Annotated in this window: 59 protein-coding genes and 2 other annotated features (1 of these 61 running past the window's edge); of the genes, 9 read left to right on the forward strand and 50 right to left on the reverse strand. The window is 34.3% G+C overall.

Features of this window, described 5'->3' with window-relative positions:
* Both OB_RS11025 and OB_RS11030 read right to left on the reverse strand, forming a co-directional pair.
* Positions 1–132, reverse strand: partial view of a M42 family metallopeptidase gene (locus OB_RS11025; RefSeq protein WP_011066537.1) — the beginning only. Its footprint begins 954 nt before the window's first position; the window shows 132 of its 1,086 coding nt (coding positions 1–132); its start codon is at positions 130–132; its stop codon lies beyond the left edge, outside the window.
* 24 nt (positions 133–156) lie between these two features.
* Positions 157–645, reverse strand: a complete 489-nt coding sequence (locus OB_RS11030; protein WP_011066538.1) for a dUTP diphosphatase — start codon at positions 643–645, stop codon at positions 157–159.
* 115 nt (positions 646–760) lie between these two features.
* Between OB_RS11030 and OB_RS11035 the strand changes: the two genes are divergently transcribed.
* Positions 761–1,150 (forward strand): hypothetical protein, encoded by a 390-nt coding sequence (locus OB_RS11035; protein WP_011066539.1) that lies wholly within the window; start codon positions 761–763, stop codon positions 1,148–1,150.
* A gap of 29 nt (positions 1,151–1,179) precedes the next feature.
* On the opposite strand, the gene OB_RS11040 is transcribed toward OB_RS11035, so the two are convergent.
* From OB_RS11040 to citZ, 23 genes are all read right to left on the reverse strand, one after another.
* Positions 1,180–1,467: a TIGR04104 family putative zinc finger protein gene (locus tag OB_RS11040; RefSeq protein WP_011066540.1), complete on the reverse strand. Its 288-nt coding sequence runs from the start codon at positions 1,465–1,467 to the stop codon at positions 1,180–1,182.
* Positions 1,468–1,470: 3 nt separating this feature from the next.
* Positions 1,471–2,250, reverse strand: a complete 780-nt coding sequence (locus tag OB_RS11045; RefSeq protein WP_011066541.1) for an aminoglycoside adenylyltransferase domain-containing protein — start codon at positions 2,248–2,250, stop codon at positions 1,471–1,473.
* A 68-nt stretch (positions 2,251–2,318) separates the two neighbouring features.
* Positions 2,319–2,927, reverse strand: coding sequence for a TVP38/TMEM64 family protein (locus tag OB_RS11050; RefSeq protein ID WP_011066542.1), 609 nt, complete (start codon positions 2,925–2,927; stop codon positions 2,319–2,321).
* Positions 2,928–2,997: 70 nt separating this feature from the next.
* Positions 2,998–3,276 (reverse strand): DUF1294 domain-containing protein, encoded by a 279-nt coding sequence (locus tag OB_RS11055; protein WP_011066543.1) that lies wholly within the window; start codon positions 3,274–3,276, stop codon positions 2,998–3,000.
* Positions 3,277–3,366: 90 nt separating this feature from the next.
* Complete coding sequence (gene rplT / locus OB_RS11060) at positions 3,367–3,723, reverse strand: 50S ribosomal protein L20 (protein WP_011066544.1); 357 nt, start codon at positions 3,721–3,723, stop codon at positions 3,367–3,369.
* Positions 3,724–3,763: 40 nt separating this feature from the next.
* Entirely contained in the window at positions 3,764–3,958 is a 195-nt protein-coding gene (rpmI, locus tag OB_RS11065; protein ID WP_011066545.1) for a 50S ribosomal protein L35, read from the reverse strand.
* A 33-nt stretch (positions 3,959–3,991) separates the two neighbouring features.
* The gene (gene infC / locus OB_RS11070) at positions 3,992–4,498 is read right to left on the reverse strand and encodes a translation initiation factor IF-3 (protein ID WP_011066546.1); all 507 of its coding nucleotides are present in this window, start codon (positions 4,496–4,498) and stop codon (positions 3,992–3,994) included.
* Positions 4,499–4,564: 66 nt separating this feature from the next.
* Positions 4,565–4,694, reverse strand: a sequence feature (ribosomal protein L20 leader region).
* Positions 4,695–4,867: 173 nt separating this feature from the next.
* Positions 4,868–6,376, reverse strand: a complete 1,509-nt coding sequence (locus tag OB_RS11075) for a glycoside hydrolase family 10 protein (protein ID WP_011066547.1) — start codon at positions 6,374–6,376, stop codon at positions 4,868–4,870.
* A gap of 364 nt (positions 6,377–6,740) precedes the next feature.
* Positions 6,741–8,681, reverse strand: coding sequence for a threonine--tRNA ligase (gene thrS / locus OB_RS11080; protein ID WP_011066548.1), 1,941 nt, complete (start codon positions 8,679–8,681; stop codon positions 6,741–6,743).
* 54 nt (positions 8,682–8,735) lie between these two features.
* Positions 8,736–8,959 (reverse strand) — a binding site (T-box leader).
* 54 nt (positions 8,960–9,013) lie between these two features.
* Positions 9,014–9,859, reverse strand: a complete 846-nt coding sequence (gene ytxC, locus OB_RS11085; protein WP_231847032.1) for a putative sporulation protein YtxC — start codon at positions 9,857–9,859, stop codon at positions 9,014–9,016.
* Positions 9,860–10,027: 168 nt separating this feature from the next.
* The gene (gene dnaI, locus OB_RS11090; RefSeq protein WP_011066550.1) at positions 10,028–10,954 is read right to left on the reverse strand and encodes a primosomal protein DnaI; all 927 of its coding nucleotides are present in this window, start codon (positions 10,952–10,954) and stop codon (positions 10,028–10,030) included.
* Positions 10,955–10,979: 25 nt separating this feature from the next.
* Entirely contained in the window at positions 10,980–12,314 is a 1,335-nt protein-coding gene (locus OB_RS11095; protein ID WP_011066551.1) for a replication initiation and membrane attachment family protein, read from the reverse strand.
* 26 nt (positions 12,315–12,340) lie between these two features.
* On the reverse strand, positions 12,341–12,814 hold the full coding sequence (gene nrdR, locus OB_RS11100; protein WP_011066552.1) for a transcriptional regulator NrdR: 474 nt from the start codon (positions 12,812–12,814) through the stop codon (positions 12,341–12,343).
* Between the two features lie 19 nt (positions 12,815–12,833).
* Positions 12,834–13,220, reverse strand: a complete 387-nt coding sequence (locus OB_RS11105; protein ID WP_011066553.1) for a hypothetical protein — start codon at positions 13,218–13,220, stop codon at positions 12,834–12,836.
* A gap of 262 nt (positions 13,221–13,482) precedes the next feature.
* Complete coding sequence (locus OB_RS11110) at positions 13,483–14,508, reverse strand: glyceraldehyde-3-phosphate dehydrogenase (protein ID WP_011066554.1); 1,026 nt, start codon at positions 14,506–14,508, stop codon at positions 13,483–13,485.
* 216 nt (positions 14,509–14,724) lie between these two features.
* Positions 14,725–15,324: a dephospho-CoA kinase gene (coaE, locus tag OB_RS11115; protein ID WP_011066555.1), complete on the reverse strand. Its 600-nt coding sequence runs from the start codon at positions 15,322–15,324 to the stop codon at positions 14,725–14,727.
* Positions 15,324–16,166, reverse strand: a complete 843-nt coding sequence (gene mutM / locus OB_RS11120; RefSeq protein ID WP_011066556.1) for a DNA-formamidopyrimidine glycosylase — start codon at positions 16,164–16,166, stop codon at positions 15,324–15,326. The genes coaE and mutM overlap by 1 nt, the downstream gene beginning before the upstream one ends.
* Positions 16,167–16,181: 15 nt before the next feature.
* Positions 16,182–18,824, reverse strand: a complete 2,643-nt coding sequence (gene polA / locus OB_RS11125; RefSeq protein ID WP_011066557.1) for a DNA polymerase I — start codon at positions 18,822–18,824, stop codon at positions 16,182–16,184.
* Positions 18,825–18,972: 148 nt separating this feature from the next.
* On the reverse strand, positions 18,973–20,334 hold the full coding sequence (gene pnpS, locus OB_RS11130; protein WP_011066558.1) for a two-component system histidine kinase PnpS: 1,362 nt from the start codon (positions 20,332–20,334) through the stop codon (positions 18,973–18,975).
* Positions 20,331–21,026 carry a response regulator transcription factor gene (locus OB_RS11135; RefSeq protein ID WP_011066559.1) on the reverse strand — a complete coding sequence of 232 codons (696 nt, stop codon included), beginning with the start codon at positions 21,024–21,026 and terminating at the stop codon, positions 20,331–20,333. Before OB_RS11135 ends, pnpS begins: the two co-directional genes overlap by 4 nt.
* A 301-nt stretch (positions 21,027–21,327) precedes the next feature.
* Complete coding sequence (mdh, locus tag OB_RS11140; RefSeq protein ID WP_011066560.1) at positions 21,328–22,266, reverse strand: malate dehydrogenase; 939 nt, start codon at positions 22,264–22,266, stop codon at positions 21,328–21,330.
* A 112-nt stretch (positions 22,267–22,378) separates the two neighbouring features.
* Entirely contained in the window at positions 22,379–23,647 is a 1,269-nt protein-coding gene (gene icd / locus OB_RS11145) for an NADP-dependent isocitrate dehydrogenase (RefSeq protein ID WP_011066561.1), read from the reverse strand.
* A 53-nt stretch (positions 23,648–23,700) separates the two neighbouring features.
* Positions 23,701–24,822, reverse strand: coding sequence for a citrate synthase (gene citZ / locus OB_RS11150; RefSeq protein ID WP_011066562.1), 1,122 nt, complete (start codon positions 24,820–24,822; stop codon positions 23,701–23,703).
* 501 nt (positions 24,823–25,323) lie between these two features.
* Between citZ and ytvI the strand changes: the two genes are divergently transcribed.
* On the forward strand, positions 25,324–26,415 hold the full coding sequence (gene ytvI, locus OB_RS11155) for a sporulation integral membrane protein YtvI (RefSeq protein WP_231846941.1): 1,092 nt from the start codon (positions 25,324–25,326) through the stop codon (positions 26,413–26,415).
* Here ytvI and OB_RS11160 read toward each other — a convergent pair whose 3' ends face one another.
* The 8 genes from OB_RS11160 to dnaE form a co-directional block, all read right to left on the reverse strand.
* Complete coding sequence (locus OB_RS11160) at positions 26,416–26,811, reverse strand: FxsA family protein (RefSeq protein ID WP_011066564.1); 396 nt, start codon at positions 26,809–26,811, stop codon at positions 26,416–26,418.
* A 156-nt stretch (positions 26,812–26,967) separates the two neighbouring features.
* Positions 26,968–28,728, reverse strand: a complete 1,761-nt coding sequence (gene pyk / locus OB_RS11165; protein WP_011066565.1) for a pyruvate kinase — start codon at positions 28,726–28,728, stop codon at positions 26,968–26,970.
* A 109-nt stretch (positions 28,729–28,837) separates the two neighbouring features.
* Positions 28,838–29,797 carry a 6-phosphofructokinase gene (gene pfkA / locus OB_RS11170; protein WP_011066566.1) on the reverse strand — a complete coding sequence of 320 codons (960 nt, stop codon included), beginning with the start codon at positions 29,795–29,797 and terminating at the stop codon, positions 28,838–28,840.
* A 172-nt stretch (positions 29,798–29,969) separates the two neighbouring features.
* Positions 29,970–30,923 carry an acetyl-CoA carboxylase carboxyl transferase subunit alpha gene (gene accA, locus OB_RS11175; protein ID WP_011066567.1) on the reverse strand — a complete coding sequence of 318 codons (954 nt, stop codon included), beginning with the start codon at positions 30,921–30,923 and terminating at the stop codon, positions 29,970–29,972.
* The gene (gene accD / locus OB_RS11180; protein WP_011066568.1) at positions 30,920–31,780 is read right to left on the reverse strand and encodes an acetyl-CoA carboxylase, carboxyltransferase subunit beta; all 861 of its coding nucleotides are present in this window, start codon (positions 31,778–31,780) and stop codon (positions 30,920–30,922) included. The genes accA and accD overlap by 4 nt, the downstream gene beginning before the upstream one ends.
* A 114-nt stretch (positions 31,781–31,894) precedes the next feature.
* Positions 31,895–32,500 carry a FadR/GntR family transcriptional regulator gene (locus OB_RS11185; RefSeq protein ID WP_011066569.1) on the reverse strand — a complete coding sequence of 202 codons (606 nt, stop codon included), beginning with the start codon at positions 32,498–32,500 and terminating at the stop codon, positions 31,895–31,897.
* 15 nt (positions 32,501–32,515) lie between these two features.
* A complete protein-coding gene (locus tag OB_RS11190; RefSeq protein WP_011066570.1) occupies positions 32,516–33,751 on the reverse strand; it encodes an NAD(P)-dependent malic enzyme in 1,236 nt (411 codons plus the stop codon).
* Positions 33,752–33,881: 130 nt separating this feature from the next.
* On the reverse strand, positions 33,882–37,202 hold the full coding sequence (gene dnaE, locus OB_RS11195; RefSeq protein ID WP_011066571.1) for a DNA polymerase III subunit alpha: 3,321 nt from the start codon (positions 37,200–37,202) through the stop codon (positions 33,882–33,884).
* Positions 37,203–37,343: 141 nt separating this feature from the next.
* On the opposite strand from dnaE, the gene OB_RS11200 reads away from it, so the two are divergent.
* From OB_RS11200 to OB_RS11210, 3 genes are all read left to right on the forward strand, one after another.
* Complete coding sequence (locus tag OB_RS11200; RefSeq protein WP_011066572.1) at positions 37,344–37,676, forward strand: YtrH family sporulation protein; 333 nt, start codon at positions 37,344–37,346, stop codon at positions 37,674–37,676.
* A complete protein-coding gene (gene ytrI / locus OB_RS11205) occupies positions 37,676–38,179 on the forward strand; it encodes a sporulation membrane protein YtrI (RefSeq protein WP_011066573.1) in 504 nt (167 codons plus the stop codon). The genes OB_RS11200 and ytrI overlap by 1 nt, the downstream gene beginning before the upstream one ends.
* A gap of 97 nt (positions 38,180–38,276) precedes the next feature.
* A complete protein-coding gene (locus tag OB_RS11210; protein WP_011066574.1) occupies positions 38,277–38,480 on the forward strand; it encodes a hypothetical protein in 204 nt (67 codons plus the stop codon).
* Between the two features lie 131 nt (positions 38,481–38,611).
* On the opposite strand, the gene OB_RS11215 is transcribed toward OB_RS11210, so the two are convergent.
* On the reverse strand, positions 38,612–39,559 hold the full coding sequence (locus OB_RS11215; RefSeq protein ID WP_011066575.1) for a DHH family phosphoesterase: 948 nt from the start codon (positions 39,557–39,559) through the stop codon (positions 38,612–38,614).
* A gap of 115 nt (positions 39,560–39,674) precedes the next feature.
* Here OB_RS11215 and OB_RS11220 point away from each other — a divergent pair, with 115 nt between their 5' ends.
* Positions 39,675–39,971 (forward strand): YtpI family protein, encoded by a 297-nt coding sequence (locus tag OB_RS11220; RefSeq protein WP_011066576.1) that lies wholly within the window; start codon positions 39,675–39,677, stop codon positions 39,969–39,971.
* Positions 39,972–40,160: 189 nt separating this feature from the next.
* On the opposite strand, the gene OB_RS11225 is transcribed toward OB_RS11220, so the two are convergent.
* The 4 genes from OB_RS11225 to OB_RS11240 form a co-directional block, all read right to left on the reverse strand.
* Positions 40,161–41,468 (reverse strand): DRTGG domain-containing protein, encoded by a 1,308-nt coding sequence (locus OB_RS11225; protein ID WP_011066577.1) that lies wholly within the window; start codon positions 41,466–41,468, stop codon positions 40,161–40,163.
* A gap of 72 nt (positions 41,469–41,540) precedes the next feature.
* Positions 41,541–41,768 (reverse strand): hypothetical protein, encoded by a 228-nt coding sequence (locus tag OB_RS11230; protein WP_011066578.1) that lies wholly within the window; start codon positions 41,766–41,768, stop codon positions 41,541–41,543.
* Between the two features lie 69 nt (positions 41,769–41,837).
* On the reverse strand, positions 41,838–42,647 hold the full coding sequence (locus tag OB_RS11235; protein ID WP_011066579.1) for a hypothetical protein: 810 nt from the start codon (positions 42,645–42,647) through the stop codon (positions 41,838–41,840).
* Positions 42,648–42,870: 223 nt separating this feature from the next.
* Complete coding sequence (locus tag OB_RS11240; protein ID WP_011066580.1) at positions 42,871–43,551, reverse strand: metal-dependent hydrolase; 681 nt, start codon at positions 43,549–43,551, stop codon at positions 42,871–42,873.
* Positions 43,552–43,778: 227 nt separating this feature from the next.
* Here OB_RS11240 and OB_RS11245 point away from each other — a divergent pair, with 227 nt between their 5' ends.
* Positions 43,779–44,876, forward strand: coding sequence for a M24 family metallopeptidase (locus OB_RS11245; protein WP_011066581.1), 1,098 nt, complete (start codon positions 43,779–43,781; stop codon positions 44,874–44,876).
* Positions 44,877–44,941: 65 nt separating this feature from the next.
* Here OB_RS11245 and ald read toward each other — a convergent pair whose 3' ends face one another.
* Positions 44,942–46,057 (reverse strand): alanine dehydrogenase, encoded by a 1,116-nt coding sequence (ald, locus tag OB_RS11250; protein WP_011066582.1) that lies wholly within the window; start codon positions 46,055–46,057, stop codon positions 44,942–44,944.
* A gap of 240 nt (positions 46,058–46,297) precedes the next feature.
* Complete coding sequence (locus OB_RS18485) at positions 46,298–46,456, reverse strand: hypothetical protein (RefSeq protein WP_011066583.1); 159 nt, start codon at positions 46,454–46,456, stop codon at positions 46,298–46,300.
* A 127-nt stretch (positions 46,457–46,583) separates the two neighbouring features.
* On the opposite strand from OB_RS18485, the gene OB_RS11255 reads away from it, so the two are divergent.
* Positions 46,584–47,015 (forward strand): universal stress protein, encoded by a 432-nt coding sequence (locus OB_RS11255; protein WP_041544211.1) that lies wholly within the window; start codon positions 46,584–46,586, stop codon positions 47,013–47,015.
* A 146-nt stretch (positions 47,016–47,161) separates the two neighbouring features.
* Here OB_RS11255 and OB_RS11260 read toward each other — a convergent pair whose 3' ends face one another.
* The 5 genes from OB_RS11260 to OB_RS11280 all read right to left on the reverse strand — a co-directional run bounded on the left by OB_RS11260 (position 47,162) and on the right by OB_RS11280 (position 51,320).
* Positions 47,162–48,355, reverse strand: coding sequence for an acetate kinase (locus tag OB_RS11260; RefSeq protein WP_011066585.1), 1,194 nt, complete (start codon positions 48,353–48,355; stop codon positions 47,162–47,164).
* 11 nt (positions 48,356–48,366) lie between these two features.
* Positions 48,367–49,365 (reverse strand): class I SAM-dependent methyltransferase, encoded by a 999-nt coding sequence (locus OB_RS11265; RefSeq protein WP_011066586.1) that lies wholly within the window; start codon positions 49,363–49,365, stop codon positions 48,367–48,369.
* 308 nt (positions 49,366–49,673) lie between these two features.
* The gene (tpx, locus tag OB_RS11270) at positions 49,674–50,168 is read right to left on the reverse strand and encodes a thiol peroxidase (RefSeq protein ID WP_011066587.1); all 495 of its coding nucleotides are present in this window, start codon (positions 50,166–50,168) and stop codon (positions 49,674–49,676) included.
* Between the two features lie 98 nt (positions 50,169–50,266).
* On the reverse strand, positions 50,267–50,752 hold the full coding sequence (gene ytfJ / locus OB_RS11275) for a GerW family sporulation protein (protein WP_011066588.1): 486 nt from the start codon (positions 50,750–50,752) through the stop codon (positions 50,267–50,269).
* A complete protein-coding gene (locus OB_RS11280) occupies positions 50,733–51,320 on the reverse strand; it encodes a DUF2953 domain-containing protein (RefSeq protein WP_011066589.1) in 588 nt (195 codons plus the stop codon). The genes ytfJ and OB_RS11280 overlap by 20 nt, the downstream gene beginning before the upstream one ends.
* A 136-nt stretch (positions 51,321–51,456) precedes the next feature.
* On the opposite strand from OB_RS11280, the gene OB_RS11285 reads away from it, so the two are divergent.
* Positions 51,457–52,257, forward strand: coding sequence for an NAD kinase (locus OB_RS11285; protein ID WP_011066590.1), 801 nt, complete (start codon positions 51,457–51,459; stop codon positions 52,255–52,257).
* A 92-nt stretch (positions 52,258–52,349) separates the two neighbouring features.
* Here OB_RS11285 and OB_RS11290 read toward each other — a convergent pair whose 3' ends face one another.
* From OB_RS11290 to refZ, 5 genes are all read right to left on the reverse strand, one after another.
* Positions 52,350–52,547, reverse strand: a complete 198-nt coding sequence (locus OB_RS11290; RefSeq protein ID WP_011066591.1) for an alpha/beta-type small acid-soluble spore protein — start codon at positions 52,545–52,547, stop codon at positions 52,350–52,352.
* A 104-nt stretch (positions 52,548–52,651) separates the two neighbouring features.
* Positions 52,652–53,854 (reverse strand): tRNA uracil 4-sulfurtransferase ThiI, encoded by a 1,203-nt coding sequence (thiI, locus tag OB_RS11295; RefSeq protein WP_011066592.1) that lies wholly within the window; start codon positions 53,852–53,854, stop codon positions 52,652–52,654.
* A 6-nt stretch (positions 53,855–53,860) separates the two neighbouring features.
* Positions 53,861–55,000, reverse strand: coding sequence for a cysteine desulfurase family protein (locus tag OB_RS11300; protein WP_011066593.1), 1,140 nt, complete (start codon positions 54,998–55,000; stop codon positions 53,861–53,863).
* 78 nt (positions 55,001–55,078) lie between these two features.
* Entirely contained in the window at positions 55,079–56,773 is a 1,695-nt protein-coding gene (gene ezrA, locus OB_RS11305; RefSeq protein WP_011066594.1) for a septation ring formation regulator EzrA, read from the reverse strand.
* A 161-nt stretch (positions 56,774–56,934) separates the two neighbouring features.
* Positions 56,935–57,579, reverse strand: coding sequence for a forespore capture DNA-binding protein RefZ (refZ, locus tag OB_RS11310; protein WP_011066595.1), 645 nt, complete (start codon positions 57,577–57,579; stop codon positions 56,935–56,937).
* Positions 57,580–57,671 lie beyond the last annotated feature (92 nt).

The following is a 57,671-nucleotide window of genomic DNA, read 5'->3' on the forward strand; positions in this document are numbered from 1 at the left end:
CTTTGTTACATCATCAGAATAAGGTGTGATATATTTTTCAAATACTTCGCGCACCTCTTTTTCATTGCCAGGAATACCTTTAGCATCAGTAAGTTCCTTTAGCATTGTCAATGTATCATCTAGATTAGCCATATGTAGTCTCCTCCTATTTACAGATTAATATCCTTGATTTTGCCTTTTATAATTTATCTCGTTTTTTTCAAGATATGCGCGTTGAATATCTTCTTCTGAAAAACCTAATATATTTCCAAGGTCTATACAAGATGAGAAAAGTTCTTCATATTTAGCTTTAATTGGTTCATTTTTGTACATAATTGTCTGTTCATAAACAATCTGAAACTGATCTATTTCAGAGCGATTAATATGTTGATCATTTGTACTTTCAAAGCTATCGTAACCTTTATTAATACCAACCGACATTAGAAAATGAATGACATCTACGTATTCTTCTAAAATTACAGATTGTTTATTTCTCGGCTTTTTACTCCAAAATTTAAAACATCTAGTCTCATTAGCTAGTTCTCCTAATTCAACTAATAACGCCAAGATTTTCTTTTCGAATAAATCGGCTTTTTCTAAACCGTGATTTTCTTCTATGTAGGAATCTAGTTGCTTTTGCATATTAAATAGTGCTTGCCAGTCCAAACTGTACCCTCCTTCTTTTTACTTTCATATATTGTATCATGAAATTATAATAATAGTGAAACCTTCCCTTTGTTTAAAACGTATACTATAAAAACAATAACTAGGAGTAGATTACATGCTAGTGATTAGCTTTCGCATTTTATTAATAATAGCTATAGCATTGCTTATTTATACACTTGTAAAATACCTTCGTAAACCCGAACGCAAATTAATGCTTGCTCAACAAAACAAACATTTTTTTATATTAGATGAGGAACAAAATGATAGGAAGAATTTTCAACTCACATATATGGGTTGTTTGTTCGAAGGAGAAAAGTACTTAGGTACTACCGATAATAAATTTGAAGTAGTTGATATACATGTAACAGTTAAAAATCCACATCAGCTACAAGGCCTCTCTAAAGAAGATTTACACTTTATAGAAGATGAGATTATCTTTAACTATCCTTATGCTACGATTACTTGGAAACACCCTATTAATCAGATTTTCCAATCATCAAAATAGCCCAGACTTTCCCTGCTAAGATTGCTGGGCTATACAAATGGTTGTTCTTTGTCTGTAAATTGATAAACAAACGGAAAAAAAGTAAATATTGATAAAAGTAATATCCCTGTTATACAAGCAATAAGAATATTATTTATATCGAGGATAAACATAGCAATTATCAATATCGAACAAATCGGACTGAATACAAAAATTCTATTCCTACTCTCTTTTGTTAGAAACTGTGATTCTCCACATGATGGACATGATTTAATACGAAAACATAAATTTTTCCAGGCAAACTGATGATTACAATTCCAACAGCGTGGCAACTCCATCTTTTATTCCCCTTTCAATCGTTCGAAAATTGCGAACAAAAAAGTAAAATTCTTCCTTATTTTATCCAAATCTTCTCGTGAAATATCAGTATCTCTTTCCTCGTTTTCATATGCATCTTTAACTTTTGTTAAAAGCTTTTTTGAGTGTGTGTGATTCCCATTCACGCCCCAATTTGCTGCTTGTTGTTTTGATATAATTTTATCAAAAAATAAATAGTATTCAATTCGAAGCAAACTAAGAATACAATAAATTGGATTGTCACTAATTGATTTTATACACTCAATATATTCTCCTTGTAACGAAAGGAGGTAATCTTTCTTAGGTATGGGTCTAAATAAGCTACTAATTTCCTCACCAGATAAACACCATCCTGAATTGATTACAACAGTCAGATGAGCAGCCAAATCTGGGTCGGTATGAAGTTCCATTAGAAATGTGTTTACATTGCTAATAGGAGCATTTTCATAAAAATCTCTCCAATATTCACTATAATGGAAATCGTAAGTACTTGGATGCTTCCAATTTTCTAATTCACTCTTTACTAAAACAGAAACTTCAATCGGATAAGTAGCCATTGATAGTGATAAAAAGTATATTAGTAATCTATGTTTTTCATGTAAGTTCAAGGGCTGGTTTATAACAATGATCAAATCAATATCACTTTTATTCTTTTGAAATCCACCTAATACGATAGATCCGTGTAAATAAATTCCTTCTAGTTTTTTATGCAGTACTTTTGTAACTCGATTTTTTATCATATCTAATATTAATTCTAATTCCACCCAACCACTTCCAACTTATATAAGTATACATCCACTATAACAAAAAACACACGTAGATTCACGTGTGTTTAAGAAGGAGAACGATATAATGAAGTGTGTTGTTGAGAGTCTTGTGCGGAGAAAAATTCTTGCCATTTGATAATGATTTCTTTTCTTCTTAGTAGATATAACATGGGTAGTAAAGCAACTAACAATATTCCAATAAATATTGGATTCAAATTAGAAATCCAGCCTCCTATTGAGGTGTACACCATAGCTAATGGTATGCTTGAGAACATAGATGATCGTGCATAATCTTTAAATCCATTACTTATTTCGATAAGACATAGAGATAACAGATGGAAATGTATAAAAGGAACTAATCGTAATAAGGTAATCTGGGATTTTGTCAATTCCACGTGTTTACCTAACAATTTTTGCTTTATTCCAATCAAACGTTGAACAGATTTTGGCGTCCATCCCATTAAGCCATAGAATAGTAAGCTTGAAAGTGTTATACCTATAATTGAATAAATTGATCCTGCTACAGGTCCAAACAATACTCCACCTGAAATACATATAAATACAACGGGTAAGAATAACAACGGTCTAAATAAATGAAATATAATAAATAAAAGCGGTGAGAGAACTCCACCCATTTCAACTATAGAAAATAAATAATTTCCTATATATTCCATCCTCCACCTCCTTTGTCGTTTCTATTCATTATACAAAGTTCCATATATCTATATGACAGTAGACGAGCCTTTATGACATGAAAAGTAGAATCCAGCTAAAACTAATCACATTAATAACAATAAGGACAGGTATGCCAATGGTAAAAGATCGATGTTTCGTTTTATGTCGAAATGTTTGCATACCTAAATATATACCAACACTTGCACCAAGGATTCCGAGTAGCCAAAACGTTCTTTCAGGAATTCGATAATGCCCTCGTACAGCCTTCCTTTTATCGATGTACATGATTACAAAGCCTATAATATTCGCTGCCACTAAATAATATAACAAACTACCCGATTCTTCCATTTCGCATTTCACACTCCTATTTTTGTAGAATTACCACCTATTTGTTTAAAAAAAGACCGATCCTACTCGGATTCGGCCTTTTCTAGTTATTTATTTTAACGCTTCTTTTGCTTGAGAAACTAACTGAGCAAATGCTTTTTCATCGCTAATTGCAAGGTCAGAAAGCATTTTACGGTTAATATCGATTCCAGCAACTTTTAATCCGTGCATTAATTTACTGTAAGATAAGTCATGCATACGAGCAGCAGCGTTAATACGTGTGATCCATAATTTACGGAAATCACGTTTTTTCTGTCTGCGGTCACGATAAGCATACTGACCAGATTTAATTACTTGCTGTTTTGCTGTTTTAAATAGAGTTCTTTTAGAACCATAGTAACCTTTTGCTAATTTTAATACGCGTTTACGACGTTGACGCGTTACTGTTCCACCTTTTACACGTGGCATAAGAAATCCCTCCTAATTCATATCCATTTCTACTATTGTATTATTTTGGTAGCATATCTTTAATGCGCTTATAATCTCCAGAAGAAACAAGTGCACTTTTACGTAATTTACGTTTTTGTTTTTGTGATTTGTTTGCAAACATGTGACTAGTGTATGCATGAGATCTTTTTACTTTTCCAGAACCCGTTTTCTTAAAACGCTTTGCTGTACCTTTATGAGTTTTCATTTTAGGCATAATTCATTCCTCCTAGTTATCTACTGTTACGTATTAATTTTTTTCATTAATTGGAGCGACCATCATAAACATATTACGGCCTTCCATTTTAGGTTTTGTTTCAATCGTACCAAGGTCTTTTACTTCCTCAGCGAAACGATCTAACACTTCACGACCAAGCTCTTTATGGGTAATTGCACGACCACGGAAACGCACTGCAGCTTTTACTTTGTCCCCTTTTTCAAGGAACTTGCGAGCGTTTTTCAATTTTGTCTCAAAATCATGGTCACCAATTCCTGGTGTGAAACGAACCTCTTTTACATTAATGACTTTTTGCTTTTTACGAGCCTCTTTTTCTTTTTTCTGTTGCTCGAAACGATATTTACCGTAGTCCATGATACGACATACTGGCGGTTTCGCATTTGGAGCAACTAGTACTAAGTCAAGATTTCTTGTTGTTGCAATATCTAATGCTTCCTGACGAGATTTTACTCCAAGCTGATCACCGTTTGAGTCGATAAGTCGTACTTCTCTAGCACGAATCTTTTCATTAACGTTCATATCCTTGCTAATAGCCAGCCACCTCCGAGTTTATTGTTACTGATCTATTTGACAAGCTTATTTTATGCAATTAAAAAAGTGTCGGTACATACACGCACCCACACATCTCCAAATACATTTAAATAAAAGGTTGGAACCAGTCAACTACCATAATCGGTGTCAATCAGGTGAGAAGCGGGTGCTTCTACTTGTCTTAGATCATTTTATTAACTTTTATAGCTTACCATATCCCGTCTATGACGTCAATACAGCTTCACTAACTTTTATACAACTGTTTTAGAATACCATGTCACGGTAATACTGTCAATCACTTATCCAAATTCCTTGAGATAGAACCAAACCGATCCGCTCTACCTCAAGGATTTCCTTCTAATCTTTCAGAAGTGTTTTTGTTACTTGTTGCTTCTTAATTTGTACTTTTGTTCGTTCTTCACTATTCTTATAATGGATAAAATAATTTCCTGGTGAGAGATCCGTAGCGACAAAGTAGCCATTAGCATCTGTTTCTACTGTTTTAATGATTTTACCATTTTTGCCACGTCGGATTAGAATTTCTACTGCAGACTGTTCATTAGTAAGCTGGCCTAATAAATGTCCTTGATTTTCCTGACGCCATGAAGGATCAGGTAACTCTGTCGGTGCTTCAAATGGTGGCTTACCTTCATTATGTTCAGTAGGTAGGTATAGTGAATCAATTAGTTCAGATTTAGGAAGACCATCATTACTCCAAATATTATATACATACGGGCTTACTCCTTCAGCCATATTACCATTAACAGATGGTGTTAACGCTCGATTAATTTGATTCATACTATCCGCTACTGTATTCAAATAGAGCGCTGGACCAATTATTATACCTCGATTTCTCGGTAAATCTTTTTGCCATTCAATCCATTGATCAAAACGTAAAGCCCTACGCGGGTCGGCATCACTATCATAATTCATAACGTACGCATAATCTAGATACCCCTCTTGAACCCATTCTTTCCAATTCTGATGTGCTCGCTGAACAGGATCCATATTCCACCAATGTGTATTACTTGGATTATGAAATCCCCATGATAATACAGCTGCCGATAACTCCACATCAGAATCCACTGTCAGAAGCTCCGTATATACACGTTTGATTAATGAATCGACTTGTTCTACTTTCCAAGCTATCCATTCTTGATCATTTACTGGCGGTCGATCAGTACGTCCTGTTTCCTCATGAAATCGTGCTAAAGAAGTAGCATTATATCCCTTCCCGTCTTCTGGATATCGAATGTAATCCAAATGGACTCCATCTACTTCATAATTTTTCGCAATATCATTCACCATGTCAACAACATGATTTCTTGCTTCAGGGTGACCAAGGTCAAGATAGGGCTGCCAGTATGGTACATTACCATTATAATCTTCCGTTGCCCAACTCTCTTCTTGAGCATCCGGACCGTGTAGATTCCAAATATGCGTTGGATCTGATGGAGCATCACCATAAACGCTATGCCACATTGGACCTACAACCACCCAAGCATGAACTTCGATTCCTTTTTCATGTGCTTTCGTTAGTAAATAACCTAAAGGATCAAATCCTTCTGGTACGGATGGGTCCTCTGTAAATGGTAAGACATCACTTTGGTAATATGCATCATGTCTTCTGCTAACTTGCGCAATAATTGTATTCATATTAGCTTTATGGACATCGTCAACTAGTTCATCAATCTCTTCTGGAGTTTTTAAGCCGGGTTCAAATGCTTGTACCCAAAAAGCTCGTATAAATGGATTTTCTTTTTGAAAAGAAGCTTCTGAGGTGGTAAAAGGTGTAAGTGTGAGGCTAGATATCACAATCAACATAACTATTACAATCGTTACTCCTTTTGTCCTTATTCGTTTCATGCTTTCTCTCCTCCTAAATTTTTAATTTAGTACCCTTACCACTTCACCTCCTCTAGAATAGTATCTATTTCTACCGCTCTAAAAGAGGTCTATTTCTTGGCTGGATGCGAGAGAAAACATCATTTCCTTATTAATTTTTAGTCTACTACTTCCTCCTATTGGAAAAAAGTGCCAAAAGTTGCTATTGAACTTCTATCATTGGGCACATTGTCCTTTCAAATAAGCTAATAGAGTATGAACTGGTGCGGAACTTTTGTTATCGAATGATAAAGCCCAACCTGAGCTCACAAAAAACCGAACTGTAGCGAAAATGAATAACATTTTGTTACAGTTCGGTTTTTATAATATTCCTTATCAATAACGCTTATTTAATCTTCTTATTATCTACTTCTTCTTTAATAAGATTTAAGAATTGATCAAATTCCAATGTCTCGGTATCTTGTTCTCCGTATCTACGATAATTAACACTGTTACTTTCCATTTCTTTGTCTCCTAATACTAGAGCAAATGGAACTTTTTGTGTCTGTGCTTCTCGAATTTTATATCCAATTTTCTCATCTCGTTCATCAAGTTCTACACGAACTCCTTGGTATCGAAGCTTTTCTTCAATATCCTTCGCATAATCCAAATGAGCTTGTAATGAAACTGGGATAATTTTTACTTGTACCGGTGCAAGCCAAGTTGGAAAAGCACCTTTATATTCTTCAATTAAGAAAGCAACAAATCGTTCCATTGTTGATACTACACCGCGATGGATAACTACTGGGCGATGTTGATTACCATCTTCTCCAATATATGTTAGATCAAATCGCTCTGGTAAATGGAAATCTAATTGGATTGTCGATAGGGTTTCGTCTTTGCCTAGAGCAGTTTTGACTTGTACATCTAATTTTGGACCATAAAATGCAGCTTCACCTTCTGCTTCTACATATTCTAAATTCATATCTTCCATTGTTTCTTTTAACATCGCTTGTGCTTTTTCCCACATCTCGTCATTATCAACATACTTTTCTTTATCCTCCGGATCACGATAAGATAATCGGAAATAGTAATCGTCTATACCAAAATCTTTATATACATGTTGTACTAATTCAACTACACGAATAAATTCTTCTTTTAACTGATCAGGACGAGCAAAAATATGTGCATCATTTAATGTCATTGCTCGTACACGTTGTAAGCCAGCTAACGCACCACTCATTTCATGTCGATGCATTGTTCCTAGCTCAGCGATTCGAACTGGCAGATTACGATAACTCCAGAGTTGATTTTTAAATACCATCATATGATGAGGACAATTCATTGGACGAAGTACCAGTTCTTCGTTATCCATCTCCATTGTTGGAAACATATCGTCCTGATAGTGATCCCAATGTCCACTTGTTTTATACAGTTCTACATTTCCCAGGACCGGAGTATAAACATGGCTATATCCTAATCTTTCTTCTAAATCAACAATATAGCGTTCTACATTACGACGAATCGTTGCTCCTTTTGGTAACCAAAGCGGTAAGCCTTGCCCAACTTTTTGTGATACTGTAAATATACCTAATTCTTTTCCTAATTTACGATGATCTCTTTCTTTTCTTTCTTCTAGTATTTGTAAATGTTCTTCTAATTGTCCTTTTTTCTCAAAAGCTGTGCCATAAATTCGTTGTAATTGTTTATTGTTACTATCTCCACGCCAATAAGCTCCAGAAATACTTAATAATTTAAATGCTTTAATTTTACTTGTAGAAGGGACATGAATCCCTCGGCATAAATCGAAAAACTCTCCTTGTTCATAAATCGTTACTTGTTCATTTTCCGGAATAGCGTCGATAAGTTCTAATTTTAAATCATCGCCAATATCGCTAAACATTTCTTGAGCTTTATTACGAGAAACTTCTACCCTTTTGATTTCTAAATTTTCATCAATAATACGCTTCATTTCTTTTTCAATTTTAGGTAAATCTTCTGGAGTTAATTTGTGCTCCATATCAATATCATAATAAAATCCTTCTTCTATGACAGGACCGACACCAAGTTTCACATCGTTAAACAAACGTTTTATAGCTTGAGCTAACAAATGTGCACTTGAATGACGTAACACTTCAAGGCCCTCATTATTTTTATATGTGATGATTTCAATGCTTCCACCAGATGATAATTCTCTTCGTAAATCTACAAGTTCACCATCAAGTTTGATAGCAAGTGCTTGTTTTTTTAAACCTGGTGATATTGATGCTGCTATTTCTTCACCCGTAGTTCCGACTGGAAATTGCTTCTCTGACCCATCTGGGAAAATAATCGATAAATCTGCCATGTTTCATTCTCCTTTTTCAAATAATTAAAAAACGCCCATCCCTTTGCACTATAGCAAAGGGACGAGCGTTGGTAACGTCGTGGTTCCACCCTAATTCCTATCCATATCTGGATAGCTTCATTATATCTTTAACGCAGAAATACGTTGCTGGTTACTAACTATTCACCAGCAAAGCTCCAAGGTGGTAATTACTTATCTCATAAAGGTAACTTTCAGCCAACGGATACCTTCTCTAGATTATGAATTATAAATAATCTTGTCCTTATCATCACGAATAATATACAGTTATTTATTCGTATTATAGACCTTTCAAATCAGAAAATCAAGCCTGCCTAATCATTTTTTAAATAGTAAGAAAAAGGAAAATTGCGGGTTGGTTCAAAATCGACCTTTTCTTGAAAGACATTAATAACCGTTAACGTCTTCGGTTCTGATGGATCATCTCCATAAATCTTAATTTTCTTTGGCCCCATAGCGATTAGCGGAGCAAGATTAAATTCATTATCATGTAGACCGACGACGTATAATGGTTCTTCACGCATTAGCATTCTTAGCTCTAAACGCGATAATTGTTTCCCATTATCATAATAAAATTGGAAGGTATCACCTTGCATAATATGAATAATCTCCATACCAACATCTTTCTTCTGTATGTAGGCACGTAACATATCAATAAATGCTTGATGATCTTCCTCCCGTCTAAACTCATCAATGGCATCTCCGACACTTCGTCTAATTTCATCTCGGAAAGGTAATAAACGAAAGTTCACTAATGAATCAAAATGAATTTCGGAATTAAATTCAATATTTTCTTCAAACAACTTGGTCAGTAAACCATGAATATCTTTATTATTACGTAGATGCTTACTATCCTCGTCCTCCCCTGTCAAAATCCAATTGGTTAGATCATGTATACGTTCGATTTCTTCTTGCTCCGTGTAATAATATTCATTAATCATTTTTCGAATCATATTACCTAAACGATGTGTTAATACTACATCTGCCATCGCATTACTTATTGTTTTGCGAAGATCTTCAGCAGGTAATATTTCATCAATCGTTAAATGATTTCCCCAATCTTCATTTGTTTTCCAATTCAATTCCATCTTCCTATTTCTACGAAAGACAGACTCACAAAAACTTACAACTTCTTTGTCTAATTCAAAAAATACCTCCACCAATACATATCACCCTCATCCACAACCGAACTGTTACATTATATGGACAACCATTTAAAAAAATGAATAAACTACTCAAACTAGCAAATGGTTTTATGAAAAAAGATATGGATGTATCAAAAAAACCTTTTATTGAACTTTATTAATAGAGTTCAATAAAAGGTTTTCTCAGCTTCGACGATTCGGCCCACTTAGCTTCACGTCTGTTGTAACTTGCTTAATCCGCTCAATGATTCTTCCTGCTTTCACTTGTTCTACGCCATTCCTAGTTGTAGATAATTCTTGCTCTAGTTGATCCAAGTCATAATTAGATGTAATAAAAACCGGCAAACCTTCCATCATACGGTACTGTAAAACGGAACCTAACACTTCATCTCGAAACCAAGCAGATTGCATCTCAGCGCCCATATCATCTAACATTAGTATATCTGCTTTTTTAAAGAAATCTACTTTTTCATTGAATGAATCATCTTTAAAAGAGGATTTAATTTCACGAACAAATTCCGGCATATATATTAATGAAATTGAGTACTCAAGCTTTTTAAGTTCATTAGCAATTGCACCTAAAAGATAAGTCTTTCCAACACCAAATGAACCATATAGATAGAGTCCTTTTTTTGGTAATTCTTGCTTGGAAGCTTCTAAAAAATCAAGAACTTTTCCTAGAGCATTCGATCGGTGCTCGTCTTGAATAACATCAGATATTCTTGCTTGAAGAATTTCTTTCGGCATATAAAGACTTTGAATAAGTTTTTGTTGCTGTTCATTTTGCTCTTCTTCAAGTCTTTTATGGCATTTTTCATAACTTAACCGAATATCATTATTGTCAGCTTCCAACACAGGAGAATATCCTTGTATCATATTCTGACATCCTCCAAGCGATTTACAACGGTCACATTGCTTGGATTGAGACTTATATTCATATAATTTTATTAAATGTTTATCGATAATTTCACTTGTTAACTCTGGGTGATTAGCTAAAAAATGCTTAATGGATGGGTCGTCTAATACTTCTTTCCTGATATTCTGATAACTCGTTTGGAAGTTTTTGTTTTTCTTCATCCATGCTTTCAATTCTGATTGTATCGGCTTCACACTTAACCACCCTTATACATCTTGATTAATTTTCATTTAAATATTGTTTTAATCTAGATGCTATTTTTTCTTGATCTTCCATCGAAGTGTCCGGTTTTTCAGAAGTTACTTGTGATTTGTTTTTCCGTTCTTTAAACCAATCAGGGATAACTTCCTTCGTTGTATTCTGACGTCTGGTATAATTATTCTTCTTAACTTTAGATTGAACATTCTGTTGTTCCTGCCTAGCAAAGTTCATTGCATCACTTGCTGTTTGAAGGTTTAGCCGTGACCAATGACTAGCTATTTTTTCTAAATATGCTTTGGAAAGTTTCATATTAGATTGTAATAATACATAATGAATAAGCACATTCATTACTGGTGCAGGTAAATCTTGTTTTGTCATGACAGTCTCTATTACTTTAATATCTTGGTCTGACGCATCATTACCTCTTGATAAGTCTTTCAATAATTGAGTCGGTGATATTCTTTCTAATTCATAAATTAATTGTTCCTTCTTGGTTTTCGGTTTAGTTACTTCATACTTCTTAACTTCTTGATTATTTTTTTCAGACAGCCGGACAGATTGTTGATTATTGTTTGAACGAAATATATCATGACATGCTGCTTTGAACTCTTTTTGATTAAATTGATAATCTTCATTGATAGCATATTGACAAGCACGTTCAATCTCATGACTGTCCAAATTATACAGCACTTTCATTTGGTAAATGAGACGCTTAGTATCCATAGTTAAAACTTGATTAACAGGTATCATACGCTTGTGTAACATTTGTTCTATCCAACTAAAGTCCATTGGAACTTCATAATTTACTGAGTTATGTTGGTAGTTATAATTTTCTACATTAGCTACTTTTTCTGTAGGAGTTACTGTTTGAAAAACATCGCTAAAGTCGACGGTAATATTTTCTCCATATTCGAGATTTTTAGGAACATAATGAGAAAATAACATATCAAACTTTTGATCTCCAATATGATGTAATAACAATTGCGATAGCATGTCATCTTTAAAGAAATCGGTTGGAGCATACGGACGTAACAATTCATATGTATAAAAATCACGATTTTCTTCTTTATTTTTATAAGTTTTTAGTAAACCTATCCCCTCTAATTTTAAACGAGATCGGTAAATTTCATCCAATGAAAGATTAAGGTAATTCATTAGTGTGTGATGTGTCTGTGGGGATCCACCAGCATGTATACTTGAATCGTGCAATAGGGTATGATATAGAGAAACAGCATAAATGCCTATTAATGGTTGATATAAATGAGTAAGCGAAACGGCGTAATCCACAGGTAAATGTTCTTTTTTCATTACATAGTACCCATCAATAGGTAGAATCTTCCCAATAAAATTCATATAAATCACACACCCTTTCTACTCTTTCATTTATCTTTCATCGATTTATCCGTATTAATTATATCTTTTAATTCATCTAAGAACACAGTTATATCTTTAAATTGGCGATATACAGATGCAAAGCGAACATACGAAACTTCATCTACTTTCGATAAAAGTTCCATTACCATTTCACCGATAGAATTACTTGAAACTTCTGGATTACCTGCATTTCGTAATTTTTTTTCTACTTCTAGCGCTATACTTTCTATGGTTTCTAAAGCAACTGGTCTTTTTTCACATGCCCGTATAAGACCGCGCATTAGCTTTTCTCGCGAAAACTCTTGACGAACACCATCTTTCTTTACCACAATTAAAGGAACTTCTTCAATTCGTTCAAAAGTAGTAAACCGGAATCCACACCGTTCACATTCCCTACGTCGTCTGATTGCTCTTCCTTCTTCTATCGGTCGAGAGTCTAACACTTTAGTATTCTTATTTTGACAATTGGAACATCGCATCATTGTTCAACCCCATTCTCTAATGTTCCGAAATTAGCTGAAGTTCTTTATTTATATGTTCATATAATTCTTGAATAACTTTAGAACTATGTCCAAAATCTAGCTGTAGCAAACTTTCTGTGGTCACAGAAAAATCAATAGCAGTATGATAAGGTCGTACCATAATAATGGTTGCAACGATAAAGACACGCTTGTCTTTTTTTGTTGTTGCACTAATCTCCCCATGTTCTTTAGAAACAGCATTGATAGAATATGTATCTTTTGATGCAAAATAGGATTCAATAACTTTCATTACGGAATCTTTGCTTGATTTATAGTAATGGGTCTGCAATTTTTTATCCACATGACGATCTTTTGTTTCTGCATGATTACTAAAGAAATTCCTTATCTTATAGCCGATTGACATTTGGAAACACACCTCAAACGTTCGTAGAATTAGTATTATTATTCTATTATTTTAACATGTTTTTAACAAATGCTCTAGTTAAATAAGATAGACTACTGTTTATAAAGTTACAAAATAAAATTTTAACAATAAATACGCTTTAGCGTCAATAAAAAGTTATCAATCACGGTATAGATTCCAAAAATAAAAAACGAACAATGGTAGAGAATAAATAATCTTCTCCTATTCATTGTTCGTTTCTATTTATTGTTTATATATTTCTTCATACTTTCATTTCTTTTTTTAAGCGGTCCCCTACATAAAGAGCTAAATCAAGAACACGTTTAGAGTATCCCCATTCATTATCATACCAAGCAATTACCTTTATTTTTTTGCCTTCCATTACAATGGTGGATAACCCATCAATTATAGCGGAAAAATCACTTGTTGTATAATCAATAGATACGAGAGGTTCATCCGAGTATTCCAATACTCCCTTCATATATCCTTTTGAAGCATCCTTAAATAATTGGTTTAGTTGTTCTACTGTAACATTTTCTTCTACATCAATGACTAAATCTACCAAAGATACGTTTGGGGTTGGCACTCTTAAAGCCATACCATGTAATTTTCCATTTAAGTGCGGCAAAACTTCCCCAAGTGCCTTTGCAGCACCTGTTGTTGTCGGAATAATTGATTGTGTGCATCCTCTTGCTCTTCGTAAATCTTTATGTGGGTTATCTAAATTCTTTTGATCATTCGTAAAAGCATGGACGGTTGTCATTAAGCCATTTTTTATCGTAAAATGATCATCTATCACTTTTACAACGGGGGCCAAACAATTCGTTGTACATGATGCATTTGAAATGACATCATCACTTTCAGGAATATATGCAGCTTCATTAACTCCCATTACAATTGTTTTATCTACTTGTTTGCCTGGAGCAGTTATAATTACTTTTTTTGCACCTGCTTTAATATGCAATCCAGCTGCTTCTTTAGAATTAAATTTCCCGGTAGCTTCAATAACAATATCAATATCTAACTTCTTCCAAGGGAGAAGTTCAGGCTGTCTATTGTTTACAATTTCCACTTTTTTACCATCTATTTCTAAATATCCTTCAAGCGCTTTCACATCTCCATCAAAAATTCCATGGACACTATCATATTTCACCATGTGTGCTAATGTTTCAGCTGGATAACTAGCATTGATAGCGACAACTTCAAACTGATCATTTTGTATTGCTTGTCGAAAAATCATTCTCCCTATTCGACCAAATCCAGTAATTGCGATACGTTTTGTATTCATAAGAAATAATCCCCCTAATTATGATATACTCATAACCTTTTATGCATAATTAGTATAACACAAATTATCGTTAATGTGTTAAAAACAACGAAAAAGAGGCATCTTTTCTACTTATTACGTTATTATAATATCTTATGAGCTGAATATATATGCTTGAAATAAAACAGAGTAACTGATGAACGTTTTAAAGCTCATCAGTTACTCTTGTGAAATTACTTAACTTATATTCCATTTTTGTAGAACGTTATCTAACTGTAATTTGGTCTCCTCAACTGATTGATTATTATCAATAACGATGTCGGCTAAGTCAGCTTTCTCCTTGAGAGACATTTGTGCTTTTATTCGATCCAGAGCCTCTTTTTCACTATACTCATTTCTTTTCATCAAACGGGTAAGTTGAATATCCTCATCTACATAAACAACTAATGTCTTATCAACTAGATAACCTAAGTTACTTTCAAATAACAAAGGAATATCCAATATAACACAAGGTACGTCATTGTTAATATAATCATCTCTTTTGGTTAGCATTCGATTCCGAACAGCCGGATGAACAATCGCATTTAACTGCTTTCTTTTATCTTCATCCGTAAAAATAATTGATCCTAATTTGGGTCGATCTATCTTTTGATCATTTTGGATGATTTCTTTCCCAAATGCTTCTAAAATTTGATCATATGCTTTTTCACCTGGCTCTACTACTTCTCGTGCAATTAGATCAGCATCAATTACAGGAAAGTTTTTTTCAAGGAGCATGGAGGAGACAGTGCTTTTACCACTTGCTATTCCTCCTGTTAAACCAATAACTAATGTCATTATCTCACACCTTGCTTATTCGGCTGGCAAGTAGGACATAGATGAGTGCCTCTTCCACCAACCTTTATTTTAATAATATCTGCGCCGCAAACTCTACACGGCTTAGAATGCTGACCATAAACATATAAATCTTGTTGAAACATCCCCATATCTCCTTGGGTATTCACATAACTACGAATCGTTGTACCTCCAGCTTTAATTGCATCTCGTAATGTTTCCTTTGCATTTATTTGTAACTTTTTTACTTCTTGTTTCGATAACTTGCTACAACGTTTCAGCGGATGAACATTCGCCCGAAACAAGGTCTCGTCCACATAAATATTCCCCAGTCCAGTAACAATTGATTGATCTAACAAAGCTGTTTTAATATATCGATCTGTTCGCTTCAATTTTTCATAAAAGTATTCTAAATTAAACGATGTGTCAAACGGATCAGGACCAAGTTGGTTTAAAGGTTTATGCATAAACTCTTCACCAATTGGATAAACATGCATGGTTCCGAATTTCCGAACATCGTTATAACGTAATTCTTCTCCATTTGAAAAATAGAACGTTACATGGGTATGTTTTTTTACTGGATCTCCTGGAGAATGAACACTATACTTTCCTTCCATCCGCAAATGGGAGATAAGAACATATTCATCAAGATAAAACAAAAGAAATTTTCCTTTTCTTCCCATTGAACGAATCGTTTGACCAGTAACTAATGCTTTAAATTCCTCAACATCGTCAGGATGCTTAATCATATTTGGCCACTCAATATCAATATGCTTGATCGTTTTATTGCATACAAAAAGTTTCAATGTTTCTTTTATTGTTTCTACTTCAGGTAATTCAGGCATCTTTATTTTTTCTCCTTACTTAGCATCAAACCAGCTTTTTCCAAATGAATAGTCCACCTTTAAAGGTACATCTAATTCCACTGTGTTTTCCATTACATCGGGTACTATTTCCTTTAATTTATCAATTTCATTTTCTGGTGCTTCTAAAATAAGCTCATCGTGTACTTGTAGTAATACATTTGCTTGTAAATTTTCTTCTTTCAAACGATGATCAAGATCAATCATAGCCTTTTTAATAATATCTGCAGCACTTCCTTGAATTGGAGTGTTCATTGCTGTACGTTCTGCAAAACTACGCATATTAAAGTTTCTACTTGTAATATCGGGTAAGTATCTTCTCCGTTTCATGATTGTTGATACAAATCCCTTATGCTTAGCTTCTTGCACGATTTCATCCATGTACGTTTTTACACCAGGATAACTATTGAAATATCTCTCGATAAATTTTTTCGCTTCCTTGCGCGTTATACCAAGGTTTTGTGATAAACCATAATCACTTATCCCATAAACAATACCAAAGTTTACTGCCTTGGCTTGTCTTCGCATATTTGACGTTACTTCATCCGACTCTACATGAAACACATCCATAGCTGTTTGGGTATGAATATCGGTATCTTCTTTAAATGCTTTAATTAACTTTTCGTCTCCTGCAATATGCGCTAATACACGAAGCTCAATTTGAGAGTAGTCTGCAGCAAACATAATCCAATTATCTTTCGATGGTACGAAAGCTTGTCTGATTTTTCTACCTTCTTCTAAACGGATAGGTATATTTTGTAAGTTTGGTTCAATCGAACTCAACCTACCTGTTTGTGTTAAAGCTTGGTTATATCTTGTATGAATTCGGCTTGTATCTTTCCGCACAACCTTTAATAACCCCTCAATGTAAGTGGATTGCAACTTTCCTAATTGACGATACATTAATAGTTTTGGGATTATATCATGTTCATTTTCGAGTTGTTCTAACACATCTGCAGCAGTAGAATAACCAGTCTTTGTTTTTTTAATAACAGGTAATCCTAATTTTTCAAACAAGATTGGCCCCAACTGTTTTGGAGAATTTAAATTAAATGTCTCTCCGGCTAATTCATAAACTTCTTGCTCCAGTGTACTTAGCCTTTCTTTTAGATCCTCACCCATATCTTTTAACTTATCAATATCTACTTGAACACCATAATGTTCCACCTCAGCTAAGATAAGAGCTAATGGCATCTCTAATTCTTTTAATAACTCATATTGTTCATTATTTCCTAGTTCTTCTTCCATTTCGGGATAGAGATCAAATAATAATTGTGTTTTTCGAACAACATGCTCATTCAAAACGTCTGCTTCAGGAACTTTTTGTTTTGCGCCTTTTCCAAACACTTCTTCGTCAAATTGCACATCCGATCTACTTTTCCGATTTGCAATCGCTGGTATATCATGATTGTTCTCAGCCGGATTTAATAGATAAGATGCCAGAAGGGAATCAAAAATAATTCCTTGCATATTTATATTGTTACGAAGCAAGGCAACCTTAGTTCGCTTTGCATCAAAAACAATTTTATGTTTTTGTGGGTCCTCCGCCCATGCTTTAAATATATTAGAATTGAGTGCAATATCTGTTGGGATAAAAGAAGCCCTCTCTTTATTGACAACAGCTATTCCTTCAATTGGAATTAGATGATAATTTTCTCCAAGCATTTCAATGTACAACGCATCATTATCCGTAAATAAATCCTTCGTTACATTCTCCACCACATCAAATTCAATGGACTCCATCTCTATATTAGGTTGCTCAGCGTCATCTTCTGTCTCTTCACTAACTCTGGATAGTAGTGACTGGAAACCAAGATCCTTAAATATTTGTACAACACTCGAGGTTTGAAAACCTTGATAAGGTAAGTTTTCAAGAGTTATCTCAATAGGTGATTCACGATTTATCGTTACTAACTCCTTACTCATAAAGGCATCTTCTCGATGATTAGATAAATTCTCTTTTAATTTCTTTCCAGATATTTCATCTATATGCTCATAAACGTTTTCAAGGTTCTCATATTGTTTAAGTAATTTTGTAGCAGTTTTCTCACCTACTCCTGGAACGCCTGGAATGTTATCTGAGCTATCACCCATTAATGCTTTTAAATGGATAATCTGGTCTGGAGTTATTTCCATTTTTTCCAACATATAGGCTGGAGTATATTTTTCAATATCGCTAATACCTTTTTTTGTGACACTTACCGTTACTTGTTCAGAGACCAGTTGCAATAAATCTTTATCACCTGAAATAACGGTAACTTCCCAATCTTTTTTATCTGCTTGTTTGGATAACGTACCAATAATATCGTCCGCTTCATATTGATCAAGTTGATAATATTTAATAGAGAAAGCATCCAGTAACTCTTTGAGAACGGGAAATTGTTCCGAAAGCTCAGGTGGGGTTTTTTGACGTCCACCTTTATATTCTTTATAAGTTGAATGACGAAATGTTGTCTTACCTGCATCAAAAGCTACTAACATATGTGTTGGCTTCTCTTCTTCTAAAATACGCAATAGCATTGTAGTAAATCCATATACTCCATTGGTATAAACACCTTTATCATTATTTAACAAAGGCAGCGCAAAAAATGCTCGATAGATAATACTATTTCCATCAATGAGCACTAACTTATTTGACATTCGATTTACCATCCTCTCATCTAAATCCTTAGCTCTATTTTAGCATTCTCATTCAAGAAAAGGAAAAAATACGTGAATTTCATGCATTTATTACCTAACGAATAACAAAGAAGAGCTGACGGCTGTTGCGACGTCAACTCTTCTTCATTTACTTTGGTATATAGATATGAATCGTAGTTCCTTGGTTCAAGGTACTCTCTACATCTATTTTCCCTTTATGGACTTCAACAATATGCTTTACAATCGCCAGTCCTAGACCGGTTCCTCCCGTATTTCTACTTCTGGCTTTATCTACTCTATAAAATCGCTCAAAAACTCTCGTTTGTGATTTTTCATCCATTCCGATTCCACTATCTTTTACTTGAAAATGTATTACATCCGTTTCTTCTGAAATAGCTAAGCAGATATCTCCACCACTAGGTGTATAATGAATAGAATTATCTATCAAATTGATTAATACTTGTTTCATACGATCTTTATCCGCTCGCATTGTCAGTTGATCTGGAACCTCTAAATCGAATGTTAGATTTTTATTTTCTGCCTTTTGGTGAAGTTGTGGTAAAATTTCTTCTACCATTTGTCTTACATCATAATTATCTATTAATAGTCGAAAATCTTCCCTTTCTAACCTTGAAAGAGCAAGTAAATCTTCAATTAGCAATTGTAATCGATGACTTTCCTTATAAATAATTTCCATAAACTCCTTCGTAGCCGGATCCGTGATATTGTTGTCTAATAAAGTTTCAGCAAAACCACGAATAGAAGTAATTGGTGTACGAAGTTCATGAGATACATTCGCTACAAAATCTTTACGCATTTTTTCTAATTTCTTTAGTTCAGTGATATCATAAAGTACGAGTACTGCACCCTTTAACATATTTCTTTCATTAAAAATCGGTGCGCCGACCACTTCCACATAAATTTTGTTTAATCCTTCTCGATGCACAAATGATTTTTTAACAGTTTCTTCATACAAAAATGTTTTTTGGACAGTTTCATGTACATTTTCATTTTCAAACACATCATAATAAAGATGTCCTCTATAATTACTTTCTTCCTCACCAAACATCTCAAGAAATTTTCGATTTACAACATGAACATAACCTTTTTCATCAATTAATACTAGTCCACTTTGCATATTATCAACAATTGTTGTTAATTGTTCGGATTGCATCTGTTCTTGTATTGCAATTTCACTCATATTTCTTGCTAGGGTATTTACTTTGACACTTAATTCTTCCATCTCAGGACTATTACCGTTATAAAATCGAGCGCTATAATTTCCTTCGATAAGCCGATCGACTGTTTTTGTGGCTTTACCAATCGGACGAGTATAACGATTATAAAATTGTATAAATAATATCGAGATAATCATAAATTGAACAATTAATACAGCAATAACCATTATCCAATTAGACTCAGCTTGAACGATCAGCCAACCAGTCAATAATAAGCTCAATATAGTAATAATCATACTTGGAAGTAAAGTTCTAGAAAAGATTACTTTCATGAAACAGGCTCCTCCATTTTATAGCCCAAGCCGCGTACTGTCTTGATATATACAGGCTTTTTAGAATTAGGTTCTATTTTATCTCGAAGATGACTAATATGAACATCTACAATTCGAGTATCTCCAATAAAGTCATAATCCCATACACTACTCAATAACTGATCCCGTGATATTACTTTCCCTTTATGTTTTGCAAGATGATACAATAATTCAAATTCCTTTCGAGTGAAAGTAATGATATTATTACTCATTTCTGCTTCATATCTTTCAGGATATATACTTAATTCCCCTATTTTTAATACGTGAAACCCATGGTTATTAGATAATTGGGATCGTCGTAAAATTGCTTTTACTCTTGCAATAACTTCCTTTGGGCTAAATGGTTTCGTTAAATAATCATCTGCCCCCATTTCTAAACCAAGTACCTTATCAAATTCCTCATCTTTTGCAGTTAACATAAGAATTGGTGTATTTACTTGATTCATTCTTAATGTACGGCATACCTCCATCCCATCGACTTCAGGAAGCATTAAATCCAATACAATTAAATCATACATGCTTGCCTCTGCTTTATTAATCGCTTCTTGTCCATTATAAGCAACATCCGTTTCAAAACCTGAATTTTCCATATTATATTTTAGTAATGTTACAATAGACTTTTCATCATCTACGATTAATATTCTTTTACTCATTAGTACTCCCCCTAGCATTTCCTTACCAAATTATTACCAACTCTATACTCTTATATTATCATTATTATCCAGCTACGTATAACGAATCACAAAATGTTAAAAAAACTTAACATGGTAACCAAAAGTATTTTAACTGTATCATAGCTTAAGAATGAGCTTCTATATTGGATATAATCGAATCAATCATACTAGATTCCATTGAATTAATTTAGTAAATATTCGAATCGATGGAAGAACTGTTGGAAACAGATAAAAACTGCCCTATACATCTACTAATAGACATATAGAGCAGTTTACTTGTTTATTGAAGTACATTTAGTACATTTTTAACAGAGTCAGCAGACTTATCAAGTTGTGCCTTTTCTTCTTTCGTTAAGTCTAACTCAATAATTTCTTCAATTCCTTCTCCGCCTAAGATAGTTGGAACGCCTAAATAGATATCTTGATATCCATATTCACCTTCAAGATATGCAATAGTAGGTAACACGCGGCGTTGATCTTTTAGAATTGCTTCAGCCATAACAGTTAAAGAAGCTGCAGGTGCATAATAGGCACTACCATTACCTAATAGATTAACAATTTCTCCTCCACCAGTACGAGTACGTTGGACAATTGCATCTAAACGTTCTTGAGGAATTAATTTTTCTAATGGAATTCCACCAGCATAAGAATAACGAATAAGTGGAACCATATCGTCTCCATGACCACCTAAAACAAAGCCAGTTACATCTTTGACAGAAAGATTAAGCTCCTCTGCTACAAATGTACGGAAACGTGCAGTATCTAAAATTCCAGATTGTCCAATCACACGCTCTTTTGGTAACCCAGACTCTTTAAATACTGTATATGTCATCGCATCCACTGGATTAGTTAATACAACAATTGTTGTATTTGGTGAGTAATGTACAATTTCTTTGGTAACGGATTTCATTATATTAGCATTCGTATTAACTAAATCATCACGACTCATTCCTGGCTTACGAGCGATTCCAGCCGTAATGATAACGAGATCAGAACCTTCTGTATCAGCATAATTAGATGTACCAGTAATTTTTGCATCAAACCCTTGAACAGGAGCTGCTTCTGCCATATCCAGAGCTTTACCTTTTGTAGGGTCTTCCATGTCAGGTATATCAACTAATACAACATCGCCTAATTCTTTTTGCGCCACCATTAAAGCAGTAGTTGCACCAGTGAAACCTGAACCAATTACTGATATTTTTTTACGTTTTAAACCCATCGAAAAATCTCCTTTATCGTAAAATCTAATTTCAAATGGAGGCGTAGGAATGAAGAAAGTATTCTAAGTGAATAGCTAGTTCTTATCCCTACAGCACATTCCATTTGATGCTTTACATATTTTTAATTAGTTCTTGTCCAAATTCAGAGCATTTAACCTCTTTTGCTCCATCCATTAGGCGTGCAAAGTCATACGTAACTACTTTTGAACCAATCGTCTTGTCCATTGATTTCGTAATTAAGTCTGCAGCTTCTCTCCAACCTAAGTGTTCTAACATAAGTACAGCGGATAGAATAACAGAAGATGGATTTACTTTATCTAATCCCGCATACTTAGGTGCAGTACCATGTGTCGCTTCAAAAATCGCATGTCCAGTATCATAATTGATGTTCGCTCCAGGTGCAATTCCAATTCCACCTACTTGTGCTGCAAGTGCATCAGAAATGTAGTCACCATTTAAATTCATCGTAGCTACAACATCAAACTCTTTCGGACGAGTAAGAACTTGTTGTAAGAAAATGTCAGCAATTGCATCTTTCACAAGAATTTTACCAGAAGCAAGTGCTTCGTCTTGTGCTTTATTAGCTGCATCCTTACCTTCTGCTTCTACAATACGATCGTACTCTGCCCAAGTAAATACTTTATCACCGTATTCTTGCTCAGCTACTTCATAACCCCAGTTTTTAAAAGCACCTTCTGTAAATTTCATGATGTTACCTTTATGTACTAAAGTAACATTTTTACGACCTTCATTAAGTGCATAGTCAATAGCTGAACGCACTAATCGTTTTGTACCTTCTTCAGATACTGGTTTTACACCAATTCCTGACGTTTCTGGGAAGCGAATATTTTTTACTCCCATTTCTTCTTTTAGGAAGTTAATTACTTTTTTCACTTCGTCAGAACCTTTTTGCCATTCTATTCCAGCATAAATATCCTCTGTATTTTCACGGAAAATAACCATATCTACTTCTTCTGGACGTTTAACTGGCGAAGGTACTCCTTCAAAGTAACGCACTGGTCGTAAACATGTAAATAAATCTAACTCTTGACGTAATGCTACATTAAGGGAACGAATACCTCCACCGATCGGTGTAGTTAAGGGACCTTTGATAGCAATTTTATATTCATTAATTTTATCAAGTGTATCTTTTGGCAACCATTCGCCAGTTTTGTCATATGCCTTTTGACCAGCATATACTTCCATCCACTCAATACTTTTCTTACCATCATACGCTTTATCAACCGCTGCTTCTATAACTTTTTGAGCAGAAGCCCAAATATCTGGACCAGTTCCGTCTCCTTCAATAAATGGAATGATTGGCGTATCAGGTACGTTCATTTTTCCGTTTTCTACTACGATTTTTTCAGCTTGTGTCATTTATAATACCTCCCAAATGTTATTCGCAATGTATCTTCTCTAGTTTATCTATATTAACCTCTTTGTTCAATAGAAACATAGTCACGTAATTCTGGACCTGTGTACTCTGCACGTGGACGAATTAAACGGTTATTTTCATATTGTTCTAGAATATGAGCAATCCATCCTGAAGTACGACTTACAGCAAATAATGGTGTGAATATATCATGATCAAGACCCAAGCTATGATATACTGATGCACTGTAAAAATCTACATTTGCAGGAAGCCCTTTATTTTCTTTAATATAATCTTCTATTTTAACTGACATATTATACCATTTTTCTTGTCCAGTTAATTTTGTAAGTTCTTTTGACATCTCTCGTAAAAATTTTGCACGAGGATCTCCTGTACGGTATACACGATGTCCCATACCCATGATTTTATCTTTATTTGCTAATTTTTCTTTTATATAAGGAATAGCATTTTCCTCTTCGCCAATTTCAGTTAGCATTTTCATGACATTTTCATTAGCACCACCGTGTAATGGACCTTTTAATGCTCCAATTGCTGCAGTGATCCCTGAATAAATATCCGATAATGTAGCCACACATACTCGAGCAGTAAAGGTGGATGCATTAAGTTCATGATCGGCATGAAGTACGAGCGCTTTATTAATTGCTTCTACTTCGATATCCTCTGGTTCTTTACCATTTAACATATATATAAAGTTTTCTGCGTAGCTAAGATCCTTTTTTGGTTTTACAGGTTCTTGACCTTTACGAATACGAGAAAAAGTGGTTACGATTGTTGCTATTTGTGCTTGAATACGAACCGCTTTTCGTTTGTTAGCTTGTTCATCCATAACATCTGCTTCATTATCATATAGTCCAAGCAATGATATTGCAGTACGTAATGCAGCCATTGGATGTACCGTATTCAAATCATAGGAACGCAAGTGATTAATAATTGCATCAGGTATATCCATATTTTCAGCCAGTTGAGACTTTAATTCATCCAATTCAGACTTATTCGGTAATTTTTGATTCCAAAGTAGATAAATAATCTCTTCAAAGCTTGAATTTTCAGCCAAATCATCAATTCTATACCCTACATAGGATAGTTGATCATCAATAATCGAACTAATCGATGACTGCGTAGCGACAATACCTTCTAACCCCTTTGTCGATGCTGTCAAAATAACCCTCTCCTTTTTAAAAATGATTCAAGCATTACTAAGAATGCGAATTATAAAATAAGACAATCACAAGCTATTTACTCTAATGTTATCACATTAGCAAAAGTTGTCAGTTTTAATCTACTAATCTGACAAAAAGAGCCTATTTTTGTCTACCCCAAGTCTCATTATAAAGGATTATTCGTTGATTGTGAAATGAAACCGTTTAATTTTTTAATATTTACTTAAATATACTAATTATGCCGACGTTATGTCGCTTTCTTTTCGATATAGCCATTGATGCTTAAAATTACTTCTTTTTTTGATTGTAGTTTCATAAACTAGTACAAGCTATTAGGCAAAACTTCTTTTAGTGAGGGTACTTTCCTTAATAAAAATAAGGGGATCAGATTCAGATATAGGCAGTTTATCTATCATTGTTCCTTTTCGATTGAAGAACGTATATTACTGCCTGTAACTTACGGGATAAAAAGTGAGGGAAATAACATGAGTACTGAGCTAATGCAAAGAATTTTTAGAGCTATTCTCGTCATTGGATTAACCATAACTGTTATAGTTGCTATATATTTTAGTTTCCCATTTATATATCCCATTCTTATTGCTTATATTCTTGCTTCTTTGTTTCAACCAATGGTTCGTGGGATTGAAAACAAACTAAACTTCCCTAAGATTCCAGCAATCATTATTACTGTTACGTGTTTTTTAACATTATTTACGGGTGCGTTATTTTTAGCGATTACTGAATTATACCAAGGTACGATTTTTCTCGCTGACAAGATTCCCACTCATTATCAACACTTTGTTTTATATTTAGAGAATATGTTCAATACTCATATTTTACCTATGTATGAAAAAGTACTTTCTTACATCGACTCATTAGATCAAGGGTATCAGGAGACCGTTAAAAACTATATCGCCACACTTAGTGATTTAATTGCATCTGGAGGAGCTTCGTTTTTACAAGTAACAATAAGTAATATTCCAATGTTTATTGCTGCAATTCCTAGTTCTGTAACAAACATTGTTTTTATACTTATTGCTGCTTGTATGATTAGTTATGAAATGGATCGTATTCACTCATTTTTTAAGGAAATATTTCCCGCTCGGATACAATCGATTCAAAATAAAATAGCCTCCCATTTTAAACTTGCAGTGGTTGGCTATTTTCGTGCGCAATTAATTCTAGTATTTACAACAGCATGTATTATACTTATCGGGTTACTAATCCTGCAAGTAGAGCATCCTCTTACAATTGTTTTGTTTGCTGCTATCGCAGACATAATCCCGTACGTAGGTACTGGAATTATCTTTATTCCTTGGATCATATTTAGCTTTATAACAGGTAATTATTCGTTAACGATTGGATTATCATTATTATATGGATTTGTAGTTATATTACGACAAATCCTCGAGCCAAAAGTATTATCTTCGTCTATTGGTATTCACCCATTAGTAATGCTTATCGGCATGTTCATAGGTTTAAAAGTACTAGGGTTTATTGGGATATTTTTATCACCAATATTACTTGTTTTATTTAAAGGATTGATAGAAACTGGTGTATTCCATCTTCTCTTTAAATATATTAAGGGATAATTACCATCTTCGATAAATAATAGTTCCCTTTCCCATCATACGGGTCATTAATCGTTTTAATTGATGCTTGATTAAATTCCTTGTTAAAGGCAATACAAGAATTAGTCCTACTGCATCCAAAATAAATCCAGGTAAAATGAGTAGTACAGCACCAACAAACAAAGCGATACTATCTATTAATTCTTCCCTAGGAGCATAACCTTGTTGCATTTGTAGTTGCGCTTTTCTAAATGTTTCTGCACCTTGTTGCCGAACAAAATAAAAACCAAATAGACCAGTTGCAATTATTAAACCTGCAACCCACCATGGACCTACTACATTGCCTAACCATATAAATACTCCTATTTCAAGAGCAGGAACAACAATTAACAATAACAATAAAAATCTTAATTGCATTTGTAATCATCCTTTCATTCTTATTTTATCATGGAAGATAACAAGAAAGAAATTTCGTGATAGCATTATCCTAAAATTACTAAATGGTTATTCCTATATTGAAATGAAAAAGGTTCCTAGCCTAAAATGGCAGGAACCTTAACTATTATTTTTAAATTACAATACACCTGCATGGCCAGCGTAGATATCTCCACGGTTACCATCTACAGTAATATCTTGTCCATCTTGAAGAATTTCAAATACATTGTCAACCCCAACAATTACTGGAATTCCAAGACTTAATCCGACAACAGCTGCATGAGAAGTTAATCCACCTTCTTCTGTAATAATAGCTGATGCTTTTTCAATTGCAGGCATCATTTCTTTTTCTGTTGCATAGGTTACTAAAATATCACCGTCTTGTACTTTTTCTAAAGCTTCTTTATTCGTTTTAGCAAATACGGCATGTCCATATGCACTTCTTCTTCCAATTCCTTGTCCTTTAGCAATCACATCACCAATCACATGAACTTTTAACAGGTTAGTTGTTCCACTCTCTCCAACAGGTACACCAGCCGTAATAATGACACGGCTTCCTCTACTGCAGATTCCTGTATTTAATCCTTTATCAACTGCAATTTCTAGCATTTCGTCAGTAGACGTCGCTGGTTTACCCAGAACAGCATGCACTCCCCAAACTAAGGATAGTTGACGATTTACTACTTCGTTAAAAGTAACTGCTAGAATGGAAGCTTTCGGACGGTATTTAGAAATCATTCTAGCTGTATGTCCGCTTTCTGTCGGTGTGATAATTGTATCAACATTTAAATTGGATGCTGTGTGCGTAACGGATTGACTAATTGCTTCTGTTATAGTCATATCGACATATTGTGAACGTTCTTCTAACATTTGTTTATGATCTAATGCAGATTCAGCTTTTAGTGCAATATTACTCATTGTTTGTACAGATTCTACTGGGTAGGTTCCCGCAGCAGTTTCTCCAGAAAGCATAATTGCATCTGTGCCATCAAAAATCGCATTAGCAACGTCTGATGCTTCTGCACGTGTAGGTCGTGGATTACGCTGCATCGAATCTAACATTTGTGTAGCAGTAATTACTGGCTTTCCAGCATTATTACATTGCTTAATTAATTTTTTCTGTACCAATGGTACATCTTCAGCTGGGATCTCCACTCCTAAATCACCACGAGCTACCATTAATCCATCACTTACCTCAAGAATACTATCGATATTATCGACACCTTCTTGGTTCTCAATTTTAGGGATGATTTTTATATACTGTGCCTGATGCTGATCTAGCACTTCTTTAATTTCTAAAATATCCGAAGCTCGACGCACAAAAGATGCAGCAATAAAATCAACACCCTGTTCAATTCCAAAGATAATATCATTGGTGTCTTTTTCTGTTATACCGGGTAGATTTACAGAAACATTAGGAACGTTAACACCTTTTTTATTCTTTATTTCCCCAGAGTTAAGTGCAATAGTTTCAATTTCACCTTTACTTTTATCAATAGATTTTACTTCTAATTCAATAAGTCCATCATCCAAAAGAATCTTTGAACCTTCATGTACATCATTGATTAGCCCTTGGTATGTAACAGAGAATTTCTCAGCAGTCCCCTCTACTTCATCCATAGCGATTGTTACAGGGTTGCCCTGCATAAGATCTGCTCTACCTTCTTTAAAGCTACCAGTACGAATCTCTGGTCCTTTAGTATCTAAAAGAATTGCTACTGTTTTATTTTTATTTTTAGCTGCTTTTCGGATATTTTCAATCCGTGCGCCATGCTCTGCATAATCTCCATGAGAAAAGTTGAGACGAGCTACGTTCATTCCTGCTTCAATAAGTTGCTCTAACTTTTCAATTGATTCTGATGCAGGACCAATTGTACATACGATTTTTGTGTTTCTCATTATATATCCTCCTTGATATTGCTGCATATTCCTTTAAAGTTGATTTTTAATCTATCAGACGCTTTTTATCTATATTGTTCTTTATAACCATGAAGAATGACTCACATACTTAGATTGATAATTCTTTCGAAAGTTTATACATTCCTTTATCGATTGTATGTTCAACATTGAACACTTCATCAAATGTATAATCCACTAATACGTTTTTTTGAATTCCAACCATTCTTCCACCTTGATTATCAATCAACAATTCAATAGCTCTGGCTCCCAATCTGCTTGCAAGAACACGATCTTGCCCTGTGGGTGATCCACCACGCTGAATATGACCTAAAACTGTAACTCTAGTCTCAAGTTCTGCAACTTCTTCAATTCGCTTACCGAATTCAAAGCCACTACCAACACCTTCAGCTAATAAGATGATACTATGTTTTTTGCCACGGTCATGTCCATTTTTTAAGCGTTGAACAATACTGGAGAAGTCTTCTTTTTCCTCCGGTATCAATATACTTTCTGCGCCAACAGCTAACCCAGCCCATAGTGCTAGGTCACCAGCATCTCTTCCCATTACTTCAATAATGTAAGTTCTTTCATGAGATGTAGCAGTATCTCGTACTTTATCGACAGCATCTATAATTGTATTTAATGATGTATCAAAACCAATTGTATAATCTGTACCTGCAATATCGTTATCAATCGTACCCGGTACACCTATACATGGAAAACCTTTCTCGGTTAATTTTTTTGCACCTTGGAAGCTTCCATCTCCTCCAATAACAACTAAACCATCTATATTATGCTTATTAAGTTGTTCAATAGCTCGAAATTGACCCTCATCTGTTTTAAATTCTTCACTTCTGGCAGAAAACAGTATTGTTCCACCTCGATGAATAATATCACCTACAGACCCTAAAGTCATTTTTTCAATATTGCCATCCATTAATCCTTGATAACCATTTTTAATACCGTAAACTTCTAGGTCATGATAAATCGCCTTACGAACAACCGCACGGATAGCAGCGTTCATACCAGGAGAATCACCGCCACTTGTTAATACTCCTATTCTTTTCATGAATTGTTCACCCCAATTAAATAATCATTAAATGCCAAAGTACTAACTATATATTTAAAGATAAAGAAAAAATCTTTAAATATCAATCATAAACCCCACAACCTACTAATTTTACAAAATTTCTCGCAAAAATAAAAGGCTGATATAAAAATTTTTATCAGCCTTTGTTTTATTAAGACATGAATGTCCCCATTTGTTTATATTTTTCCCATCTTTTATCTACTAACTCCTCTGATGAAAGCAACATTAATTCAACTAAAGATTGTTTTATTATATTATCAATTAGTTCTGCTTGAGAATCTACATCACGATGAGCTCCACCTCTTGGTTCGGAAATCACTTGATCTATGATGCCTAATTCCTTTAAGTCAGGCGCAGTAATTTTCATGGTTTCAGCTGCTTTTTTAGCTTGAGTCGAATCCTTCCATAAAATTGCTGCAGCACCTTCAGGTGAAATCACAGAGTATGTAGAGTTCTCTAACATATGAATATGATTTCCAACACCTAGACCAAGTGCACCCCCACTACCACCTTCACCAATAACAATACATATAATGGGAACTTGTAAACCTGCCATCTCCATCAAATTTTTGGCGATCGCTTCACTTTGCCCTCTTTCTTCAGCCGCTTTACCAGGATAAGCACCTTTAGTATCAATAAACGTGATAATTGGTCTATTAAACTTCTCTGCTTGTTGCATATGCCGTAATGCCTTACGATATCCCTCAGGATGTGGCATTCCAAAGTTCCTGCGGATATTTTCTTTAGTGTCCTTCCCGCGCTGATGTCCTATTACAGTGACTGGGGAATCTTTATAATATCCAATACCTGATATTATCGCTTCGTCTTCACCATAAAAACGGTCACCATGAAACTCAATAAAGTCAGTAAATATCCGTTCAATATAATCCATTGTTGTAGGACGATCAGGATGTCTAGCCATCTGAACTCTATTCCATGGTTTTAAATTCCCATAAATATCTTCTTCCAGTCTGGCTAGTCTTTCTTCTAAGGTTTCAATCTCTTTCGTTAAATCGATCTCACTATTTTCCGTAAACGATTTTAATTCAACTATTTTTTCTTTAAGATTTACAATTGGTTTCTCAAAATCAAGTATTGGAGTCATTTAAGTTGTCTCCCATCCATATGCATTTTAAGCAACTTGCCGAGTGTATCATTCATGTCCTGTCTATGGATTACTTTATCAACTTGTCCATGGTGTAGTTGAAACTCTGCAGTTTGAAAATCACTTGGTAACTTCTCGCGAATAGTTTGTTCAATAATCCTTCTACCTGCAAAACCAATTAATGCTCCAGGTTCTGCAAAATTATAATCTCCAATGGAAGCGAAACTTGCTGAAACACCACCAGTAGTCGGGTGTGTCATTACAGAGATCATCAACCCTCCACTGTCACGAAATCTTTTAACTGCAAAAGATGTTTTAGCCATCTGCATTAAACTTAAAACGCCTTCTTGCATTCGAGCACCACCAGAAGCAGTAAAAATTACAAATGGAATTGATTCTTCTCTTGCTGCTTCAATAGCTCTTGTAATTTTTTCGCCAATTGCAGACCCCATACTTCCCATTCGAAAGTGAGAATCCATCACTGCAAAGGCAATCTGAACGTTGTTTACCTTTCCTTTTCCCGTAACCACACCTTCAGAAAGAGACGTTTTTTCACGATCCTTTGCAATCTTACTTTCATATTCAGGAAAATCTAAAGGATTTGCTGATGTAATCTCTTTATCCCATTCCTCAAATGTTCCATTGTCAAATAAACTGTCGATTCGGTCCCATGCTGTCATAGGATGATGATAATCACAATTAGGGCATACTTGTAAAGCTTTTACCATTTCTTTACGGTAGTATATCTTTTTGCAGTTTGAACATTTCTGCATTAAACCCTCTGGCACATCCATCTTCGCTTTTTCACTTGGAATGGATGCATATTTTTTCCGCTTGCCGAAGAGATCTTTTAGCAAGTTTATTCCCCCTTTAAACACCTGGACATGCATATAAAATTACTATATAGATAATTAACTGAAAAAAGTATCGAAACTCGTCGAGTATCTATAAAAAATTAGTTCAACTTGTTTTTAAGAAGGATTTGTAAAAATGCATTCAATTGACTCATAGTCTTTATCACGAATAGATTTAATCAATCGAGGGTAGAATCCATCGATATAATACTGCTTTGGGACAGTAGATGAGAACTCTTCTAAGAGCATCCAAATTCGATCCATTAACAAATTATTCGTCCTTTTTAACAAAAAGGAAAAGAATTTATGATGTAAATCATCTGCTTCATACAATTGATCTATTTTCTCTAGTTCCTCTATATCTTTTTCAGTAAGATTTTCCACCGCAAGCTTAGTTGCTTCTTTTTCAATGATTTGTTTAGTCCAAGGTATTTCATGCTTTATATTATTTTGAGTCAAGATGAAAGAAGATAGAAGTTCAACTGTTTGAAAGGATTGATAAGAATTAAGAAATGTACCTTCTCCATGTCTTGTTTCTATTAACCCAATTAATTCTAATGCTCGTAAAGCTTCTCTTATGGAAGATCTTCCAGCATTAAGTTTATCTGAAAGCTCTCTTTCGGAAGGAAGCTTGTCCCCGGCATTTAAATGGTTTATCTCTATATAGCGCTGTAACTCTTTAATTACGCTTTGATAAACCTTTTGTTTATTTGTTACTGTCATGCGGGGATTCACTCCTTATTTTTCCTGCTGTGTTAATTTCCTTGTCTTTTCTGCTACTTCTTCAGGATCTACATTCATTCTAGCGACTCCAGTACTCATTGCTGCTTTTGCAACATGAGAAGCTACTAATGGTGCTACTCTTTCATCAAACGGTGACGGAATAACATAATCATCGTGTAATTCATCATCGGAAATAAGCGTAGCTATCCCTTCAGCGGCTGCTACTTTCATTTCTTCATTTATTCTAGTCGCTCTAACATCCAATGCTCCGCGGAAAATACCAGGAAAAGCTAGAACATTATTAACTTGATTGGCAAAATCAGATCGTCCTGTTCCAATCACTCTAGCTCCTGCTTCTTTCGCATCCTCTGGAAGGATTTCTGGATCTGGATTTGCCATTGCAAAAATTATCGCGTCATCATTCATGCTTCTTACCATATCTTTTGTTAAAGCACCGCCAACAGAAACACCAATAAATACATCTGCACCTTCTAGCACATCTGAAAGACTACCTTCAACCTTATTGGCGTTGGTATACTTAGCAACACTGTCTTTTACAGTATTCATACCGTATGGCCGTCCTTCATATATTGCACCTTTAGAGTCGCACATGATCATATCTCGTACACCGAAGCTTTGTAATAGACGAATAATTGCAATACCAGCTGCACCTGCTCCATTCGCTACAACTTTAATATCAGAGAATTTCTTTCCTACTAGTTTTAATGCATTAATTAATCCAGCTACTGTAACAATAGCTGTTCCATGTTGATCATCGTGAAAAATAGGAATATTTGTCTCACTCTTTAATCTATCTTCAATAATAAAACAGTTTGGTGCTGCAATATCTTCTAAATTTACTCCCCCGAAATTCGGTTCTAGTAATTTAACAGTTTGAACTATTTGCTCTACATCGTGTGTATCTACACAAATTGGAAAAGCATCTACTCCAGCAAAACCTTTAAATAATACTGCTTTCCCTTCCATAACCGGTAGTGCAGCTTCAGGTCCGATATTCCCTAATCCCAATACCGCTGATCCGTCACTCACTACCGCAACCATGTTACCTTTCATCGTATAGTCATATACTGTTTCTTTACGGTCATAAATTTCTTTACATGGTTCTGCTACACCAGGAGAATAAGCTAAACTTAAATCCTTTGCATCTTTTACGGGAACCTTTGTATTTATTTCTAATTTACCTTGCTTTACTTTATGTAAATGCAAAGCTTCATCTCTTAAGTTTGCCATAAGAGTACCTCTCCTTTTAAACTTCGTTATCGATAATACATATTTTAAAATAGCGATACCGCAAGTGGTCAGACCACTTGTGACCTCTATATATTATAACAAATGATATAACTGTGTAAAGTCATCACTATCATTTGACTGCCACATTCTCTTTACCAAAAAATCCTTCTAATTGTTTCTGAACTTTACGATCAACGCGTAAAGAATAATGTTCTGAAAGTCGATAAGACTGCTTTAAATCTCTGTCATAAACAATAATCGGTATCTCTCCCGGTTCTAATTCAGCTAGTTGTCTTAATTTTTCTATAACCTGAGTTCTCTTACTAGAATGTGTTCGTATAAAAACTTCACCGGAGGGCTCATGTCTTTCCAGTTCACTTTCTTGAAATGGGTGTCCTGATTGAATGACGATTTGTAGTCTTTGTTTTCTATCTTCTACCACCCCGGAAATTTGCAATAACATGCCTTCTTCCACTTTATTGCTAATTTGTCTAAATAAATCAGGGAATAATACAGCATCTATCTCAAGCTCTTCATCACTTATCGTTAAAAACGCCATTCTATCTCCGCGTTTAGTACGAATTACTTTCATCGCATCAACAATTACGACTGCATGTATGACCTTCCTCGTATTTACTAATTTCTTTGCATGAGACAAGGTGATATTCCCTGCACTTCGTAATTTTTTACGATATTCTTTAAGCGGGTGACTAGAGACATAGAATCCAAGGAGTTCTTTTTCATCACTCAATTTCTTTATCTTTGTAAAATCTTCTATTTCTGTATAACTTTCCACCATTTCTATTTGATCTTGAAATAAGCTTGGTTGATCTAGAAATTCTTTAAATAATTCCTTTTGTTCGATAGCTTGATCAATAGAAGCAAGTAAGCTGGCGCGATTTCTGTAAATCGAATCAAACACCCCTACGAGCACCAGATTTTCAATAATGGTTCTAGAGACTATCTTTAAATTGACCCGCATACAAAAATCAAAAAAGTTTTTAAAAGTACCATCTTTTCGAGCTTGAAGTATCTCTTGAATTGGTTGTATGCCAATACCTTTAATAGCACTAAGTCCCATACGAATATCTTTTCTTTCTACCGCATACTTTCCATAGCTTTTATTAATATCTGGTGGAAGTATATTGCCATTAAGTTTTTTAAATTCCTGAATATAAGTATTGATCTTCTCCTGTTGATTGCGAACTCCACTAATTAATTCAGCATAAAAAGCATTAGGGTAATGTGCCTTCATATAAGCTAATTGATACGAAATTTTACTATATGCCACAGCATGACTTCGCGGGAATCCATAATTTGCAAATCTTACTATCCAACTAAAGATTTCATCTGCAACTTCTTTTTTATACCCTCTATTTATACAACCATCAATGAATGCTTGCTTTTGTTTATACATGTCTGATTCTTTCTTTTTACTAACAGCACGGCGAAGTATATCTGCTTCACCCAATGTAAACCCAGCAATCACGTTGGCAATTTGCATTATCTGTTCTTGATATATAAGCACTCCGTAAGTCTTACTAAGAATGGGCTTTAAATCAGGATGCGGATAGCTAACAGGTTCTACATTCTTCTTTCTTCTAATGTAGGTGGGGATAAAATCCATTGGACCGGGACGATATAAAGCATTTACTGCAACAATATCTTCAAAAGTAGAAGGCATTAATTCTTGTAATACTTTCTTCATCCCATCAGATTCTAATTGAAAAACCCCATTCGTATGACCTTTTCTCAATAATTGAAAAGTAGCTTCATCTTGCTCTGGAATTTCTGCTAGTTGCAATGAACGATGCCTACTATTCGTAATAGCAGTATTCACTTTTTCAATTAAGGATAGATTACGAAGTCCTAAAAAGTCCATTTTCAGTAACCCTATTGTTTCTAGTTCACCCATTGCATATTGTGTTAAATATGTTTGATTGGTTCCAATTGTTAACGGAACATGGTTGGTTAATTTCTTTTCACTTATAACTACCCCTGCTGCGTGCGTGGAAACGTTCCTTGGAATTCCTTCTAATTTTACCGCTATGGAAAACAACAACTTTAATCTAGAAGATTGCTTTACATACGCTTTTAATTCTTCTTTTTCTTTTAGTATATCTGTAAGCGACCGATTTGATTGAGTTGGAATCTCCTTCATTACATAGTTCATATCCATTTCATGAACATCTAATGTTTTCATTAATTCTCTTAATACGGATCTTGCAGCAAATGTACCAAAAGTTATAATTTGTGCAACATGATCTTGTCCATATTTCTCTCTAACATAATCAATCACTTCATCCCTGCGAACATCTGAAAAGTCAACGTCTATATCTGGCATAGATAAGCGTTCTGGATTCAAGAATCGCTCAAATAATAGGTTATACTCTAAAGGGTCTACTTCGGTTATCCCCAATAGATAGGCAACTATAGAACCTGCAGATGAACCACGACCTGGTCCTACTGCAATTTGATTATCCTTAGCATACTGAATAAAATCAGCAACAATTAAAAAATAATCACTATAATTCATTGATTGTATAACTTCTAATTCATAGTTTAATCGATTCATAATCTGATCATTACGTTCTTTGTAGCGTTCTTCTATCTTGCTAATACAAAGTTGTTGTAAATAACTATCTGCAGTTAGTGAATTCGGCACAGGAAAAGATGGGATGTACCGTTCATTCATATTAATTTCTAAATTGCATTTATCTTTAATTCTTTCGGTATTAGCTAACGCTTCTGGTGCAATATATTGAAATAAATCTTCCATCTCTTTTTCTGTAGTAAAATGAAGCTGTTTATTCTTTGAATTGATTTCAGTCCCGTCCCACTTTTCTCCATATCGGATTGCTTGAAGACAGTCATAAGCGATATGATCATTCTCATGAAGATAACGAACCTCTTGTATACTTGTTAAAGGTATCGAAAGCGACTGTAACGACTGAATGACTTCCAAACTATGTCGATCTACCCCAATATAAAAATCGTCATCAGAAAAAAGATTACTCCAAGAAGAAAAATAAGTCCCTAATTCCTCTGTAAAAACTTTCTCCATACCTGTGGTAACAGGCAAAATACCTACAATATCATCCGTGTAGTTATCTAATAACGATTTTTCAACTTCTTCATTTCCATTTATATTTATGTTTGTACTTAATGAAATTAAATTCTGGTAGCCGTTATTATTTTTTGCCAATAAAACACATGGAACTGTCTCATTTAACTGTTCGTCCTTCACCATTACTGTAAGACCAATAATCGGCTTAATCCCATTATCTATACATGCCTTGTAAAAAGAAATTGCCCCGTAGAGTACTCCGATATCCGTTAGAGCTAAAGCCTCTTGTCTTTCTTGTTTTGCCTTATCTATCAATTTTGGGATAGTAATGGTACTTTCCATTAAACTATATCCCGATTTTATATATAAATGTGTAAATGACATAAAATCCCGCCTTTTGATCTAAACAAGTTAATTATAACAAGCAATGAACGAACATGTATACGGTTTTAATCGGATCCCGCATAACTTGTACAATATCTCATATATATGTATAAGGATACACCGCATAAGGAGTGTATGTATATGGAAGAACGTTTTTTCGCTGCCTTTATTCATTGTTTTTTTATCGCACTAGGAGTAATTATTGGAGGATCTATTATAGGTAGTATTGGTGAATTTGCTACTGGGGATGCCGCTCTAACTTCCATTAGCAGGATTGCTGACCGATTACGTATTTGGGCGATAGTAGCTGCAATAGGAGGTACATTTGACGCTATTGCAAATTTTGAAAAGGGACTGTTAGATGGAACACCATTAGATCTTTTCAAACAAATTTTATTAATTTTATCAGCAATGGGCGGTGTAAAGTTAGGAATAATAATTATTAATTGGTTTGCACAAGGAGATATACCCTAATGCATATTCCACCTTACCACAAAAAACCAACTTGGAGATTGTTTTTCGTAGGTGTATTCTTCGGTTCGATTATAGGATACCTAGTTATTATTTATATGTATGGATCTATGTATGAAGACTTATTAAAAGAAAACATAGAATTAACGAGTGAAGTCAATGAATTAAAGAAACAGAACAACGCATTACTTGAAGATAAAGAAGAAAGAGATGAAGAATCTCAGCAACCATTAACCGTATCAAGTATTGAAATCATCTTTCAAGAACCAGAACGACTAAAAATGGATTTACTTATTCAAGACCAATTAAAGGCTTTGATTAGACAGGAAATTGACCATTTAATTGGTGAAGAATTAGCTACCTTATCTAAAGCAGACCAACTATTGTATTCTACTATTGAACATAAAGGTTTTGAATTAGAGGATCTTACCTATCGTTTCTCTGTAAAGAAAATTGTGATCGATTCAGAATTAGAAATTGTTTTATACCCCGAATCTGTACAATAATGAATCTTATGTGACAGTTCCACCCATTTATAGTAAATTAACTTAGTATCGGATATACTTAAACTATAAAGATACTTAAATGAAGGGAGTTTTAATTATGTTACCCATCCATTTAAGAAGAATTCGGGATAAAAAAATACAACTTCTTCGTCAGGGTTTTAGCGCTTATGCAGAAACTAAAGAATTGATCCGCTTAATGGAAAATTCCATAAAAAAAGAGAATATAACTGTACAATATGATTATGATCATGCTGGGTGCTGGTTTGTTCCGATTAGTAGTTCTGATCAAAAATCGAGTTAAACTCATTATATTGAATGAGGCTGAGACAAAACAAAAAGATTTAATCAAAAGACGTTTCTATAGCAGGTTTCAAAAGTAAAACATGCGGAATATCTTTGGATTAAATACTTTTGTCTCAGCCTCTTCTCTATTTATATTTCGTATTCTTCACATACTTTTTCAAGCTCAGCTTCTAATGCTTTTGCTTCCTCCCAACTGTATACAGTAGCACCAGATGCTAATGGGTGACCACCCCCATTAAATTGTGAAGCTACTTCATTTACCACAGGACCTTTAGAACGTAATCGTGTACGTATTTGATCAGATTCCTCAATAAAGAATACCCATGCTTTAATACCTTTCACATCTCCTACTACTTGAACAAGCTGACTAGATTCATCCACACTAACGTCATATCTTTCTAGTAGTTCAGCGGTTAATTTAATCGTACATAACCCGGATGAGGACAGCTCAAAATTTTGCAATATGTGGCCACTCAGTCTAGAAATTTTATCTTCTACGCTATACAATTCGTTATACAACTCTGACCGATCAAAATTAAAAGCAACCAACTCCGCAACTAATTGAAACGTTTTTTTCGTCGTGCTTGGGAATTTAAATCTTCCTGTATCCCCTACAATCCCCACGTATAAGAGACGTGCAGCATTATTATTTAGTTTTAGACCTTCTTTTTCACCATATGTTGCTAAATCAACAATCATTTCACTAACAGAACTGGCATTCGTATCCACCCATTGAATATCTCCATATGTATCTGTTTCTGGATGGTGATCAATCTTAATTATCTTCCCGCCCATCGTGTATCGCTGATCATCTATACGAGGTTGGTTAGCGGTATCACAAACTATAACTAAACTATCTTTGTAAATCTCCTCACGAATAACATCCATTTCATCTAAAAACTTTAAAGATGGTTCAGTTTCACCTACAATGTAAACTTCTTTCTTAGGAAAAGAATTCTTTATCAGATGCTTTAACCCTGCTTGAGATCCAATTGCATCTGGGTCTGGGCGTACATGCCGATGAATAATTATCCGATTATATTGTTTGATTGCTTCAATAATATGTTGTCTTGTCAATCTACTTCCTCCTATATACTATCTAATTTACTCTAGCTATCCTATTGGAAAAACGTTACAATGTTAACGGTATAGATTATTCATATTATAGCATGAGCTAGGAGCGATTAAAAAAATGGTTATATTTCCAATTCTTATTGTACTTTCTGCAGTTCTCTATATTTACTATAAGGTAGCTATTATTCGTGAAAAAGATCCTCTTACACAAAAATATTTTAATGGTAAAGCAAGAATTTGTTTAGGTATATTTCTATCCACATTCGCAATTAATCAATATTTAAACTACCTAACGCAGATAAGCCTTTTTATTGGAATTCTTTTGCTTATTGTCGGGTTACCTCAGATCTTAAGAGGGATCGGTGAAACTAGACATTACCGGAGCGAATGGCGACGACTTAACCCAAATGAATAAAAAGCACACGTTTAGTAACTAGTGAACGCGTACTTTTAGGGAGTTTGACATTGATCGAACTTCCTTTTTTTATGGATAAAAGTCATCATGTTTATCTTGCAAAACAAAAACCGACTGATAATCTAATTAAAATCCGATTACAGTCGTTTTGTTTATAATTATTACTATAAAAATATAGTGTAAGTTACTTTATCTATTGATTAGTTGCGCCATTATTAAGCCTTTGCCTACCATTTGATCTATGTTATACACTTCGACATCAATCTTTGCATAGAGCCTTCCTACATCAATAATCTTCGGCTTAATCGTTAATTCACTTTCAATCTGAACTGGTTTACTAAAGTAAACGGTTATATTCTCTATGGATATATCTGCTTTCTTAACTTTTAAGAGCATTCTACTGCAAGCTTCTGCTATAAGAGAAGTAAATACTCCATTTGATAAGGTACCTAACTGATTTGTCATTTGGGGAATTATTCTCGTCGTGAACGTCAATTCATCTTCCTCTTTAACAATCAAATTACTTGATACAATATCATCAATTGTTTCTCCAACTTGTGGTTGACGCTGAATTTGTTGCATAGCTTTTAAAACATCCTGACGAGAAACTACACCTTTTAATTGTTGAGATTGACCGACTACTGGTACTAATTCTATGCCTTCCCAAACCATCATATGTCCTACAGAAGCTAGAGATGTCTTTTCTTGAACCACTTGCGGCTTTCTACTCATAACTCGGTCAATTCGATGCTCCATCGTTTTCCCAACGATATCTTTCGATGATACCATACCAACTACACGTAATTTATCATCAAGAACTGGGAATCGAGTATGTGAAGATTTTTCATTTAATTGGTACCATTGTTCAATACGGTCATTTGTAGTTAAATAATAAGCTTTTTCAAATGGCGTAGATATATCCCCAACGAATACTATCTCTTTTTTAATTAATTGATCGTATATAGCACGATTAATCATTGCAGCTACAGTAAACGTATCGTAGCTAGTGGAAATAATAGGGAGTTCTTTTTCATCTGCAAGTTTTTTTATATAATCTTCCGTATCGAATCCACCAGTTATTAATACAGCTGCTCCTTCATGCAAAGCTTGTTCATGTGCTTTTATTCTATTACCAACAATCAATAAAGAATTCGGCTGTGTATAGCGCATCATTGCATCAAGCTGCATAGCTCCAATTACAAATTTACTTAGTGTTTTATATAATCCATCTCTACCACCTAAGACTTGTCCATCAATGATATTAACTACTTCAGCAAATGTAAGTTGTTCGAAATTTTCTTTATTCTTCCGTTCTATTCGAATCGTTCCTACGCGCTCAATGGTACTAACTAAACCTTGGTTCTCCGCCTCTTTAATCGCCCGATACGCAGTACCGTCACTTACATGAAGATCCTTTGCAATCTGGCGAACAGATATTTTATTTCCCACAGGCAAATTGATAATATGTTGAATGATCTGCTCATGTTTTGTAGACATGGTCATTCACCTTCTTTCAACTGTACTATATCGTTATCTTGTTTATTATTATACAGTTGAAAATACGGAAACTCAATTATTTCCAAGTTTTCTCTTTAGAATTTCCTTCTGTTCCATTACAGGAGGATGTGTAATTTGTAAAAGTGTGGAAAGATTAGCTCCAATAAAAAGGAATAAGAAAGCTAGCCAACATCCCCAAAAAATATATTCGAGTTGTGTCGTTGCTTCAGGTATTAATGGCCAAGCAATATATAAGAAAAAAACGGCTAAAAGTAATCGAAGTAGAGCATATTGTCGCAATAGATATCCCTCCTTTTATTCATACTATTCTATGAACAAAAGGTAATTTTCATAACCAATTATTACAATCTACCACATAGAAACGCCGATGACATCCATAAATTTAGTGGGAATAAATTGATTTCCATATACATAAATCGGAGAACGAATGTTTTCTCTTATTTCTGTATAGACTTCAGATAGATAATCGACATCACCACTTAGAATAACTTGACCAAAGGCAATTGTTTCTTGATTAAAAAGCATCTCGGTATAATACTTTTTAAAAAGTCCAGGTAAATAAGTTTTATCTTCCATATCCCAATGTTTTGTATAGACAGCCTGTCCTAAGTAATAGGTAGTCATAGTTAATCCATCTTTATTCCAATATACTACCAATACATCACTTGGTATATAAGATACTCTCTCTTGATATAACCGATACACAGCTTGTGGTGCAACATCCGCTCTTATCGCATGAACTTTCGATTGGTTTAGTAACGCTGTATATGATTGTATATGATGAAGATAATAGGAATAGACTAATAGGCTTGATGTATCTCTTTGTTTTCCATAACTGGGGTTATCTCTAGACCATTGATTCACAATTAATAAACTTTCTCGATCTTTCACTTTTGATTTATAAAGCTGATAGAGGTGTGCTAATTTACTTGGTAGTGTAAAAGCCAATTTTCTTCCTTCCCAATTATTCCGCTGCACTAAATCTGTAATAATTAGTTTAAATTCTTGTTCATCTTTAATAATTCCCTTTTCAATAATACCCAAAGGGATTTCAACTTCCCCAACATGATCTCCAACACTTTTTAAATTATTTCGCCTTTCCGCATACCGAATAAGCCGATTAGTAATAACGAAACTAATATCCCCTTTTCTCCCCACAACGCCACCCTCAATTCTAGTAAAATTTTGGTAATTAATAGTTCTTATAACCTATATTACCATCTTTTATGTACTGTCAAAAGACTTAAACTAAAATTTATTAGGTATAATTACTTATTATTTTTCCAAAAAAAGCATATTTTTCAGCCTATCAACATATAAAAATAGCCGTAGGAACCTATAATTTAATTCCTACGGCTTACTGAACTTATAGATTGTATCTCTACAAATCGATAACTTCCCCTATATTCATTGCATAACCTTTTCCAGTTTTAATTTGATTAGCCCAGGCTTTCGCATCTTGTTCTATTACTGGAAATGTATTGTAGTGAACTGGAACCGATATATTTGCATTGATCCAATCAGCTGCATATACCGCATCTTCCGGCCCCATCGTAAAGTTATCCCCGATAGGAATAAATGCAATATCAATATCATGCATTTCTCCATACATTTTTAAATCGGTAAATAACGCAGTGTCTCCTACATGATAAATTGTTTTTCCATCAATAGTAAGGAGAATTCCCGCAGGCATTCCACCATATATAACAGACCCATCTTCAGCTACATAGGAAGATCCGTGGAATGCTTGAGTAAGTTTTACTGTTCCAAAATCAAATTTTCTTGAACCACCAATATGCATTGGGTGTGCATTCAAACCTTGTGCACTAAGGTAGTTAGCTAATTCATTCGGCGCAACAATAAATGCATCATTATTTTTAGCAATTTCAAATGTGTCTCCTACATGATCATTATGTGCATGTGTTAATAATATTACATCGGTTTCTAACGTACTTGCATTTAAATCACAAGCGTCATTTCCATTAATAAACGGATCAATAACAATCTTATGAGTTTCTGTTTCAACTTGTACTACTGAGTGACCATGATAAGATACTTTCATTATTATCTCTCCTTCTTATTTGGATAATTATCATATCTATTTTAACAATTATTCTCTACTATTACTTCTTCCCTGTTCAATTACTTTTTTAAACATCTATATAGAAATTCAATTTAGATAGGATACATTGTTTCTCTATTCCTAAAAATAGTGAATTACTTCGTCATCTTTTAAAAAATTCTAATATCCTGTTATAATATCAAAATACGGAAAGAGGAGGTAATTAAATGCAAGAGCGTTTAGAAAATTTTTTAAATAAGTTAAAGGAACAAACTATAGATAGCGCATTCATAACATCAAAAGCCAATGTCTATTATTTGAGTAATTATTATACTGAACCACATGAAAGAATTGTAGGAATCTATCTATCAGAAAACTTTGACCCTATTTTCTTATTACCAAAAATGGAAGAAAGCGATGCTAGGAATGCTGGATGGAAGTATACTATCTTAAGTTATTATGATCACGAAAATCCTTGGGAGATACTTAAAGATTACTTGAACAAACAAAATCATCAACCACAGTCGGTTGCATTAGAACAAGATCATATAACAATGGATCGTTACCAAGCGATCCAAAACACATTACCAGAAGCTCAATTTCAAGACGCCAAAGAGATACTTGCACAGTTACGTGTGATTAAATCAGATAAAGAGCTTTCTTTATTAAAAACAGCTGCAGAACTTGCAGATTTCGGTATTCAAACTGGTGTAGAAACGATTCAAGAAGGCATATCTGAATTAGACCTAGTAGCTACGATCGAATATTCTTTAAAAAAACAAGGGATTAGAGAAATGTCATTTCAAACAATGGCTTTATCCGGCGCGAAAACAGCTTCACCACATGGACATCCATCCACTTCTAAATTAGAGAAAAACGGATTCGTTCTTTTTGATTTAGGCGTTATTTATCAAGGATATTGCTCGGATATAACGAGAACTGTCGCTTTTGGAAACTTAACGGAAGAACAAAAAAATGTTTATGAAACCGTATTAAACGCAGAAGAAGCAGCAATCGAAAAATCAGTGGTTGGAACCTCCGTTGGTGTCATAGATCAAACAGCAAGAAAAGTAATTAATGATGCTGGTTATGGCGAATACTTCACCCATCGTATTGGCCACGGATTAGGTATCGAAACACATGAATATCCGTCCATGCACGGAGAAAATAATTTACCTTTACAAAGTGGCATGACATTTACAATTGAGCCTGGTATTTATGTACCTAATGTTGGTGGAGTACGAATTGAGGATATGATTCATATGACTGAAGAAGGACCAAAAACATTAACTAAATATCCGAAAAACCTACAAATAGTGAATTAAACAGTTACGTTAAAAAACCGGCCTCGCGAAAATGCAAGGTCGGTTTTTTAACAGCATTTTTTCTGCTAGCCAATAATGCTAATTACATCACGATACTCCAATTGATGGGCATCTGCTACAGCTTTATAAGTTACAAATCCGTTTAATGTGTTAATACCTCTTAACAAAGCTTCATTTTCTAGGCAAGCTCGTTTGTAACCTTTATTTGCCAATTGTAAAGCATAAGGAACTGTAACATTTGTTAACCCAATTGTAGATGTACGAGGGACAGCTCCCGGCATGTTTGCAACTGTATAATGGAGAACTCCATGCTTTGTATAAGTTGGAGCATCATGGGAAGTAATTCGATCACTTGTCTCAAAATTCCCACCTTGATCAATAGCGACATCCACTATTACTGATCCTTCAGTCATACTCTCTACCATTTTTTCGCTTACTAACTTAGGAGCTTTTGCACCAGGGATTAGTACAGAACCTATAACCAAATCAGACTCTTTTACTGCTTCTCCTATATTTAGTGAGTTAGACATAAGTGTATTAATGGAGCTACCAAATATATCATCTAATTGACGTAGCCTCTCCGGATTCAGATCAATAATTGTTACATCAGCTCCTAATCCAATTGCTATTTTCGCAGCATTTGTTCCAACTACCCCTCCACCTATGATCGTTACTTTTCCTCTTTTCACACCTGGTATGCTCGAAAGAATAATGCCTTTGCCGCCCTTAGGTTTTTCCAAGAATTGTGCACCTACTTGTGTAGCCATACGCCCTGCTACCTCACTCATCGGTGTTAGCAATGGTAGGGATCGATTTTGCAGTTGTACTGTTTCATATGCAATTCCAATTACTTTTTTCTCAATTAAAGCTTTCGTTACCTCTGGTTCATTAGCCAGATGAAGATACGTAAATAAAATTTGTCCTTCTTTAAAATACATAAATTCTTCCTGTAGAGGCTCTTTTACTTTCATAATCATTTCTTTTGACCATGCTTCTTGTGCCGTCGAAACAATTATTGCTCCAGCTTGTATATATTGTTCATCAGTAAAATTCGAACCAAGTCCAGCTTCAGTCTGCACATAAATCTCATGTCCTGCATCTTTTAATGACATAACACCTGAAGGGGCAATCGCCACTCGATTTTCATTATTCATAATCTCTTTAGGAATACCAATTTTCATGTATAACCCTCTTTTCCAAATTGATGTACGAGCTTCGATAAGTAAATTGTAACAAATATTCCGAAGAAGCGCACTATTGTTTCAATTTAACACCAAGCAAACTATGTTGAACATCATAACCTCTATTACTTATAAGGTATGTTCTATGTAGGGGGTGGGATATAAAAAAAGTCTCGATCAAAAGACGGATCATTCCGATTTATCTTTTGCTAAAGCTTTTGTCCCTACCCCCTTCCGTATTTATGCCTTACGGTTATTAAACGTGTTAATTCCACGGTTGTTATGGAGCTGATCTTCTATGACACCACTTTGATAACTTTCATTTAATTGATTTTGTACAGCAGCGACACCTTTATTATCCTCATACAAAGATTGCTTTTTTCCTTGTTTTTTGGACATTCATAACACCTCCATGTTTTTATCTTAACCCTATACCTGAAAAACATTATGTTATTTTATTCCTTTAAGGATTGGAGTTATTTAAAATCGGGTATATAATAAGTAGAAAAGAAAGGGGAGATTATTGATGGAATATAAAAATATCGTAGTAGCTGTAGATGGGTCAAAAGCCGCAGAAAATGCATTTAATAAATCTTTAGATATTGCTAAACGTAACAACTCCAGACTAATCCTCGCCCATGTGGTTGATTCTCGTACTTTTGCAACAGCAGAAGCTTATGATCGCAGTTTATCTGACCGTGCTGAAACCTACGCAAAAGAATTGCTTAACTCATATGTAGAGACAGCAAAAGGAGCCGGTATAACAGATTTAGCACGAGTTATTGAATATGGGTCCCCTAAAGTAAAAATCGCAAAGGAAATTTCCAAAACATTTCATGCAGATTTAATAATTTGTGGAGCAACAGGAATGAATGCTGTAGAACGTTTTCTAATTGGAAGTGTCTCTGAGAGTATAACAAGATATGCTCCTTGTGATGTATTAGTTATTCGAGAATAATTAATAACATGATTATCTACTGAGGATAATCTCTTTATTTTGTACGTCAATTAAAGCGAAATTTAAATAATTATAAACTAAATAGACCTTCTTCCTATCCGAAGATAAGAAAAAGGTCTATTTTTGTCATTTATTTTACAGACGAATTAACTATTTAATCCGCTTAATCTCACTGTATCTTTTGCAATCATTGCTTCTTCATTTGTTGGAATAATGATTACTTTTACTGGAGAGTGTGGATAGTTTATAAATTGTTCTTTACCACGTACATCATTTAATTTTGGATCCCAGTAGATTCCCATGAATTCAAGTCCAGTTAGGATTTTTTCACGGATAGTTACACTGTTTTCACCAACTCCAGCAGTGAAAATGATTGCGTCAAGTCCATTCATTTTTGCAGCATAAGAGCCAATATATTTATGGATACGACCTGCGAATACATCTAATGCTAATTCCGCTCTAGCATCTGTTTCAGATTTTTCTTCAATATCGCGTAAATCACTAGAGAATCCAGATAATGCTAACATACCACTTTCTTTGTTCAATACATTCAACACTTCATCTGCTGTTTTTCCAGTCTTGTCCATAATATATGGAATTAAAGCGGGGTCAATATTCCCTGAACGAGTACCCATCGTTACACCTGCTAATGGTGTGAATCCCATAGAAGTATCAATGGACTCACCATCTTTAATTGCAGTTACACTTGCCCCATTACCAATGTGACAAGAGATTAAACGTAGATTAGATAAAGGTACCCCTAATAAATCTGCTGCACGTTCGGAAACATACTTGTGAGATGTACCGTGGAATCCATATTTACGAATCCCATACTCTTCGTAGTATTCTCTAGGTAGGCTGTACATATAAGAAGCCTCTGGCATTGATTGGTGGAATGCAGTATCAAAAACAGCTACCATCGGAATTTCAGGTAAGATTTCCTTAAATGCATGAATTCCTGTTAAGTTTGCAGGGTTATGCAACGGAGCTAATTCAGATATTTCTTCTATTTGTTGAATGATTTCGTCCGTAATCAATACGGAATCAGAGAAATACTCGCCACCATGTACCACACGATGACCTACAGCATCTATTTCATCAAATGATTGAATTACCCCTGTAGAAGTTAATGACTCCAATAACATTTTTACAGCAACACTATGATCTGCAATCTCTGTTACTTTTTTATCTTTCTCACCATCTGCTTCTACAGAAAAAATTGCATCAGGCATTCCAATACGTTCTACTAGTCCTTTTGCAATTACTTGTTCTTCAGGCATTTTAATAAGTTGAAACTTTAATGAAGAACTTCCAGCATTGATTGCTAACACATTACTCATTACTCTCACTCCTATTTACTATTAATCCCTTTTGGATAGGATGCAAACCATTGGTCCATTTTCTTTAAGATGTCCGCCATTGCATGAGCATTTTTGAAAGAAGGCATCTGAACAAGTAATGGCTGTTTTGGATCACTTGTAGCTTCCCCTTTTTTCTGCAAAATTAAAATGCTCTTCGCTTGTTGTTTGGATTTAAAGGCTGATTCTGGTAAACGAATAACGCCAACAATATGTGCATGTTTTTGTAAAAATGCATGAAGTTTATCTGATTGATCACTATCAAACAAGAATTCAGGCACAACTCCTACAAAATAAGCGCCTTCCTTCATATATGTTAGGCTTTGTTCTATAAACAGGTGATGCGAATAAGAATGTCCTTCATCCGACTTTAGTTCATAGTCACTAGCAGATACATCATCAGGATAATATCCAACCGGGAGATCCGATATAACGATATCAACGGGTTCCATTAAAAAAGGGCGTAAGCTATCTTGATGGAAAAATTCAACTTCTTTTTCTTGTAAGTTTGCGTTAAGTACAGCTAACCCAATTAAAGTAGGATCAACTTCCGCTGCGTATGCAGCGACATCTTTATCCAATTGATTCATCACTGCAGTTAGTAAATTACCTGTACCACTTGCCGGGTCAAATAAAGCCACTTCTTTTTGTGAAGATAACAATTTATTTGCTAAATAACTTACAATAAGACTAACTGTATCAGGAGTCATTAAATGTTGCTGTTGTGTAGATCCTTTCATCCCTTTTAATATGGCCAGAGATATTCCTTTTCGAATTTCTTCATGTTGGAAATCACTTACCTTTATTTCTGATAATAATTGGTTTAATTTATGTTTAGCGATATCATCAAAATTTTCAGGCACATCTTTTTCGAACAACATCTCTAATGTTAGTACAAGACTATCTAAGAATGTTTCATTTTTAGCCTGTTGTACATTTTCCGTTGTTTTATCAAGCCAATTAAAAATAAGTTCCACGTTCGTTTGCTCCATGGTATACCCTCCTATCCATGCTGACAACTTTTATATTGTATCAACACTTTTCTTATATGTAAAAAATTAAGAAAGGAATAAAAAAACACCTAAAAAAACCTATGTTATTATTTATTCCCTTTTATACACTATTTTAAGTTATTAAACCATATATTCTCTATTTCAGTAATAAATTGTTTATTACTATATCTTCATTTGAGTAAATAGACAAATAAAAGGTGATTTTTTTATCGAATTACACAATTATAAATTAGATTGGTTTATTCAAAAAAGCCATCCCAAATTTCCGGGATGGCTATCCTTGAAAGTTATTTGTTTAAGTGTGATAGTACAGCTTCATAATCAGGATGGTTACTGACCTCTGATAAGTATTCAACATAAGTTATCTTATCATTCTCATCAACGACAAATACAGCTCTAGATAATAAACGTAACTCTTCAATAATCACGCCATATTTCTGACCAAAATCTGCTTCGCGATGATCAGATAAAGTATCCACTCTATCTATACCATTTGCAGCACACCAGCGTTTTTGAGCAAAAGGAAGATCCATACTGATAGTAAGTATTTGAACATTTTCTAAGTTGGTTGCTTCCTGATTAAAACGACGAGTCTGCTCAGAACAAACACCTGTATCAATTGATGGAACAACACTAATAACTTTTACTTTTCCTTTGTAGTCACTTAAGTGTTTTTTTGATAAATCATTTGCTAGAACCGTAAAATCTGGTGCACTATCTCCGACTTTCTTTTCTGCACCTAGTAAAGTTACTGGATCGTTTTTAAAGGTTACATTTGACATAAATTATCTCTCCCAATCATCTTGTGTCTACATTTTATTATGAAGCCTATCGAAATACATGTCCAATGTTAGACATCATTTAAGGAGATCTATTCGCTTTAAATGTCGTAGTGATGAAAAGAGGATTTTTTCTCTTCCTTTTTATTTTTGTTGTCTTCTTTTTGAGATTCTTCTTTCTTGGACTCTTCTCCAACCTCATTCTCTTTCATTAACTTTTTCATTTTTTCTACAAGCTGTGGCGCTGAATCAATTAATTTCTCATAAAGATGTGTATGTTGATCTAAATGAATCATTTCCATGCCTTTTTCTCCAATTACTAGAAAAGCTACCGGAGTAATAGACACCCCTCCACCACTACCTCCGCCAAATGGCATTTCCTGTTGTCTATTTTCATCTGAATATATTTGACTAGGGGAGAATTCACTCCCTCCAGCAGCAAACCCGAAACCAACTTTAGAAACTGGTATAATTACCGTTCCCTCATGAGTTTTCACAGGATCACCTATGATTGTATTCACTTCTATCATTTTCTGTATACTTTCCATCGCTGTAGTCATTAAACCCTCAATTGGATGTTGATCCATGATTAGTATCCTCCTTCTGTTTATCCGTTAACTTTGATAGTTGTAGAATTCCATAAATAGCTTTTCCTAATCTTATAGTTATCATGCAACGAATATCAGTTTGTATAAAAGACTTTTGAAAATCTGGTGTGACTTCCACGATTAAATCGTCTACCTTCTTCATGTGTTCTCGCAAGAAACCGATAATTATTCCTTTTATAGTCCAAACTGCTCCTGTTGATATTCCTGTCGTTACCGCATCTCCAGTACCACCTTTTGTTTTCCATTCAAAGAAGGAAAGTTCAATAAGTGATAAAAAATGAATAATATTTCGATATACTGTTGGCATCGATTTAATAAATTGTAAAATTTCATCACGAAAATTCATATAGTTTAATTGCTTACCTTGATTTTGATCCAAATTTAACTCTTTCTTAAATATTTTCCATTTAAATATAATCGTTTGAATATATACACTACTTTGCTCTTTAGAGTGATGAAATGTTATATGTATGGATAATTTTACGAAAGCTATTATTAGCATAACTAGTAAAAAGCTCAAAATAATAATTCCTATTATTCCCCACATTAGAATCCCTTCTTCTTTATCAGATATAAACTATTTTTAGGCAATTCACTATATTTTAAACCCTTTATTAGGATATGTTGAAATAAACATGGTAAACTTATAGTAGGTTATATAAAAAAGTTTTGGAGGTTTCATCATGGCAGAGAGACAAAATATTTTCTTTTACTATCATCCTGATGAAGAAATGGATGGCAAAGTTAAAGCGCTCAAAAAAATATCTTCAGAAAATGGTTTAAATGTAGTAGAGAATTCCTCGGATGCCTCTATCATAGTAAGTATTGGAGGAGACGGTACTTTTTTACAAGCTGTCAGAAAAACTGGATTTAGGCAAGATTGTATCTATACCGGCATTATGCGAGAAGGTCAGTCTGGGTTATACTGTGATTTTAATATAGACAATTTTGATAATATGATTCACTCTGTACTACATGAAGACCTTGAAGTACGGAGATTTCCTACAATTAAAGTACAAATTAATGGAGAAACACCTTTTTATTGTTTAAATGAAGTATCCATAAGATCGACGATTGTAAAAACGATTGTTATTAATGTATGTGTCGATGGATTTCATTTTGAAACGTTTAGAGGAGACGGAATGATTGTATCTACTCCAACAGGGAGTACTGGTTACTCCAAGTCGGCAAGAGGTGCAGTTATTGATCCATTAATTCATGGATTTCAGGTTTCCGAAGTTGCCTCTTTAAATAATAATCAATATCGTACCCTGGGATCTTCCTTTTTATTAAATAAAGATCGTAAACTTGAACTTGAAATTTTACAAGATGGAAATGATCATCCTATCATTAGTTTAGATAACGAAGCATCACCAATTAAACGTATTCAAAATATTGATGTAACCATGGACGAAACGATTATTAAAACAGTAAAATTAAAAAATAATTCTTACTGGGAACGAGTAAAACGTACATTCTTATAATTACAAAGACATAATCGCCTGTCCTTTTTCACAATTAAAAAGCTACCCTCGTCGATGACAAGGGTAGCTAGCCAAATATTATTGTTTATAAATTATTTTGTTCCACCGAATTGTTGCTCAGCCATTGTTACAAGACGTTTAGTGATTTCACCACCAACAGAACCGTTAGCACGTGAAGTAGAGTCAGCTCCTAGCTGTACACCAAATTCCTGAGCGATTTCGTATTTCATTTGATCAAGTGCTTGTTGCACTCCTGGAACTACCAATTGGTTTGAAGAATTGTTTGCCATGTTAGTTCACCTCCTTGGTACTTATAGAATGTGTTGTTTGGAGGGAAACCATGCATCTAATTTATTGGTAGTTTTTTCTTTTTGTATTTAGCATTTTATCTCTTTTACAGAAGGTCTTTAAAAGATTGGTCTATTACAGTTTTATCCGTAATTTTAACTGTCTCAATCCCATTGATTGTTTCTTCCATTGTTGGAGTAAAATCATGATGAGACTCATAATAATTAACTTTTTCCCGCTTCGGTTTTGTTTTAGGAGATTTCGGTACAAATATCGTACAGCAATCCTCATAAGGTTGAATGGATGTCTCATATGTCCCTATCTCTTGGGACACCTCTATAACTTCTTGTTTATCCATGGATATTAGCGGACGAATTATCGGATAATTTGTCACTTCATTAATCGTATGCATGCTTTGCATTGTCTGACTAGCTACTTGGCCTAAATTTTCTCCCGTTGTCAGCGATAATATCTCTTCTTGCTCACAAATTCTTTCACTAATACGAAACATCATTCTACGCATAATTGTCATTGCATAATCATTTGGCATCTCTCGAAAGATTTCTTGTTGTAACTTCGTAAATGGCACAATATGCACTTTTATGGATTTCCCATATTTCGTTAGCGTTTGTGTTAGATCAAGAACTTTTTGTTTTGCTCTCTCACTTGTAAATGGTGGCGAATGAAAATGGATAGCTTCTAATTGAACCCCTCTTTTCATTGCCAAAAATCCAGCTACAGGACTGTCTATCCCACCAGATAATAATAATAATGATTTACCAGATGTCCCTACAGGTAGACCGCCTCTACAACGGATAGTTCCTGAGGTAATATACGTTGCTTCTTTACGAATCTCCACACGTACTTCGACATCAGGTTCATGTACATTTACAGTAATATCATTAGTATTGGCTAATAAATGTCCACCTAAAATCTGGTTCATTTGTTGGGAAGGAATAGGAAAGTCCTTTGAAATACGCTTCACGGTTACTTTAAAAGTTTTTGCGTTCGCTTCTCTCTTTAAAGCATATAATGCTCCTTCTTTTATTTGCTCTTCAGTGTTCTCTACTCGAATCGCTATACTTAAACTATGAATACCGAATACATTTTTTAGTTTTTCTATAATTGGTTCAGGTTCATTGCCATTTAATAACACAAACATCCTACCTTGAGTTCGTTTTACTTTTACACCCTCAAAATGTTTGATTTTTTGTTGAATATTTTCCTGTAATTTTATGATAAATTGTTTTATGTTCTTTCCTTTTAACGCCATTTCTCCATAGCGTATTAATATATGATCGTAATTCATTACTATCTACCCCAATGCTTCTTTATATTGTTTAATTGCATTATGCAGTTCTTTTAAAAACAGTTCTACTTCTGCCACCGTATTATCATAAGAAAAACTAACACGTAGGCCAGATATTGCTTCTTCTCGCGATTTTCCACAAGCAATAAGAATTCTGCTTTCATCTAATTCTTTCGAAGAGCAAGCAGATTTAGTCGAAATATATATTTCCTTTTCACTTAAAGTATGAATCATTACTTCTGGCTTTACACCGAGTACGGAAAAATTAATAATATGTGGTGCTCCATTTGAGGAAGAATGGATAACGATATCCTTCAATTCAGATAACCCTTTTCTTAATACTTCATTTAAGTGGGTTAGATGTTGTATATTTTGTTTATATTGTTCCATGACTAGACGAAGTGCTTTTACAAATGATACTGCACCAGCGACATTTTCTGTCCCCGAACGCACGCCATATTCTTGATTACCTCCATGCATCAACGGAAATAGTGTCGTTGTTTTTTCCACAAAAAGCATTCCTGTTCCTTTTAATCCATGGATTTTATGACCAGAAAAGGTACATAAATCAATACCACTTCCAGTTAATTTCAATGGTACTTTTCCTAATGCTTGAACTGCATCTACATGGAAAAATACTTTTGGATGTTTTTTCAACATAGTTCCAATCGCTTCAATTGGCTGAATGGCTCCAATTTCATTATTAACATACATCATTGTTATTAAGATGGTATCAGGCTCTATTGCTTCTTCTACTTGCTTCACTGAAACCAATCCATTCTCGTCTACTGGTAAGAAAGTAATTCGATAGCCTAAGTTCTCTAAACTTGTACACGTATCATAAATAGATGGGTGTTCCGCTTCGGTGGTAATTATATGCTTGCCTCTCTGCCCATGCTCTAAAGCTATTCCTTTAATAGCGGTATTATTTCCTTCTGTACCACCGGATGTAAAGATAATTTCTTCACTTCTAACTCCCAACGTTTCTGCTGCTTGTTGCTTAGCAGTACGTAATAGTTTTTCTACTCTTCCACCAAGCGGATGAATAGAAGAGGGATTTGCAAAGAATTGAGAAGAAGCTAGTTGAAAGCTTTGAATAACCTCTTCTTTTGGCTGAGTTGTTGCACTATTATCTAAATAAATCATACTATCTCACCTACTTTTACAAAAATGTAAGGCTGACTCAAGAAACATATCGTCTCTTAATGACAGCCTTTATAAAATCTATCTATTCAAAGTTAGTTGATTCTCTTCAATTCGCTTTAATGCTCCAGGCTCAATTTCTTCAATTGCTTTTGCAGCATGCTCTAAAGATAATTCATATTCATAATTCCGGAATAATCGCTCAGCCTCTTTTAATTTTCCATTTAAATCTGGTTGTTGGCTACGATAACGGTTCGCATATTGAATCACTTGTTCCGTTAGGTATGCTTGATCAAGCATAATATCAATTTGCTCATGTGTTTGATCAACCGCTTGTTTTGCTTCCGATAATGCATGTTGCACTTTCGCAATATCTAATGGATAATCTTCTAAGACATCTACTACTTGACTATTCTTTGCAGAAGCCGTTTCAAATCTTGTCCAAATAAATCCTGGTACACCTGGTATATTACTCTTTTTTATCTTTCTATTCAACTCATAAAGTTGTCTTCGCATCTCTATAAGCTTTTCTCTTGCTTCCATTTCATCTTTTCTAAGGTTTTCAATAGATTTTTTAAATTCTTCATGCTGTTCTTCAAGCTGTTCAATTTTATCAAATCCATCTTCAACTATATTTTGTAAATCGGAATGTGATTTTTGATCGTCATCCATTTCTTTGTGAAGTTCTTTTAATTGTTCTCTTAAAGTAGAAATGGTTTTTCCGATGGTAAAAAATCGTTCCATATCATTATTTTCTACAAAATAAGCTTTCTGTAATTCCTCAACTTCCAATTTTGTATCATCATAAGTAGCGGCAATTTCGCTAATTGATTTCTCATACTCTGGTATACGCTGCTCTAAATAATTTTTAGCAATAGCTTCTCCTTCAAGAGATTCATACATTTCGGTAATACGTTCTTCTATCTCGTCCAATTTAGTTGAAACATCGGTAATATCACCTTGTTCTATTTGCTGTTGTAAATTCTTGAGCTGATCTTGGTATGTAATAATTTCTTTATCAAATCCAAAATGCTTTACGCGATAGCCGTCATTTTTCATCTCTTGGAGACCTGCTAAAACTTGTTCTAACTGAGATGGTAAATCCTGCTTACACCTTCTTAAGATTTCTGGGAATTGCTCCATCTTGATTTCAAACTCAGCAATTTCTTCTTTTAAGACCTGTATTAGTCTATTAGCTTCTAAGTAATCTCCTGATTCAACATTATCTTCATATGTAGCCAGTTGAGTATCAAACTCATCCAACTTTTTATCAAAAAATTTCTCTGCTTTCCCATATTGATATCTCGATTGCGAAAGTGTTTTACGAAGAAGTTTAATTGTAGGAACAATTTGAGCAACCTCTTCTCTGCTCGTTTTTTCAGAGCTTAACAATTCATCTAATTCCTCAAGTATTTCTTCTATTTTAACTTCAATATTTTGAAGTTTCTGGTCTCCTTCAGTTAAGATATTGTTCGCTCTTTTCATTCTAAATTTATCCGCTGCATCTTCTGCATCAAATAAATGATCTTCAATGTCTGGAAGTTCCTTTGTAATGATATGCTCCCAGCGACCTTTCCAAAGTTCAAATTTTTCTTGTGTTTCTCCGGACAAATTAAGGCTTTTAATCTTACTTATTTGTTGTGCTACATCCCTTGCCATAATATCCATTTTCCACTTTTCTTGATGGTCTACTTTGTCATAAATTCGTTTTCTTAGAATAAGTCCAATGGTTAATATTACAATAATTGCTAAAATGACGCTGATGACGAAAACCATAATATGCCTCCCAACCAGAATACCTACAAATCAATTACAATCTATTTTTAATCATATATATTAAAATTTAAGTATACGTAACTATATTTACTTAATGATACCATGTTATTTGCATTTTTGGCTAAAAAAATGCAAATTTATTGCGTATTCGTCACGATTTTTTAAGAAGGTTTGTTACCAGAATGTATAAAATCTTTTTCATTTTTATTAACCAAAACAAAATCCAGCCACTTTTGAATTGTTCTTACATATTTTTTAATAAATTGTTGGTGAGAATATTCGCCAATAATTTGGTCTTTCCACTCACTATGCAATATATATGGTGTAATTAACATACCTTTCAATTGCATTAACAAATACGTTTTCTCATCGGATTGAACTTTATTAGAAAGAGCATCATAAAAGGTTTTCTGAATATAATAATTCTCTTTTGCCAAATAAGTAACTGCCATTTCCCTAACAAACACCGAATCCAGAGAGAGTTCTCGTTGTATAAAGCACGTTAATTGATGATAGGATTGCTTATAATGTATAATAGTAAAAATTAATTGGTGCAATTGATCTTTTGGACTTAGAGGCGCTACTTCCTCTAGTGTAGCTTCAACACTTTGTAGGTACGCTTCATAATATGCTGTGACTGCATACTCTAAAAGCCCTTGCTTCCCATTAAAGTAATAACTTATTAAAGATACATTGACAGCAGCCTTGTCTGCTATGTCTCGAACCGAGGTTCCATGAAATCCTTTTTGAAAGAACAATGACGAAGCGGCGTCAACAACTTTTTGTTTTGTCAGATTATTTTTCATCATGATTCAGCTCCTTATTAATCAGTTACGACAGTTAATGATGAAATTCCTTCAATAAATTCTCGACAAAAAAACTATGATTGTCACCATTT

Source organism: Oceanobacillus iheyensis HTE831, from assembly GCF_000011245.1.
Classification (GTDB): domain Bacteria; phylum Bacillota; class Bacilli; order Bacillales; family Amphibacillaceae; genus Oceanobacillus; species Oceanobacillus iheyensis.

Coding starts and splice junctions, on each gene's coding strand:
- OB_RS11220 (WP_011066576.1), top strand. CDS start 39,675: ATGGTTATATTTCCAATTCTTATTGTACTTTCTGCAGTTCTCTATATT.
- OB_RS18485 (WP_011066583.1), bottom strand. CDS start 46,456: ATGTCCAAAAAACAAGGAAAAAAGCAATCTTTGTATGAGGATAATAAA.
- thiI (WP_011066592.1), bottom strand. CDS start 53,854: ATGAATTACGATCATATATTAATACGCTATGGAGAAATGGCGTTAAAA.
- OB_RS11035 (WP_011066539.1), top strand. CDS start 761: ATGCTAGTGATTAGCTTTCGCATTTTATTAATAATAGCTATAGCATTG.
- OB_RS11110 (WP_011066554.1), bottom strand. CDS start 14,508: ATGAATACAAAACGTATCGCAATTACTGGATTTGGTCGAATAGGGAGA.
- dnaE (WP_011066571.1), bottom strand. CDS start 37,202: ATGTCATTTACACATTTATATATAAAATCGGGATATAGTTTAATGGAA.
- OB_RS11075 (WP_011066547.1), bottom strand. CDS start 6,376: ATGAAACGAATAAGGACAAAAGGAGTAACGATTGTAATAGTTATGTTG.
- OB_RS11190 (WP_011066570.1), bottom strand. CDS start 33,751: ATGGCAAACTTAAGAGATGAAGCTTTGCATTTACATAAAGTAAAGCAA.
- OB_RS11255 (WP_041544211.1), top strand. CDS start 46,584: ATGGAATATAAAAATATCGTAGTAGCTGTAGATGGGTCAAAAGCCGCA.
- ytrI (WP_011066573.1), top strand. CDS start 37,676: ATGCATATTCCACCTTACCACAAAAAACCAACTTGGAGATTGTTTTTC.
- refZ (WP_011066595.1), bottom strand. CDS start 57,579: ATGAAAAATAATCTGACAAAACAAAAAGTTGTTGACGCCGCTTCGTCA.
- mdh (WP_011066560.1), bottom strand. CDS start 22,266: ATGGGTTTAAAACGTAAAAAAATATCAGTAATTGGTTCAGGTTTCACT.
- OB_RS11280 (WP_011066589.1), bottom strand. CDS start 51,320: ATGTGGGGAATAATAGGAATTATTATTTTGAGCTTTTTACTAGTTATG.
- ytvI (WP_231846941.1), top strand. CDS start 25,324: ATGCAAAGAATTTTTAGAGCTATTCTCGTCATTGGATTAACCATAACT.
- OB_RS11285 (WP_011066590.1), top strand. CDS start 51,457: ATGGCAGAGAGACAAAATATTTTCTTTTACTATCATCCTGATGAAGAA.
- OB_RS11095 (WP_011066551.1), bottom strand. CDS start 12,314: ATGAATTTTATTGGGAAGATTCTACCTATTGATGGGTACTATGTAATG.
- pyk (WP_011066565.1), bottom strand. CDS start 28,728: ATGAGAAACACAAAAATCGTATGTACAATTGGTCCTGCATCAGAATCA.
- OB_RS11185 (WP_011066569.1), bottom strand. CDS start 32,500: ATGACAGTAACAAATAAACAAAAGGTTTATCAAAGCGTAATTAAAGAG.
- ald (WP_011066582.1), bottom strand. CDS start 46,057: ATGAAAATTGGTATTCCTAAAGAGATTATGAATAATGAAAATCGAGTG.
- OB_RS11200 (WP_011066572.1), top strand. CDS start 37,344: ATGGAAGAACGTTTTTTCGCTGCCTTTATTCATTGTTTTTTTATCGCA.
- rpmI (WP_011066545.1), bottom strand. CDS start 3,958: ATGCCTAAAATGAAAACTCATAAAGGTACAGCAAAGCGTTTTAAGAAA.
- icd (WP_011066561.1), bottom strand. CDS start 23,647: ATGACACAAGCTGAAAAAATCGTAGTAGAAAACGGAAAAATGAACGTA.
- rplT (WP_011066544.1), bottom strand. CDS start 3,723: ATGCCACGTGTAAAAGGTGGAACAGTAACGCGTCAACGTCGTAAACGC.
- OB_RS11225 (WP_011066577.1), bottom strand. CDS start 41,468: ATGTCTACAAAACATGAGCAGATCATTCAACATATTATCAATTTGCCT.
- OB_RS11135 (WP_011066559.1), bottom strand. CDS start 21,026: ATGAGTAAAAGAATATTAATCGTAGATGATGAAAAGTCTATTGTAACA.
- pfkA (WP_011066566.1), bottom strand. CDS start 29,797: ATGAAAAGAATAGGAGTATTAACAAGTGGCGGTGATTCTCCTGGTATG.
- ezrA (WP_011066594.1), bottom strand. CDS start 56,773: ATGGTTTTCGTCATCAGCGTCATTTTAGCAATTATTGTAATATTAACC.
- nrdR (WP_011066552.1), bottom strand. CDS start 12,814: ATGCGATGTTCCAATTGTCAAAATAAGAATACTAAAGTGTTAGACTCT.
- infC (WP_011066546.1), bottom strand. CDS start 4,498: ATGAACGTTAATGAAAAGATTCGTGCTAGAGAAGTACGACTTATCGAC.
- accA (WP_011066567.1), bottom strand. CDS start 30,923: ATGACTCCAATACTTGATTTTGAGAAACCAATTGTAAATCTTAAAGAA.
- OB_RS11290 (WP_011066591.1), bottom strand. CDS start 52,547: ATGGCAAACAATTCTTCAAACCAATTGGTAGTTCCAGGAGTGCAACAA.
- OB_RS11210 (WP_011066574.1), top strand. CDS start 38,277: ATGTTACCCATCCATTTAAGAAGAATTCGGGATAAAAAAATACAACTT.
- OB_RS11040 (WP_011066540.1), bottom strand. CDS start 1,467: ATGGAGTTGCCACGCTGTTGGAATTGTAATCATCAGTTTGCCTGGAAA.
- OB_RS11300 (WP_011066593.1), bottom strand. CDS start 55,000: ATGATTTATTTAGATAATAGTGCAACAACTCAGCCAAAAGAAGAGGTT.
- thrS (WP_011066548.1), bottom strand. CDS start 8,681: ATGGCAGATTTATCGATTATTTTCCCAGATGGGTCAGAGAAGCAATTT.
- pnpS (WP_011066558.1), bottom strand. CDS start 20,334: ATGAAAGTAATCTTTTCTAGAACTTTACTTCCAAGTATGATTATTACT.
- polA (WP_011066557.1), bottom strand. CDS start 18,824: ATGTCAAATAAGTTAGTGCTCATTGATGGAAATAGTATTATCTATCGA.
- OB_RS11245 (WP_011066581.1), top strand. CDS start 43,779: ATGCAAGAGCGTTTAGAAAATTTTTTAAATAAGTTAAAGGAACAAACT.
- OB_RS11055 (WP_011066543.1), bottom strand. CDS start 3,276: ATGGAAGAATCGGGTAGTTTGTTATATTATTTAGTGGCAGCGAATATT.
- OB_RS11260 (WP_011066585.1), bottom strand. CDS start 48,355: ATGAGTAATGTGTTAGCAATCAATGCTGGAAGTTCTTCATTAAAGTTT.
- OB_RS11265 (WP_011066586.1), bottom strand. CDS start 49,365: ATGGAGCAAACGAACGTGGAACTTATTTTTAATTGGCTTGATAAAACA.
- ytfJ (WP_011066588.1), bottom strand. CDS start 50,752: ATGGATCAACATCCAATTGAGGGTTTAATGACTACAGCGATGGAAAGT.
- OB_RS11105 (WP_011066553.1), bottom strand. CDS start 13,220: ATGTCAATCGGCTATAAGATAAGGAATTTCTTTAGTAATCATGCAGAA.
- tpx (WP_011066587.1), bottom strand. CDS start 50,168: ATGTCAAATGTAACCTTTAAAAACGATCCAGTAACTTTACTAGGTGCA.
- OB_RS11160 (WP_011066564.1), bottom strand. CDS start 26,811: ATGCAATTAAGATTTTTATTGTTATTGTTAATTGTTGTTCCTGCTCTT.
- coaE (WP_011066555.1), bottom strand. CDS start 15,324: ATGACATTAGTTATTGGTTTAACAGGAGGAATAGCAAGTGGTAAAAGC.
- OB_RS11240 (WP_011066580.1), bottom strand. CDS start 43,551: ATGAAAGTATCTTATCATGGTCACTCAGTAGTACAAGTTGAAACAGAA.
- OB_RS11050 (WP_011066542.1), bottom strand. CDS start 2,927: ATGGAATATATAGGAAATTATTTATTTTCTATAGTTGAAATGGGTGGA.
- mutM (WP_011066556.1), bottom strand. CDS start 16,166: ATGCCTGAATTACCTGAAGTAGAAACAATAAAAGAAACATTGAAACTT.